The following is a 57671-nucleotide window of genomic DNA, read 5'->3' on the forward strand; positions in this document are numbered from 1 at the left end:
CGACCGATCCGACTTATGGGCAGCTTTCCCGTCAGGATCTTGAGCAGCTTCAGGCGGGCGCGCGCGTGGATGTCGTTGACGTGAAGCGTAACCCGATGGACTTCGTGCTGTGGAAAATGTCGAAAGAGGGCGAGCCGAGCTGGCCGTCGCCGTGGGGCGAAGGGCGTCCGGGCTGGCACATTGAATGTTCGGCGATGAACTGCAAGCAGTTGGGCAACCATTTTGATATTCACGGCGGCGGTTCCGATCTGATGTTCCCGCACCATGAAAACGAGATTGCCCAGTCTACCTGCGCGCATGACGGCGAATACGTCAACTACTGGATGCACTCCGGTATGGTGATGGTGGATCGCGAGAAGATGTCCAAATCGCTGGGCAATTTCTTTACCGTGCGCGACGTGCTGAAATACTACGATGCGGAAACTGTGCGCTACTTCCTGATGTCCGGGCATTACCGTAGCCAACTGAACTACAGCGAAGAGAACCTCAAGCAGGCGCGCGCCTCGCTGGAGCGGTTATACACTGCATTGCGTGGAACGGATAAATCAGCGGCCCCGGCGGGCGGCGAGGCGTTTGAAGCGCGTTTCGTGGAGGCGATGAATGACGATTTCAATACCCCGGAAGCCTACTCCGTCCTGTTTGATATGGCGCGTGAAGTCAACCGTCTGAAGGGCGAAGATATGACCGCCGCGAATGCGATGGCGTCTCATCTGCGGAAGATTTCCGGCGTGCTGGGACTGCTGGAGCAGGAGCCGGATGTTTTCCTGCAAAGCGGCGCGCAGGCGGATGACGGTGAAGTTGCGGAAATTGAAGCCTTGATTCAACAGCGTCTGGATGCCCGTAAAGCGAAAGACTGGGCGGCGGCGGACGCGGCGCGCGATCGCCTGAACGAGATGGGTATTGTGCTGGAAGATGGCCCGCAAGGCACCACCTGGCGGCGTAAGTAAGCGCTTTTACAGGCCGCTCTATTTGGCATAGAACGGCCTGTTTTTTATTTTTTCGCGCCGGGCGAAAGATAAACGCACACCGACTCCCCCAGATTCTGATGTTCACACCCGGGTATTGCCCGGCTGTAATGGGCAATAAAGCGGATGACGCTGTCGCCGCTGTTTAGCCCCACATTTCCTTTTCGCAGCAATTCTGCTGGCTGATCGTCGGTGAAAACGTTAGGGGTGAACAGTTTTGCGCCTAATCGTTCAAAAGTGCCAGCACTAACGATAGAGGGTTGATAACCCTGAAGCTGCAACCAGCGGCGGGCATCATTACGTGACCAAATCTGCGCATCGTTTGCTCGCGCAAACACTTCGAGAAGCCAGCCATTCGAATTCTGATAAGGGCCGGAAAAAGGCCACGCAATCAGGTTATAGCGGGGACTGTGGAAGAGATTGAGTTTGATAGCGCTATGTAAGAGCGTTTGTAATGCCGTCGCGATATCTGAACGCGGGCGCAAAACGGCAATGCTCTGATTCACCAGATCATCAGCCAGAAACTCATACAGACCTTGTATATAGAGCGCTGATTCAGCGGTTCCGCAAGTATTCAGATTATGGTAAACCCGCCAGTCTCCGTTTGGCTGGCGCATGGCATAGCCAGCATGTGACCAGGTTAAATGTCGGCTCGACATATCTTGCCCCTGGCGAACCAGAATGACGACCGGATCGGATTGACTGTTAAGCTGTTGTTTGAGCTGTAGCGCCTGATCCATTGTCGCTGCGATGCTCTCCGGCGTGTTTGCTTTTTGGTGACAGTTAGCACTGTCTGCATAAGCGTTGAGCGAGATTGCGCTGAGCCACAGGGCAAACGCGAACCGCTTCATTTGGCCGGTACCGTCTGGTTGCTGGAAAGTCCTGCGTCGTCCTGATTTACCATATGGGCAAGGACTTTGCCCTCTTTTTTCAAATAAGCGCCGGTGCCTTCCTGCGTTTTTTCCAGAGTGACTTTATCACCTGCTTTGAGGTTGCCTTCTTTGACGACATGTAGCGGAACTTGCATTTTAATGTCTTTGTTATCGGGGGACTTAGTGGTTAACAGCGCGGTTTTTTGCTTTTTATTTTCGACAACAGATCCAATACTCAGGTTGAGCGGCAGCAGTACGGGGGAGAGTATAATTCCGCTAACCAGTGCGGAACTGCCCACGCTGACAACCGCAGACGATGCCGCATACCATCCAGTGGCAGACATTTCTTCGCTATAGCTGGCGTGGGAAAATGAGAAACAGACGACCGCGGCGGCGAATGTCATTTTATTCATATTGATTCCTTTTAATATGCGTTTTAAGTACCCATAGAAATAACACTAAAATACTTCCCGGCAACCACACCCACAGCAATTCTGAGAGAATGACCTGATGTCCATACGGCGTGATGTAGCTTGAAAGCGCGAACGGCGCGACTTTAATCACCTGCCAGGGCGCAAAAAAACGTTCATCTGACCACGGCCACAGCCATCCGACGCCTTTACCACCCGTGGTTATCGAATCCAGCAGGCTGTGCGACAACAATGAAACGGTTAAAAACAGCCAGCAGCGCACCTGCCCAGCTCGAAACCATCGTCGTCCCGCGAGTACGCACAACAGGGGGAGGACGAATGCGAAAAGTAAAGAGTGGGTAAATCCGCGATGGCCGAACACGTTGCCGTAGGCGACGCCAAATTTAAAGGCCAGCACGTCGGCATCGGGGAGCATCGCCAGCACAACACCGGCAAATAGCAGGCGAGGAGGGATAACTTTCAGGCCTAAGCCTGCGCCAAGACACAGAGGAACGGCGGCGTGGGTGATAACGGTAGGCATAGCGATGGTTCACAGGGAAATAGCCATGCTAGCAGTTGGAACGCAGAGGATTAAGTGGATGATTATCTGAAAAGACAGCGTAATCAGGCCGGATAAGACGCTTTGCGTCGCTATCCGGCACTCTGTATCAGGCCACGACGTTCACACTTTGGCCTTCGAAGCTAACGGTTTGCCCGGCGACAATTTTGCAGCGTTTACGCGTTTCAACCGCGCCATCAACCTTCACCAACCCGTCGGCAATGGCGATTTTCGCCTGCGCGCCGCTTTCGCTCCAGCCTTCCAGCTTGAGCAGATCGCACAGCTCGACGTGCGGGTGCTTGCCTAAAGAGAATGTCGCCATGTTATTTTCCTTGTGGATCGTGATATTCAATGCACGCCTGCAGCGTGTTTTCGATAAGCGTGGCGACCGTCATCGGGCCGACGCCGCCCGGTACTGGCGTGATGTATGACGCGCGCGCCGCGGCTTCGTCAAACACGACGTCGCCAACGACCTTGCCATTTTCCAGACGGTTAATACCGACATCAATCACAATTGCGCCTTCTTTAATCCATTCGCCGGGAATAAAGCCCGGTTTACCTACGGCGACAATGAGCAAATCAGCATGCTCGACATGGTGACGCAGATCTTTGGTAAAGCGGTGCGTAACGGTAGTCGTACAGCCAGCCAGCAGCAGCTCCATGCTCATTGGGCGTCCAACGATATTGGACGCGCCAATGACCACCGCATTCAAGCCGTAGGTATCAATATTGTAACGCTCAAGCAGGGTCACTATACCGCGGGGCGTACAGGGACGCAGGCGCGGCGCACGCTGGCACAGACGACCGACATTATAAGGATGAAAACCGTCTACGTCTTTATCTGGCGCGATACGCTCCAGCACTTTAACGTTGTCGATGCCTGCCGGTAAAGGCAACTGCACCAGAATACCGTCGATCGTGTTATCTGCATTCAGAGTATCGATAAGCGCCAGCAGTTCGGCTTCGCTGGTGGTTTCTGGCAGGTCATAGGAGCGGGAGACGAATCCCACTTCGTCGCACGCTTTACGTTTGCTTGCGACATAAATCTGTGAGGCCGGATTGCTGCCGACCAACACCACAGCCAGGCCGGGAGCGCGAAGACCTGCTGCGACGCGTGCCTGAACTTTTTGAGCAACCTCAGATCGCACCTGCTGCGCAATCGTTTTACCGTCAATAATCTTTGCTGCCATCAGAGAGAAGATTCCATCTGTTACTTCAAGTCAAAGGGGATAACGCTATTTTGTCAGAAGCGGGCCTCGCTGTCAGTTAACGTTTGTGTTTCCGATGCAAACGCGACGTCTCCCCCGTCCGTTGACGATACTGAGACGTGACCCGTAAGCGCGCCATGATTAACCAAAAAGAAACAATTCATCACCCTGGCTATGGTTACCGTAATCCCTCGCCGTTAATAGCATCGGGCGGCATAATGCGACATTTTATACAAAATAAGATTAGACCCTTCTTATATCCAAATAAGAATTAGCTTAGGTCATTAAAAGAGTTTGCGGCTATTTTTTATTTAGCGAAATGTTTAATTTATTACCGTGACGAAATGTCATATTCGCAAAGATTAATTACTGCGTCTGATACTCAGGGGAGAAACAGAAAACTAATTAATCTGCGATATCTATCTTTACAGGATGCAGAGATAACTTTTCTGACATGCTATGTCGATAATAATTCAAACGGAGCCGACAGGATGCCGAAACCGGGTGTGTGTAATTCAAGGGAAATCCATGAAATATAAATTAATGACCTCTACTATTGCGAGTCTGATGTTTGTCGCTGGCGCAGCGGTTGCGGCTGATCCTACTCCGGTGAGCGTGAGTGGCGGTACTATTCATTTCGAAGGTAAACTGGTTAATGCAGCCTGTGCCGTCAGCACTAAATCCGCCGATCAAACGGTGACGCTGGGTCAATACCGTACCGCCAGCTTTACGGCGATTGGTAATACGACTGCGCAGGTGCCTTTCTCCATCGTCCTGAATGACTGCGATCCGAAAGTGGCGGCCACCGCTGCCGTGGCTTTCTCTGGTCAGGCAGATAACACCAACCCTAATTTGCTGGCTGTCTCCTCTGCGGACAATAGCACTACCGCAACCGGCGTCGGGATTGAGATTCTTGATAACACCTCCTCACCGTTGAAGCCGGACGGCGCGACCTTCTCGGCGAAGCAGGCGCTGGTTGAAGGCACCAATACGCTGCGTTTTACCGCACGCTATAAGGCAACCGCCGCCGCCGCGACGCCAGGCCAGGCTAATGCCGACGCCACCTTTATCATGAAATACGAATAATCCCGTCAGGGAACGCCAGGGAAGGGAGGCGCCTCAACGGAAGAGGCTATCGGGGATAAAAGAGAACATAGCAGATGATAAGGAAAGGCGCGGCGCTAGTGGGGCTTGTTTTGATGTCGCCCGTTATTGCGCAGCCGGTAATGGTGGAGAGCGGGCGTGTTCACCTGCGCGGACAACTGGTCAATGGCGGCTGCGCTGTCGCCACTGAAAGCCAGGATTTGCGCGTACTGATGGGACAGTACCGCACGAATGCGTTTACCGGTCCTGGCAGCTTCGCTCCCGTCAGCGTTCCATTTTCGTTACGGTTAATCTCCTGTAGCGCGGAGGTCTGGCGTCATGTCGGCATTGCGTTTGCTGGCGTTACGCCTGCGGAAGATCCCCATGTTTTTCTGGCCAGCGGCGAAGGTATCGGTAATGCCGGAATCGGCCTGGCGTTATTTGATGACCAGCAGCGGCAAATCATCCCTAACACATTACCGCTTCATTACGCGCCCATTTTAACGTCAGAAATGACTTTGCATTTTACCGCCCGCTATCGGGCAATTTCAGAAAATATGACGCCGGGACGAATTCATTCAGAAGTGTGGTTTACGCTGGTTTACCCATGAATTTTCTTGCCGACGTGACTCAATGCAAAAGGTATTTTTTACCATGCTGAATAGTATAAAAGTAGGCTTTATTGTTCTTCTCACGTTATTTACTTCGCTGAACGTACAGGCGGCGGGGGGGATTGCATTAGGCGCCACGCGAGTTATTTATCCCTCGGCGACGAAGCAGACTTCTCTGGCAATCAGTAATAGCGATACTCAAGAACGTTACCTCGTCAATTCATGGATCGAAAATAACGCTGGGCAGAAAGAAAAAACGTTTATCGTTACGCCGCCTTTATTCGTCAGCGAACCCAAAAGTGAAAACACGCTGCGTATTATCTACGCCGGGCAACCGCTATCCGGGGATCGGGAGTCGTTATTCTGGATGAACGTGAAAGCCATCCCGTCGGTCGATAAAAGTCATATTGAAGGAAAAAACGTTCTGCAACTGGCGATTCTGTCGCGCATCAAACTGTTCGTGCGTCCGGCGAATTTGCCGCAGACGCCGGAAGACGCGCCGACCTTGCTGAAATTTTCCCGTGTCGGCAACCATCTCAAGATAACCAACCCATCTGCTTATTACCTCACGCTGGTCAATATCAGCGTGGGCGCGAAAAAGATTGATAACGTGATGATCGCGCCAAAAAGCGACATGCAAATTCCCTTACCGACTGGCGCGCAGGGCAGCGTGACATTTCAGACCGTCAATGATTACGGCGCATTGACGTCGGCGACAACGGCCAGTCTCGGTTAAGCAGAGAGCGTGAAGCCACACGAGAACACGATGAAGAAGACAACCTGGTTTGCAGGGCGATTTCCCGGCTATGTATCACCGTTAAGCGGCGTGGCGCTGTCGGTGCTGGCGGCGCTGTGTCCGCTGACGAGCCGCGGCGAAAGTTATTTCAACCCTGCGTTTTTGTCGGCGGATACCGCGTCCGTGGCGGATTTATCTCGCTTTGAAAAAGGTAATCATCAGCCGCCTGGTATTTACCGGGTGGATATCTGGCGTAACGACGAATTCGTAGCGACGCAGGATATTCGTTTTGAGGCGGGCGCCGTGGGCGCCGGCGATAAATCCGGCGGCCTGATGCCTTGTTTTACACCGGAGTGGATTAAACGGCTGGGCGTGAATACCGCGGTGTTCCCTGTCTCAGATAAAGGCGTCGATACCACGTGTATTCACCTTCCTGAGAAAATCCCGGGCGCGGAGGTCGCGTTCGATTTCGCGTCGATGCGCTTAAACATTAGCTTGCCGCAGGCGTCATTGCTCAACAGCGCGCGTGGCTATATCCCGCCGGAAGAGTGGGATGAAGGGATACCCGCCGCACTCATTAATTACAGTTTTACCGGTAGCCGCGGAACAGACAGCGATAGCTATTTTTTGAGTCTGCTGAGCGGGTTGAACTATGGCCCCTGGCGGCTGCGTAATAACGGAGCCTGGAGCTATTCGAAAGGGGACGGCTATCATTCGCAACGCTGGAACAACATTGGCACCTGGGTACAGCGCGCCATCATTCCGCTAAAAAGCGAACTGGTCATGGGGGACAGCAATACCGGGAACGATGTTTTCGACAGCGTCGGCTTTCGCGGAGCGCGGCTGTACTCTTCTGACAATATGTATCCCGATAGCCTGCAGGGCTACGCCCCCACGGTCAGAGGGATCGCCCGGACGGCGGCAAAGCTGACGATACGACAGAACGGGTATGTTATCTACCAAAGCTATGTGTCGCCGGGCGCGTTTGCGATTACCGATCTTAATCCTACCTCTTCCAGCGGCGACCTTGAGGTGACGGTAGATGAAAAAGACGGTAGCCAACAACGTTACACGGTGCCTTACTCTACCGTTCCGCTATTGCAGCGTGAGGGCAGGGTGAAGTATGACCTGGTGGCCGGGGATTTTCGCAGCGGCAATAGTCAGCAGTCTTCGCCATTCTTTTTCCAGGGAACGGTGATTGCCGGCCTGCCTGCGGGGCTGACGGCTTACGGCGGTATGCAACTTGCCGATCGTTACCGTGCTGTGGTGGTCGGGGCGGGGCAAAATTTGGGTGACTGGGGGGCCGTGTCGGTCGATGTCACACATGCGCGTAGCCAACTGGCAGATGACAGCACCCATCAGGGGCAATCGTTGCGTTTTCTGTACGCCAAATCGCTGAATAATTACGGGACTAATTTTCAATTGCTGGGTTACCGCTATTCCACGCGCGGATTTTACACCCTGGATGATGTGGCATACCGCAGTATGGAAGGGTACGACTACGAATACGATAGCGACGGACGCCGCCATAAAGTGCCGGTGGCGCAGAGCTACCACAATCTCCGCTACAGCAAAAAAGGCCGCTTTCAGGTCAATATTTCGCAAAATCTGGGGAATTACGGGTCACTGTATCTTTCCGGCAGTCAACAAAATTACTGGAATACGGCGGATACCAATACCTGGTATCAACTGGGATACGCCAGTGGATGGCAAGGCATAAGTTATTCGCTGTCATGGTCGTGGAGCGAGTCGGTGGGGATCTCAGGCGCCGACCGCATTCTGGCATTCAATATGTCCGTTCCGTTTAGCGTTCTGACCGGACGGCGCTATGCGCGCGACACTATTCTTGATCGTACTTATGCCACGTTTAACGCCAACCGCAACCGCAACCGCGACGGCGACAATAGCTGGCAGACCGGCGTGGGCGGCACGCTTCTGGAAGGACGTAATCTGAGCTACAGCGTGACGCAGGGGCGTAGCAGTACCAATGGTCATAGCGGCAGCGCCAGCGCTAGCTGGCAGGCGACGTATGGCACGCTGGGCGTGGGATATAACTACGATCGCGATCAGCATGACTATAACTGGCAACTTTCCGGCGGCGTGGTCGGTCATGCGGATGGTATTACGTTTAGCCAACCGTTGGGCGATACCAATGTCTTGATTAAAGCGCCGGGAGCGAAAGGCGTGCGCATCGAAAACCAGACCGGCGTGAAAACGGACTGGCGGGGCTATGCGGTAATGCCCTACGCCACGGTATATCGCTATAACCGCGTCGCGTTAGATACCAACACGATGGACAACCATACCGATGTCGAAAATAACGTCAGCAGCGTAGTGCCGACAGAGGGCGCGCTGGTGCGGGCCGCTTTTGATACGCGGATAGGCGTAAGGGCAATCATTACCGCGAGGCTTGGCGGACGTCCGTTACCGTTTGGCGCGATAGTACGAGAAACCGCCAGCGGCATTACCAGTATGGTCGGCGATGACGGACAAATTTATCTGAGCGGCTTGCCGCTAAAAGGTGAACTGTTCATCCAGTGGGGAGAGGGGAAAAACGCGCGTTGTATCGCCCCTTACGCCCTGGCGGAGGATAGCCTGAAGCAGGCGATTACGATAGCCAGCGCAACCTGTATCCGTCCGGCGTCATAAAAGGAAAAATAGAGATGAAAATATACTCAGCGCTATTGCTGGCGGGGACCGCGCTCTTTTTCACCCATCCCGCGCTGGCGACGGTTTGCCGTAATTCAAACGGGACGGCGACCGATATCTTTTACGACCTGTCAGATGTTTTCACCAGTGGCAATAATCAGCCGGGACAGGTGGTGACGCTGCCGGAAAAATCAGGTTGGGTCGGCGTAAACGCGACGTGCCCGTCGGGGACAACGGTGAATTATACCTACCGAAGCTATGTATCAGAATTACCGGTACAAAGCACCGAAGGAAATTTTAAATACCTCAAGCTGAATGACTACCTTCTGGGCGCGATGAGCATCACCGATAGTGTCGCTGGCGTATTTTATCCGCCCCGTAACTATATTCTCATGGGCGTCGACTATAACGTGTCGCAGCAAAAGCCGTTTGGCGTGCAGGACTCAAAGCTGGTTTTTAAATTAAAAGTGATACGGCCTTTTATTAATATGGTGACGATCCCTCGCCAGACAATGTTTACCGTCTATGTGACGACCTCTACCGGCGACGCGTTGAGCACGCCGGTATATACCATTAGCTACAGCGGCAAAGTGGAAGTGCCGCAAAACTGTGAAGTGAATGCCGGACAGGTCGTGGAGTTTGATTTCGGCGATATCGGCGCGTCGTTATTTAGTCAGGCGGGGGCGGGTAATCGTCCGCAAGGCGTCACGCCGCAAACGAAAACCATTGCTATCAAATGTACCAACGTCGCGGCGCAAGCCTATTTATCGATGCGGCTTGAAGCCGAAAAGGCCTCAGGGCAGGCGATGGTGTCCGATAACCCGGATTTAGGCTTTGTGGTTGCTAATAGCAACGGTACGCCGCTTACACCCAATAATTTGTCGAGTAAAATTCCGTTTCATCTTGATGATAACGCCGCCGCTCGCGTAGGTATTCGCGCCTGGCCAATCAGCGTGACGGGGATTAAACCGGCGGAAGGGCCGTTTACTGCGCGCGGCTATCTACGAGTCGATTATGATTAAGGAGGCATAATGATCTTTCGGCGCGTTTTCATCGCTATTGGTTGTGTTTTGTTCAGCCCGCTGAGTCAGGCCAACTCATCTCTGGGCGAAGTGAATATTGAACTGCGCGGTAACGTGGTGGATTTTACCTGCGCCGTGGTGGCGGGCGACAGTAACAAATCGGTTAACCTCGGCACCTGGCCGACAAAACAGCTTCACGCCGCCGGTGACGCCACGCAACCGGTAGCCTTTAGCCTAAAACTTGAAGGCTGCCCGCCGGGGTCGGCGTCTATAACGTTTTCCGGGACGCCAGCGCCCGGCACGGCATTACTGGCGCTTGCTGATACGGCAATGGCGCAAAAACTGGCGATTGAAATTCGCGATGGCGATCAACGTCGATTGCCGCTTGAACAGGCCAGCAAGGCCGTCGATATTGACAACAACGGCAATGCTACCCTGAAATTCTATGCGAACTATATCGCCTTAGCCGATGGCGTGCAGCCCGGACTTGCTAACGCGGATGCGACCTTCCTGATCAATTACAATTAGTGTCCGTTATTGTGGCTCCCGAACGATAATTCGCCGGGAGTACATTTACAATAATTCGTGTGATTTGGCGTAATCGATAAGCTCAACGATAGAGTGAAGGCCAAGTTTAGAAAATATATTGGCCTTATGCGCGCTGATAGTCTTGTTACTCAATAAAAGTTGCTCGGCAATTTCTTTGTTAGACATTCCATTGGCCAGATAGCGCAGCACGGTAACTTCGCGGTTAGATAGTGGCATATCATGGTGCCCGCCTTTGGGGGTACGGGTATTACTGATGAAATTAAGCGTCTCAGATGGGAAAAAAGAATAGCCGGATAAAATCATTTTTACCGCATTATAAATATCATTGAGGTCTTTGCGTTTACTTACAAATCCGTTTGCGCCCGCTCTTATTGCTCTTCCGGCATAAAAAGCCTCTGATTTCGACGATAAAAAAAGTATCCGGGTATGTTCCTGGATAGATTTGATTCGTTTAAGTAAGGTAAAGCCGTCGGTGCCCGGTAATTCAATATCCAGAATGACAAGGTCAACAGGATAAGTGCGCAGATACTCTATCGCTGTTCGGCTATCATCCGTTTTCAGGACAACCTGAATATTGCTATTTTTACCGAGTAAAACTTCGATCGACATTCTTACAATAGGGTGTTCGTCCATAATGATAACAGATGCAGGTTTCATTGTTGTATGCCTCAGACTGTTATGCGTCCTTCGTTTTAGAATAAGCGTCAGACACCTTAAAGATTGTGAAATAGCCAGATCTACACACCACACAGTGGAGCAATAATAAAGAATGAGACCTCCCTGTTGACTGGCTATTTTGCGTAAGAGTAATAAATATGTGGAATATCCATTTCGCACCAACAAAAAAGAAATTTCTGATTAAGTAAAAACAATATGGATTATACCTGGTCTGATTTCTCGGAAAAGTCTTGCGAAATGCGAATTATGGATAGCGGGTAGGATATTCTGTGACGTTATAGAAAATTTGTTCGTGGTGGAGCTATTTTCTTTAGAGTTGACATTGAGTAGTTTAAACTGTTGTTTTTAAGTATAAAAATAATATGAAAGACTAATTGTTTAGTATTTGTTATGTAATGACGGAAAGATGTTGACGCTGGAGACCTCGAAAAACGAGGAGGAACAGGGGACGATGTAAGAAAAAATTTTTTATCGCTTACCAGGACGAGTTATAAATATTAATTTTATGTGAAATATTTACATTTAATGGAAGTGAAAATAAGTAATTTCTTAAAAAATCTTATTCACCAAAACGTTACTTCGTTAAAAAATGTCGTGGAAAGTAACGTTTAGCTGCTGGACCAGCCGAAGAAAGCTTTGCCTGTGGGGAAGGTTAAGGAGGGTGATAAGTTGTTTAATCCGGTAAACCACACGATGATAAGGTACGCTTTGCTGACGTGCTATTTCTTTTAAAGAGGCGCCTTGCGCTAAAGTTTCAATCATCAACCAGTCAGTACGGCTAAAGCTTTCCGATAAGCGAGGTTTGGCGGCTGATAACAAGGCTTCGCGTACTGAGGCCAGATTTTGTCGTCGCGACAGGACAAAAAAACGCCCAGCCATACGGATAAACTGTGTTATAGCGGGGGTTTTATCTGATACCAGCAGGTAAATCTGGATATCGCTTTGTTGCCAACTGAGCGCGCGTAGCTGGTTAAGCGCCTCAATACAGGAGACAGGTAGCGTCTCCATATCTACAATCAGTTGTCTGAGCGACCCCTTTTCAATCCACAAAGAAATGTCATCTAATGAGCGGAATGCAGCGGTACGTTTTCCGGAAAATAAGTAGTGACTCAATGAATAGCCGAGGTAGTTATCAGTTGTAATTATTGCCTGGGAAATGATACCAACCGGCAAGGCATAATTAAGCTGTTGGTCCAGTAACTCAAGGCGATCAAATATCTGCGGCGTTGGAGAGTGATAACGGCAGGCGCAGTCTTTGGCATTTCTTAAACGGCGGTGTCTTTCCCTGCGTGGTACGCTGCGCATCCTGCTTTTTCCATTGCTCTAATATATATCTGGTAATATGGCTGGCCATAAATAACCTTGTCCCATCGTTGCACCAGCGTAAAAAGCAATGCTTCGTTGCTCTGATGTTTCAATGCCTTCCATCAGCATTAACTGCTGAAAAAAAACTTCGCTATCATGTTCTGACGGAAGTTGCGTCAGGACCTCATAGCCGATTAATTGCGCAGTTGAGAGATTAACGATTGGCTCAGATTTTAACAATTCGCTGTTGAGATATGAATGACGTGTGGGCGAAGACGCCAGGTGTGGGGGATTTATCCTTTCCTTTAATAAAGTACCCTGTGCCACCAAACACTCCTCCAGGCATTTATGATGCAGCCATATATTTTCGACCCCTGAATCTATCAGGATATTATGGGCATCATTGTGGCAGCGTTAAAAAAATGCCTGTAGGTATCGTTACTTAATTATTGGTGAGATATTTCGTAAGCCTTGTAAAAAGTTAAGTGAGTTTACTTACTGAGTAAGAAATGAAGGTTAACTCTAATATATTTTAAAAACTGCTGCTCCGTTTTAACATGTAATTTTCGCATAATGCTCCGGCGGAGTGACTTTGTCTGCTCTTCAGAAAGTGAAAGTAAAGCGGCCGTTTCGCTTAAATGATAACCGCTGGCGATCAGTTTTAACAGGTGACGTTCTGTTACTGAAAAATGACGAGTCGTGCAGTAGTGGCAAATGCCAGAAGGGACGCTATGTCGAAGCGCTCGCTTATGTAAGATCAATATCATTTTTCGGGTAATTTCTTCAACATCATCTTCCCGATAAATATGCGGCAGCATATACAGACATGGTCTGAACATGAGCTTTTCTTTATCGCATTTATTACAAATAATTACCCGTAGCTGATGTTGGGTATGCATAGGTATCTGGTAACAGCCTGCGCTGAACCAATCATCATCCAAGGCCAGGAAAGCGATATCGGCATTATCTATCTCTTCTGGCGGCAGAAAGTCAATTTTCTGCTGCCATTGATTCGCCAGACGCGTCATGATGATTTTCAAACCATGCTCAAAGTGACTGTTTTGTTCCTTAATAGCGATACTCAGCATAAAAAATATCCTACACGGCAGGTGAATCATGGTGAAATATTAAAGAAACTTATTGATTTTCTAAATACTGGCGGCCTTAATTCCCACTTTATGCGTGCTGAGATGTGTCCAGGCGATTTCCTGGAACCTGGCATTGCGCCAGAAAAGACGATATTCGTACACTTAGTCAGCAACCAGAACAAAAGCCATTGACTCAGGAGTACCTGACCGTATAATTCTCGCGTTTCGTCTACACGAAGTCTTCACTTCACAAGGCGCCCTTAGCTCAGTTGGATAGAGCAACGGCCTTCTAAGCCGTGGGTCGCAGGTTCGAATCCTGCAGGGCGCGCCACTTATAAATCAACGTGTTACGCTTCTTTATTTCCTCCTTATTTTCCATATGGGACATATTTGGGACATCATCACCAAAAATGTCGTCTATTTTCCTCGCGTGTTCCGTTAAATGATTAGGCGCAAGGTGAGCATATCTGTGAATCACCACGGATAACCTGGACACTTCTGAGTCGTTGATGATATAGGTTTTCATATTCAGCCGGTGGCATCTGCTCGCTCGAACCATGCCGGCGTCTACTGTTATAAAACATTTCTATGTAATCAAAAATATCGCTTCTGGCTTCGTCTCTCGTTCCGTAGATCTTTTCCTTTATCCGTTCACGCTTCAGTAGCTGGAAAAAGCTTTCTGCAACCGCATTGTCATGACAGTTGCCACGACGGCTCATTCTGCTCTCCAGTCCGTGCGGTTTCAGGAGCGACTGCCATTCATAGCGGGTGATTACGTCGCCACACGGCCATCAGAAGCGCATTCAGGACTCTATCTTTTGTCATTCATGGTTGCAGTGACCAATTGAATCTATTGCGGCTTTTTTTTATATGTCCCGCTCGTCAGTAACCCGCTTCAACTCTTTCGGGAGTCGGCGGATTCCGGTCTGATCATCTGACTGCTCTTTATTTCTTTATTGGTGGAGGAGTTCGACCCGTACTTCTTTATCCTGGCGTAAAGACTGTGGGTAGTAATATCGAGATGTGTTGCGGCGCTGGAAACAGAATGGCCACGCTCAACGACCTGTCTTACCGCTTCAATTTTAAACTCTTCGGGATAACGTTTACCGCTCATAGGCACCTCTCTTTAAGTCATCTTAAATGGCTCTGAGGTGTCTGTTAAACCTGTGGCGATTCACATTGACCGCAGATTGTCAGGTTCCTTTACCCGGTAGTGAAACCAGTAGGGGGCAGTTTATCCGCACTAAAAGACGGTGTTCCTGCATCTGTGGTGGAGTTGAACCGGATGGGCTTTGGGCACATGCGTATCCTTGCGTGTATTGGTCAGTTGCCGGAGTCTGGATTAATGCACTATGGCTCCGTTGGGTTCTTTTTTGGGACTGATGGTGCATTGCGACTTCTTGCTAAGAAACCTGATGGGGCATTTGTGACATACGATATGTAGGAATCCCCGCCGCCCGTTACCCATTGGTGGCGGGGAACATTAATTATACATGAATGTTATTTAATTATTTCCGTAATATTCTCATTTGTCCTCGCCCCTGTTCTAACGTCCCATGTCCCAGATGTAATTGATTCTAATTCATTTGAATCTATGCCGTTAATCGCCCGCCCGGAAAGCCATCTTCCGTCTATTTGGAATGTCTTCTTGTCGACATCTGCATTTATAATTTTTCCATCCTTTGTTTTAAAGCTAATGAACATCGCTGTATTCTCATCAAGAGAATCAGCAGGATTTTTATTAAACTCAAATATTACAAAGGTTTTAATGCCCATTTGCTGTTTATATATCCATAATGATTTTATATAAACGTTGTTACATATTTTTGCGTTAATATTAAGAGGCTTGAAATTAAAGGCTCGTGAATAGTCGAAAAATCCTGGAGCAGTTATTTTCAAATCAATCCCGTAGTATCTAGACATTGCTTCACTGTTAAACGTATCAAGACTTGGGCCTGCATGCAGTACCGGTGGAAAGTAATAATCAGGAATTATCGCTTGATCTTGTTTGTTATGTTTCGCCCTGTCTATTATTTCTTCCCTAATCTCCGTTTGTTTGCTTATTGATTTAATTGATGAGTAATAGAGGATGTATGATGGGATGAAATATAAAAAAGCCATTGCATATGTAGTAACAGATAAATAAATGGAAGCCTTGTTAAATTTCGTAAATGCAGAATGAGCAACAAAGGAAATCGAAAGAATCATAAAGCAGAGTGCTCCATTGAGAGCCCTGCTGGGCATTGCAGGAGATGCAAGGAACGCAACATTTGCAGCAATTGCACCCAGCATGAATAAAAAGCTTCCAAACATAAGTTTGCTGCTACTATTCCTTGATAACACTACAGAGATTAGTAGTATTATAAATGCAATATAGACCTGCCAATATGCCCCCATTGCTGATGGCAGCCTTTCTGAAAAGTGCTCAAGAACCCTCCATGCAAGTGGTTGATTGTACCAGTCTTGTATTGTAGACGCACGGGATAGGTTTCCCGGAGCCAGCAGGAGAACCCCCGCGCCTATTGCAGATCCGAATACGCCAATCAGTAAATATTTATTTCTATTCATTATAAAGAAATATGCTACAGAAATTAATACAACTACAAGAGATGTATTTTCATTTGAGCAACCTGCAAATATCGATGATATGGCATATACAAAGAGTATTAAATTGGATTTTTTACCATTGCTTAAATATATAGAAATTAGTATATAAATGGCAATGAACATGTTGGTCCATAAGTAATTTGCTGACCCAACAAGCCAGAAGTTAGTTTGACCGAGGGCTGGATTTGCAACGAAGTATAAGAAAAATAAGAAAATCATCACATATGGGGACGGTGACGACTTTGTTAATGTAGCTGGGATCATTGTCCAGCACAACACCATTAATGTTAGCGCTGCTGAGTTTATTGCATTGTAAATATGCGGGGAGAAAAACTTTAATAGAGATGTGCTGATCGTATCTGACACAACCCTTCCGCTCCATCCCAAATAGTGCATTTTTACGCTAGAAAGCGAAAGCTCTCTTAGGGCATAAGTATAGTCATCAGAGTTCATTGGTGTGATAAATCCTATTGAATACACCAACGAGAAAACTATAAGGATAGCGATTACCATTTTTAATCTATTGTTAACCATTTTTCTTCTCATTCTTAATTATGTACTTAGGCCTTTTTTTTGTTTCTATGTAAATCCTGCCAATATATTCCCCAAGAATACCTATTCCTATCAATTGAACGCCACCCAGAAAAAGTACAGAAACAAGAAGAGACGGGTAGCCAGGAACATTATTTCCAAATATTAATTTATCAATAATCATCCATGCACCGTAAAGGAATGACATACCTGCAATAAACAATCCAATGTAAGTCCATATGCGGAGCGGAAATGTTGAGAAAGAAGTTATTCCTTCCAGCGCCAGATTCCATAATTTCCAGCCATTGAATTTTGAATCGCCGGCAACACGCTCAGCGCGGGCGTATTCAACTACATCAGTCTTGCCGCCCACCCATGACAGAACGCCTTTCATAAACAGATTACGTTCTGGCATCTGTTTAATATTTTCGACAACTTCACGGCTCATTAACCGGAAATCACCGACGTTCTCTTCAATTTTCGGATTGCTGATTTTATTGTGCAGCTTATAAAACCACTCAGCTGTCTTACGCTTCATGCGCCCGTCAGTTGAGCGGTCTGAGCGCTTAGCCAGCACCATATCTGCGCCAGCCTGCCACTTCTCAATGAGATGGGGGATTACTTCTATCGGATCCTGTAAATCGACATCAATAGGAATGACCGCATCCCCGGTTGCGTGGTCGAGCCCCGCGAAAAGAGCAGGTTCTTTACCGAAGTTTCGCGTAAACGAAAGCGGAATAACGAGCGGATCAGATGCAGCTATTTTGTTAATTATTGATTCAGTTGCATCTTTGCTTCCGTCATTAATAAAAACGATCTCCACTTCATATTCTTTTAGTTCATTAAACTCACGTACCGTTTTATAGAAAATCGGTATCGTGTCTTCTTCATTAAAAACTGGAACGACAAGAGAGATTTTCATTTCGCATCCCTAAAGACAATGAACTTTGAATAAATGAATCCGCATATCAGGCTGATAGCTGAAAAGGTGATAAGAGTAAGGAGTGGTGGCAAGGAGCATTTGTCAGCCATCCAGCCAACAACAGCGCTCAGTGTTCCCATAAATCCCACGTACATCATGTAGCGAAGCGTGGTGGTGCTGGCGTTAAAGGTGAAGCGCGCATTGGCATAGAAGCTGAACGATACGGCGATAACAAAACCGGAAAAGTTCGCCAGCGCCTGATGCGTATGCATCCCATACACACAAAAAGCAAATACGCCCCAATGAATAAGCGTGTTAAGAACACCGATCGATGTGTACTTAGCGAATAACTTCAACATTATGAAAATCAGCGGATTCGGAAAGGTCTGGAGTGTAGCACTACAAATTGATTTGATCGATATAAACGATCAATAATGTGATATTTGATAGTTTAAACTTATTGTTATATTATTAATTGATCGTTGTTGCCGATCAATTGAGGCTACTGATTGCTGAGTGGGTTGGGACAAAAACGGTACACACAAAGCTTTGCATCGGCTTGCAAAGCTTTGCATGTTTTTCGAAGATGGGGCGAGTGAGCGCCGTGGTAATGGGATAACTTGTTGTTAGCTCAGGTAGTTCCAGGAACATCTAAGCCGTGGGTCGCAGGTTCGAATCCTGCAGGGCGCGCCATTTAACCTCTCAAAATTATGTTAATCCGTAAGCTTCTGCGGGGGCGACGTTGTGCCATCCGCAGTACGTGACGCTAATATGCAAATAACTAATTGTGTTTAATCTGTTTATGGTGCTCCTCAGCCTGGATCTCATGGGCGAAAGAATGGGCATTATTCATCGATTGATGGATGACCATTGCTTTTTCATAGTCGTCCATTTCAGAAAAGGGTGTCGCATTTTCCACAGGAGTCGGGGCGCTGGTTTTCTGTGTCTAAGCCATTTGCTGGTGCGCGAAGGCGTCACCGTTATTCATCATCTCATGCGCGGTGGCGGATAATTGGCGGGATTCCATTTTCTCTGCGACTTTTACGCCAGCTGAAATAAAAAAACGACAGCTAAAAGGGATGTAAACTTATTCAACTTATTTCTCCGGTGTGGGTTAATAAGAGAAATAATAAAACAGTCGTTGAGTCTGGCGCGTGACGGGATAATGACGATGATGTCAGATTATTTTGCTGGTTAGCGATAGCGCCTTTCACTATCGCTACAGTTCAACGGAGGTGTTTGGGTAATGTCAAAATAAAACGAGTAGCGCGCGTATCGGAGGTGACAGAAACTTTTCCCCGGTGCGCAGTGACGATGGATTTTACAATTGCCAGGCCTATACCGCTGCCTTCCCCTTTACGCTGGCGGGAGGGATCAATGCGATAAAAACAATCGAAAAGGCGCGGCAAATGTTCCGGCGCGATTGGCGTACCGGGGTTTTCAACAATAATATGTATCTGGTCGTCCGCTTCTTTTATCTGAAGAGTAATGGTTTTACCCGGCGGCGTATAGCGCATCGTATTAGAGAGTCAATTACTGATGGCTCTGCGCAGCATGATGGGATCGCCGGTGATCCAGCAGGCGCGGCCTTCAAAGCGCAAGCTCCCAACACCTTTTCGGCAGAAAAACTCAATGAGGCGCTTCACCACGGGGCGGTGCTCCGGGTGCGGCCAAAAGCCATGACGGTAGCGGTGATTATCGCCGGTCTGCTACCTGTTTTATGGGGGACCGGCGCGGGTTCTGAGGTGATGAGCCGTATTACCGCGCCGCTGCTGTCGCTGTTCATCATTCCGGCAGCCTACAAGCTGATGTGGCTGCGCAGGCATCGTCGCCTTGCGGCATAACGTGTGCACCCCGCCTGCGGCGTCAAACTGTAGGCGGGTTCAGTATACGTTTATCGTCCGAGCGCGTTGGCCCGTTTGCGGTACTCGCCTGGTGTACAACCGAATTCACGGACAAAAGCTTTGTGAAAAGAAGATTCGCTCGCATAACCTACCGACTCGGCAATCACCATCACCGGCAGCGCTTCACGCGACAGGGTCTGGGCGGCGATTTGCAGGCGCAGCGTTGTTAACACGGCTAAGGGCGTTGTAGCGGACACGTCGCGAAATAGCTGGGCGAAGCTCGCCCGCGACATGTGTACCCGTTGCGCCAGCGTTTCGACCGTCCAGGGATGCGCCGGTGTTTCCAGCATGTGAAGGATCACGCGGCCCAGCCGGGGATGCAGCAATAAATTGAGCACGCTTTTCGCTGTGCCAGCCTGCGATAGCCAGTCGCGAACGGCGAGGGTAAACAGCGTGGCGCACTGCTGACTGTATAAGACATCAGCGCCAGGTAAATGGCGTTCTGACTCCTGCTGTAACAGCAAAATGGCGGCGTTAAGCCAGATACTGGCGGGGCTATGCGGCGGCGGGGCAAGACATAACACTTCCGGCAACGCGGTAAGGAAATAACGTGACGTCGTGTGCAGACGTAGACTACCGCACACGATATGTGTCGGTGCTTCGCCAGACTGGCGCAAACGGTGGGCGGAGTTTTGCGGCAGAATCACCACCTTTCCCGGCGTAAGTATCATGGCGTCGCCGGTAGGTATTTCCAGTTGCGCTTCGCCCTGTGTAACGGTATGCCAGCGAATCACCGATAGCTCGCCAGCGGCGTGCGGTAACTGCCAGTCGCCGCCTAACGGGCAATTCTTGTCGATTGAGCCCTGAGGGGCGTTAAGCGTCAATAGCCGACTAAGCGCATCCATATAGACTCCAGAACAGATTCTTTTTCAAAAATAGGGATCACCATTTCTGTCTCTGATCACTATATTTCTGACTCAATGTCATTTCTACCCTTATTTTTGCTAACCGCTAATTTAGACGATAAGACAAAAATTGGCGCGTTACGGATAACCCTGTCTTTTTTGACGTTATTTATACTTGTCCTGACAAACAGATGGTGATTTGGCGGAGAAAGAAGATGACACAGTATCAGGCGCTCATTATTGGTTTTGGCAAGGCAGGAAAAACGTTGGCGGCAACTCTGGCGAAGACGGGATGGCGCGTGGCGATTATCGAACAGTCCGCCAGTATGTTCGGCGGAACCTGCATCAACATTGGCTGTATTCCAACGAAAACGCTGGTGCATGACGCGGAACGTGAGGGCGATTTTTCAGTCGCCATGCAACGCAAAGCGGCGGTCGTAAATTTTTTACGCGACAAAAATTTTCATAATCTTGCCGACCTGGACAATGTCGATGTGATTGAGGGAAGGGCGGAGTTTATTGATAACCATACCTTACGGGTATTTCAGGCGGACGGCGAGCGGGTGTTACGGGGAGAAAAGATCTTCATTAATACTGGCGCAGAGTCGGTGATCCCGGCTATTACGGGCTTAACAACGACGGCAGGGGTGTTCGATAGCACCGGGCTACTCAGCCTGAGCCAGCGTCCGGCGCGGCTGGGGATTTTAGGCGGTGGTTATATTGGCCTTGAATTTGCCTCAATGTTCGCCAACTTTGGTACGAAGGTCACTATCTTTGAAGCAGCGCCGCAATTCCTGCCTCGTGAAGATCGGGATATCGCGCAGGCAATTACCCGTATTTTACAGGAAAAGGGCGTCGAGCTGATTTTAAACGCCAACGTACAGGCCGTATCCTCAAAGGAGGGCGCGGTACAAGTAGAAACGCCGGAAGGCGCGCATCTTGTGGATGCCCTGCTGGTGGCGTCGGGGCGAAAACCGGCGACGGCTGGCTTACAGTTGCAGAACGCCGGTGTGGCGGTGAACGAACGCGGCGGGATCATCGTGGATGATTACCTGCGTACCACGGCGGACAATATCTGGGCGATGGGCGATGTTACCGGTGGGTTGCAGTTTACCTATATTTCACTGGATGATTTTCGTATTGTACGCGACGGGTTATTGGGAGATGGCAAACGCAGTACCCGCGATCGCCAGAATGTTCCGTATTCCGTCTTTATGACGCCGCCGCTCTCTCGTGTCGGGCTGACGGAAGAACAAGCGCGGGCAAGCGGCGCAACGGTGCAGGTGGTGACATTACCGGTGGCGGCGATCCCTCGCGCCCGTGTTATGAACGATACTCGTGGCGTACTAAAAGCGGTAGTGGACGTGAATACGCAGCGTATTGTAGGGGTGTCATTGTTATGCGTCGATTCTCATGAAATGATTAATATCGTTAAAACCGTTATGGATGCAGATTTACCTTATACGGTGTTACGCGACCAGATATTTACCCATCCTACAATGAGTGAGTCTTTAAACGATCTCTTCTCTCTCATTAAGTAAAACATAAATAACGTAGCCCTGTTAATCAGGGCTTTTTTTGGCCTGTCAGGCTATAAAAATACGCCAGGACAAATATGCTGGCGTCTGAAAGAAAAGGCTTTAGTCAGGCGTAACGTATTATAACACCATTGAAATAACCCACGACTGGAAATCTCGATGTTAAAAGTTACCACACTTATTGCTTCATTATTGGCTGCGCCGCTGGCGTTTTCCGTCTCCGCCCAGCCGCTAACTGACGTTGAATATATCAGCGTTTCTGCGGTGTCAGCAACGCCGTCAATGCTTGAAGACGCTATTACCAGACTGGCGCAAAGTAAACAGGCGTCGTCGTGGAAAATTACGTCCATGCGTATTGATAATACGGGTTACGCCACTGCGATATTATATAAATAAGGAGAGTCTGAGATGGATAAATATCTTCGTCTGTTAAGTCAGGGGGATCGGCTGGGATTAACATTAATTCGCCTGAGTATCGCCATCGTTTTTATCTGGATTGGACTACTAAAATTTGTGCCCTATGAGGCAGACAGTATTACCCCGTTTGTGGCGAACAGCCCGTTTATGTCTTTTTTCTATGAACATCCTGAAGAATATCGTCAGCATCTGACGCATGAGGGCGAACTAAAACCGGAGGAACGCGCCTGGCAAACGGCCAATAATACGTATGCGTTTTCGGATGGTCTGGGCGTGGTGGAATTGATTATCGCGGTGCTGGTACTGGCTAACCCTGTCAGCCGCTGGTTAGGGCTGGCGGGCGGCGTGCTGGCATTCCTGACGCCATTTGTCACGCTGTCGTTTTTAATCACCACGCCGGAGGCCTGGGTTATGCCGCTGGGCGATGCGCATTATGGTTTCCCGTATTTATCGGGCGCCGGGCGGCTGGTATTAAAAGATACGTTAATGCTGGCAGGGGCGGTGATGATCATGGCGGACTCCGCCCGTTCGTTACTTTTACAGCGCCAGTAGCGACCCTCTTACCCTCTTTATGCCGCGATTCGTCGGGTGGCGCTTGCGCCATCCGACAATGTGTTGATGAATGATGGACTACCCTGCCAGAAGTTCCTGTTCCACCTGTTGAACCTGCGCCTCCAGCGTATTGCGAATTTCGGTTAGCGCCCGTTCCTGCTCGGAGAAATAGGCTTCCTTATCCGCAACGGAAGAGGCGAGCCGCCAGGCGTTTTCCGTTTCCAGTTGCGTTATCTCTTTCAACAGCGCGTCGATTTGCGTGCGGAGCTGGCGTATTTTATGGCGCAGATGTTCCAGATTATTTAGCCTGTCGCTTGCCATCATCGGTTCCAGGCCGCTTTGCAGCTGCGTCAATAACGCGCGAATTGCCGCCAGATCGGCATTCTGCCGCGCCTGATTAAGCTGTACCATCATCTGGTGCGCTTTTTCTTTCAATTCATCGGCGACCACATCCGGGTGACACAGGCGGCTGGCCTGACGCCACAAACGTTTTAATTCACTGCGTTCGTCAGCCGACAAACGTTGATCGCGAGCGTAGCGGAATTGCGCTTCCTGCTGCTGCTCCCGGTACTGGTGATAGTCCTGTTCCGCATTTTCCTGCGCCTGGCGGAATGCGCTGTCGTCCTGATGGGAAAAATCCGCTTCCAGCTCGCGAATTTCCGCCAGCAACGCGGTAATTAATTCTGTCTGCTGCTGGATTCGCTGACGGATGCCCACCGCTTCGCGCGAGGCGGCATTCAATCCTGTCCACTGCTGTTTTAGCGTTGCCAGTTGATCCACGGCCTGGGAAATAAATTGCAGGCAGGATTGATAATCCTTTTCCCGGCGTTTTATTTCGGCTTCTTGCTTACGCTGCATACTCACCGCGAGCTGTTTACGCAACTCCAGAATACGGCTCATCAACGGCCCGAGGCGCAGATGATAGAGGTCGTTGAAATCGTCGAGGATTTGTACCCGCGCATTTCGTTTGTCAATCAGATCGCGAAGTTGGGCTTCAAGCGCTTTCAGCTCCAGTTTACTGGCGGCAATAGAGGGATCTTGCCACGTCGAGAGCGCCCGTTGAGCCTGTAGCCAGGCGGCGATCTCTTGCATGGCGTCACTGAATCGACGAGCTTCAATCGCCTGGGCAATCGCGCTGATTACGGCATCCTGCGGCTCATTTTTCAGGTAGATGAGCTGCTGACGGATAATCTCTTCGTCCTCAAGTTCGATGGCGCTTTTGATGATCTCTAAACGTTTGATGATCTTATTCATGACGTTGATGCCTGGCGTGGCTCAAAAACGGATAACAGATACCAGGTCTGATTCACCTTTTTGAAAATACTGAAAAAATACTAAATGTATTCTGTAGGGTGTCGTACTTTTCGTCCAGAGTTATTCACATATTTTATACCCGGCGTCTGTCACCCGTAACGTTCTATATCGGCGCGCACTCTTTTCTTTTTACTCCCCACGACATCTTTTTTTACACGATAACGTTAACGTCCGGAGTTGAGCCTTGACAAACGATTGCGCCTTGCGGCAGCGAGAGCGAAATGTTAAAAGGTGCCCCTCAATAAAAACGATACAGGGGTAGGACGTGAAAAACGCGTCAACTGCATCCGGCGCCAGCGTGTCGGATGCCGCGTCGAAGAATGAACCGACGCTTCAACGGGGGTTGCAAAACCGCCATATTCAGCTAATCGCCCTGGGCGGCGCCATTGGCACCGGACTGTTTCTGGGCATCGGCCCGGCGATTCAAATGGCGGGGCCGGCTGTTTTGTTGGGCTATGGCGTTGCCGGGATTATCGCTTTTCTCATTATGCGCCAGTTGGGTGAAATGGTCGTGGAAGAGCCGGTTTCCGGATCGTTTGCCCACTTCGCCTGGAAATATTGGGGGCCGTTTGCGGGCTTTTTGTCGGGTTGGAACTATTGGGTCATGTTTGTGCTGGTCGGGATGGCGGAGCTGACCGCGGCGGGCATCTATATGCAGTACTGGCTGCCTGACGTACCAACATGGGTATGGGCGGCGGCGTTTTTTATTATCATTAATGCCGTGAATCTGGTGAACGTTCGTCTGTATGGCGAAACGGAATTCTGGTTCGCGCTGATTAAAGTGCTGGCGATTATCGGCATGATAGGTTTTGGTCTGTGGCTGCTGTTCTCCGGCCACGGCGGCGAACATGCCAGCATTGATAACCTCTGGCGTTATAACGGTTTCTTCGCTACCGGTTGGCATGGTTTGCTTCTGTCGCTGGCGGTGATTATGTTTTCTTTTGGCGGACTGGAGCTGATCGGCATTACTGCGGCGGAAGCGCGCGATCCACAAAAAAGCATTCCGAAAGCGGTGAATCAGGTGGTATACCGTATTTTGCTGTTCTACATCGGTTCGCTGGTGGTGTTGCTGGCGCTCTATCCGTGGGTAGAGGTGAAATCCAATAGCAGCCCTTTTGTGATGATCTTCCATAACCTGGACAGTAATGTGGTGGCTTCGGCGCTGAATTTCGTTATTCTGGTCGCGTCGCTTTCGGTGTATAACAGCGGCGTTTATTCGAATAGCCGAATGCTGTTCGGCCTGTCCGTACAAGGCAATGCGCCGAAATTTTTAACCCGCGTCAGCCATCGCGGCGTACCGGTGAACTCGCTGATACTTTCCGGAGCGATTACCTCGCTGGTGGTGCTGATCAACTATCTGTTGCCGCAAAAAGCGTTTAGCCTGTTGATGGCGCTGGTTGTCGCGACGCTATTGCTAAACTGGATAATGATCTGTCTCGCGCATTTACGTTTTCGCGCGGCGATGCGTCGTAAAGGGCGCGAGACGCAATTTAAGGCGCTGTTCTATCCCGCCGGAAACTATTTGTGCATTGCGTTTCTGGCGCTGATTCTGGTGTTAATGTGTACGATGGACGATATGCGATTGTCGGCGATTTTGCTGCCGGTATGGATTGTATTCCTGTTTATCGCGTTTACCGTTTTGCGCCGTAAGTCTCATTAACTTTTTTGCCCGATCCCATGCTCATGCGATCGGGCAATCCATTAATGCCGCAATGTCCCTGACAGCGCGCGAATATCGCTGCCGGTCGGCGTCTGATGAATACGCAAGCCAAACTCTTCCACCACGGCAAAAATATGGTCGAAAATATCGGCCTGGATGCTCTCATATTCCAGCCACACGACGGTATTGGTAAAGGCGTAGATCTCTATCGGCAAACCATGATCGTCAGGCGCCAGTTGGCGTACCATCAGCGTCATATCTTTACGGATGCGCGGATGGTGGCGTAAATATTCGTTCAGATAGGCGCGAAATGTCCCGATATTGGTCATTCGGCGGTGATTTAAGGCTGATTCCGGCGCATCCAGCTGTTTATTCCATTCATCGATTTCCTGATGACGGCTGGTAAGGTACGGCTTTAACAGTTGCGCGGTTAACAGCCGCTGTTTTTCATCATCATCCAGAAAATGGATACTGGTCGCGTCAATATTAATGCTGCGTTTAATCCGGCGTCCGCCGGACGCAGACATGCCGCTCCAGTTTTTGAATGAGTCGGAAACCAGCGACCAGGTGGGAATGGTGGTGATGGTATTATCCCAGTTGCGTACTTTTACCGTGGTTAAGCCAATATCAATGACCGCGCCATCTGCGCCATATTTCGGCATTTCCAGCCAGTCGCCTAGTTTGAGCATATCGTTGGCGGAAAGCTGGATACCGGCAACCAGGCCAAGAATCGGGTCTTTAAAGACCAGCATTAATACCGCGGCCATCGCGCCCAGCCCGCTGATTAAAATTGCTGGTGACTGGCCAATCAGCAGTGAGATCATCAGAATGCCGACGATAATTGCGCCGATGAGCTTAATACCCTGAAATATTCCTTTTAGCGGTAACTGAGAGGCGGCGGGCCATTTTTGCGATAGATTGAAAATCACGTCCAGCAAGGAAAATAACGACAGCAGGGCGTAGGTCATAATCCATAACTGCGCGCAGGTCGTCAGGATATCCGCTGCCTCACTGCCTTTTTGTAGCCAGAGCGCGGCCTGAATATTGACAATGATGCCTTGCAGCGTAAAAGTCAGACGATGGAATAATTTATTCTGGGTAATAATTTGCAGCCACAGGCGGGAACTGGCGATGGCGCGTTTTTCGAAAGCGCGCAGTACTATCCAGTGCAAAATAATATGCACGACAACTGCTGTCAGAAAAATAATACCAAATATCACCACCAGCGACGTGGTGTGATTCATTTCAATTCCCGCTAAATCTTCTACCCGGGATATCAATTCCTGCATAATCTCTCCTTTATAAACAGCAGCCTATGATGACTGCTGAATGGCATTTATGCAAATCAGGACGCCTGCGCTTCAGGCATAATCAGCAACAGACGGGTAAAAGCGCCTCTGGGGTTATCCATACGCTATATTTTATCCAGCGCCCTGTAAACGTCGTTATTTTACGCGGTTCCCTCTTTTTGAACAGGCGCCAGTCCGTCAACAATGAATGAAAACTTTTTAACCAGAATGTTTAAAACGATTGCAATATCTCTGTCGGATAATGATTAGCACCGTCGTACCTATCAACAATAACATTAAGGAACATCGGATGACCCAAAAGCGTACCCTGCTAAAATACGGAATACTCTCGCTGGCGCTGGCCGCGCCATTATCTGCTTGTGCGTTTGACTCTCTTACGGTGATTGGCGATAGCCTTAGCGATACCGGAAATAACGGTCGCTGGACCTGGGATAGTGGTCAAAATAAGCTCTACGACGAACAGTTGGCCGAACGATATGGGCTGGCATTAAGCCCTTCCAGCAATGGCGGTTCTAATTATGCCGCCGGCGGCGCGACGGCGACCCCGGAATTAAACCCGCAGGATAATACCGCGGATCAGGTACGGCAGTGGCTTGCCAAAACGGGGGGAAAAGCCGACCACAACGGTTTGTATATTCACTGGGTCGGCGGAAACGATCTGGCGGCGGCCATCGCGCGACCTGCCATGGCACAGCAAATAGCCGGTAATAGCGCCACTAGCGCGGCGGCGCAGGTAGGGCTGTTACTGGATGCCGGCGCCGGGCTGGTCGTGGTGCCAAACGTACCGGATATTAGTGCGACGCCAATGCTTCTGGAGGCGGTAATCACCGCTGGGCTGGGCGCAGCGGCGCCCCCGGCGCTAAAAGCGGCGTTAGATGCGCTGGCGGAGGGCGCTACGCCCGATTTCGCCAGTCGGCAACAGGCGATCCGCAAGGCGCTGCTGGCGGCGGCTGCAACGGTAAGCAGCAATCCATTTATTCAGCAACTGCTCGTTGAACAACTGCTGGCGGGCTATGAAAAGGCGGCAGGGCAGGCGTCAGCTCTGACCGATTATTATAATCAGATGGAAGAGAAGGGGCTGGAGCAACACGGCGGCAATATAGCCCGTGCCGATATCAACGGCCTCTTTAAGGAAATTCTTGCCAACCCGCAGGCGTTTGGTCTGACAAATACCGTAGGTATGGCCTGCCCGCCGGGCGTATCCGCTTCGGCGTGCTCCTCGGCAATGCCTGGATTTAATGCGTCGCAGGACTATCTGTTTGCCGATCATTTACATCCCGGTCCGCAGGTCCATACCATTATTGCGCAATATATCCAGTCGATCATTGCCGCGCCGGTACAGGCGACATATCTGAACCAAAGCGTTCAGTCGATGGCGCAAGGTAGTCGTACCACGCTTGACAGCCGTTATCAGCAGCTTCGCCAGGGGGAAAATCCTGTTGGTTCACTGGGCATGTTCGGTGGATACAGCGGGGGATATCAACGTTATGATAATAATGAGGCCGACGGGAACGGTAATCATAATAATCTGACGGTTGGCGTCGATTATCAGCTTAACGAGCAGGTACTGCTGGGAGGGCTGATAGCCGGTTCTCTGGATAAGCAACATCCTGACGATAATTATCGTTATGACGCCCGCGGTTTTCAGGCCGCCGTATTCAGCCATTTACGCGCCGGTCAGGCGTGGCTGGATAGCGATTTACACTACCTGTCCGCTAAATTCAGTAACATTCAGCGCAGTATCACGCTCGGTGCGCTAAGACGGGTGGAAGAGGGCGAAACCAACGGGCAGCTGTGGGGCGCGAGGTTAACCAGTGGTTATGATTTTGTCATGATGCCGTGGTTAACGACCGGACCGATGCTGCAATATGCATGGGATTACAGCCACGTTAATGGCTATAGCGAGAAGCTCAATACCAGTACATCAATGCGTTTTGGCGACCAAAACGCCCATTCGCAGGTGGGTGGCGCTGGCTGGCGTCTGGATCTTCGCCACAGCATCATTCACTCCTGGGCGCAGATTAATTATCGCCGTCAGTTTGGCGATGATACGTATGTGGCGAACGGCGGCCTTAAATCGACCGCGCTGACGTTTAGCCGCGACGGAAAAACGCAGGATAAAAACTGGGTTGATATCGCGATTGGCGCAGATTTTCCGCTGTCGGCAACGGTGTCCGCTTTCGCCGGGCTGTCGCAAACGGCAGGGTTAAGCGATGGCAATCAAACCCGTTATAACGTTGGGTTTAGCGCCCGATTTTGATGACACGCCAGGGAGGGCCAACCCCGTGGTGACAATATCGCCATCGTAGGCGCAAACCGGTGTCACGCCGTTTTCTCCTTCATCCAGATAGGGGGTATCCAGATATGGCAAACGGCGTGCCAGTTTTAAATATTATTTATTTTCAATAGGTTGAAAGAGGAAGTTAACACTAGCGATGTAAAACCTGGCACTTCGCGCCATTGATCATTGAGGAACCTGGCAGAAAGGTGAAAAAAGCCGGACGGGCGTCCGGCTTAGGCAGGGGATTAGACTTCCGTCAGTGTGGTTTCAAGCGGCAGACGTGATTTCGGCAGCCCGGCGTTGAAATCCTCGACGCTATGATGGCCGACCGGCACCACGACCAGACTGGTATAGCCTTTTTCTTTCAGACCAAATTCAGCGTCGAGCACCTCGGCGTCGAAACCTTCAATGGGGACGGCGTCGAGACCCATCGCGGCAACGCCCAGCAGAAAGTTGCCGACGTTCAGATAGACCTGTTTCGCCATCCACTGGTGGTCATCTTTCAGCGAGACGCGGTGCATATCGGCGAAAAAGCGGCGACCTTTATCATTTGCCGCTTTAGCTTCCGGCGTAGCGAAACGGCCATCAGCATCTTCCTGATCGACGACGCGCTCAAGCCATGCGTCATCCATCGCGGTTTTCGCGCAGAAGACCACCACATGGGAGGCGTCCAGCATTTTGCGTTCGTTGAACGTGTAGTTTCCGGCGGCGGATTTTGCTACGCGCGCTTTGCCCTCTTCCGTACTGGCGACAATAAAGTGCCACGGCTGGGAATTGGTGCTGGAGGGACTGTACTGTAGTAGTGTTTTTATTTTATCCGCTTCTTCGGCGGTCAGTTTTTTGCTGGGATCGAACGCCTTAGTGGAGTAGCGCTGTAAGGCGACAGAAACGATATCCATAAATGCTCCTGGTTGGTTTAGTACCCTTTTGTATCAGCAGGGTACCGGGTTATCGGTAAAAAGATAAGGGAGGAAAATGCGGAAACGGTTATTGCATCAGCGCGGCCGCAGGCGCAGTTGCTCTCTTTTAGGCAGCCCGTCTACGACCAGATTCCATGAGTCATTTATCAAATCGTTGAGTAGCGAGACGGTGATATCCTCGCCCGCATAGACTGAAATCCAGTGTTTCTTATTCATGTGATAGCCAGGCGCAATGCTGGGGTAAATTTGTTGATTTACCAGGGACTTTTGGGGATCCGACTTCAGGTTCACCACTGGGCGACAGTGATGTTCAGTGAACAGCATGAATATTTTGCCGCCGACTTTAAACACATCGTACTGTGGGCCGAAAGGCCAGCAGTGTTCGGTAAAAGGCAGTTCCAGCGCAAAGCGTTTTGCCCAGGCGTGCAGTGTTTGACCGTCCATTATTGCTCCTCGCGAGTCAGCGCGCGCCACATGGCTTCGAATCCCAGCGCAATATATTCGCCAGCGCGAGCGGGATCGCGCGCGGCGAAATCCATTGTTGTTTCAGCCAGCGCCAGAAAAAGGCCGTCGCCGAAGGCGCGGTACTCATCCGACATAAACACCATCAAAACGGAACGATGACATAAATCGCGCAATTCGGGGAACATATCGTCGGCCCGTTGTTCCGTCTCTTTGGTGAGCTTTTCGCTGACGGCCAGTTGACGGATCGCCCGATGGCGCGCGGGATGGTTCAGACCCCAACTGATGTAACTGTTCCAGATAAAACGAGTCATCATTTTGGCATCGGTAATGGATCGATCCAGCTCCATTATCATTGACTGGCAGAGATCCTGCTTTAAATGCAAATACAACGTGTTAATCAGCTCATCTTTGGTCGCGAAATAGCGAAACAATGTTCCTTCTGCAACACCTGCGTTACGCGCAATCACCGCCGTTGAGGCGGCGATACCGGATTGCGCTATCGCCTGGGTTGCCGCTTCCAGTAATGCTTGTTTTTTGTCTTCACTCTTCGGACGAGCCACTACACGTTACCCTTATGTCTGGAAAAACATGATTGAATCATGCCCGTTGTCGCGTCGCAACGGTGAATGTCAACCTTTGAAAAGTACCTTGACGGCGTATCTTTGCTTTCTATAATGAGTGCTTACTCACTCATAATCAAGGGCTGCCGCATGAAGTGGTAGAAAAGCATATTGCAGGCCATGCGATAAGCCGTCTCACAATTTGTGTGGTTATTACTATGCTTATTGCTGTTGCCGTAAATGTGCGGTGCGGGAGCCGCTGACGAGTTTGATAGAGGGGAGAGCACGATGACCATTTCCGCTCAGGTTATCGACACGATTGTCGAGTGGATTGATGATAATTTGAATCAGCCGTTACGTATTGATGATATTGCCCGTCATGCGGGGTATTCCAAGTGGCACCTGCAGCGCCTTTTTATGCAGTACAAAGGGGAGAGTCTGGGGCGCTACGTGCGTGAACGGAAGCTAAAACTGGCGGCGCGCGACCTGCGCGACACCGACCAGAAGGTGTATGATATTTGTCTCAAGTATGGTTTTGATTCGCAGCAAACCTTTACGCGCATTTTTACCCGCACGTTCAACCTGCCGCCAGGCGCTTATCGTAAAGAAAAGCATGGTCGTACGCATTGAAATGTTTAATCGGCCAGCGAAAACCAGCGCCGCCAGATAAAACGAATGACATAATATTCCAGCGCGCCGAGCAACAGAAACCATAAACAAAACAACAAAGTATAAAGCTGGTTGAGATCCATAAGATGAAAGATCCCGACCAGTTTTTGCGCCAGCGCAAGGCCGAGCGAAGGGGCGGGCAGCAGCAGGCTGGAGAGCAACGCCATCAGCAAAATACCGGCAGCGGTCATCAATGATTCAAGCGGGTGTTTCATGGCTTTGTTAAACGTAAGTTAAAACGCCATTGTCCGGGATATCGCCTGGTAAGGCAAATATGCTGTCTATTGTCCCGCCCAGATTTCACAATGTTTTTGTACCAGGCCTATCAGCGATCCGCCGTCGGCAATAAACTCCCGCATATATTGCGCTTCGTTACCGCCTTTTTTCACCTGCAGACGTAGCGCGTCAATGGCGCTGTCGGCGCCCAGCTTGCGCGCTGAGGGGGTAACGTTATCCAGCAGACGCAGCGTATCATCTGCCAGGCGACGGCGGTCGCCGGTATAGACATCGATTAGCACGCCCTCCAGACCATAGCGGCAAGCCTGAAAACGGTTGAATTTATATAACAGATAGTCTTGTTCCTGCGGTTTAAAGGGACGCTCGGTCAGCAGCCAGTGCGCGGTCGCCTGAATCAACCCTGCCATATTGATGGCATGATCAAGGGTGAGCGGCGTATCCATCACCCGAACTTCTACCGTGCCAAAGGCCGGGCTGGGGCGGATATCCCAGTGCAAATCTTTGATGCTGTCGATCATCGTGGTGTAAGACAGGCGACGAAATAGTCCGGTAAACTCTTGCCAGTTACTGACCCACGGCATGGGGCCGTTATCGGGAAAAGCGGAAAAAATATTCAGGCGCGCGCAGGCAAAACGGGTGTCAGATCCTTGCATATAGGGAGACGCGGCGGAGAGCGCAATAAAGTGCGGCACAAAATGCGACAGCCCGTGTAAAAGATAAATCGCATCGTCGCCATTCGCGCAGCCGACATGGACATGCTGGCCGAAAACCGTCGCCTGTTGAATTAAGTAGCCGAAATTTTCCAGCGTGCGTTGATAGCGCTCATTATCACAGACCTCCTGACTCTGCCATTTTTGAAAAGGGTGCGTACCGCCGCCGCAAATGCCGAGATGGTGTTCCGACGCCGCCTGTAAAATAACGTGCTGCATGGCAGAAAGTTGGGCCGCCGCCTGGTCAATATCGCGGCAGACGCCCGTGGCCATCTCCAGCATACTTTCGGTGATATCGTGCTTAATTTCTCCCGCAGTAAGTTGGGGCTTAACGGCGTCGATCAGCGTAGAAGAGTCCTGACTTAAATCGTAGCCAGGTGGATTGATCACCTGCATCTCCAGCTCAATACCAAGCGTATAAGGTTCAGAAACGTGAAAATCATTCAGCGCCATAGCGATCTCATTTATCGGGGGATTGCGCTAAGTATAGAAGCGGGAGCGCTCCTGTCGTGGGGAAAGCGCGTTATTGCAGAAACAAGAGTAATAACGCTATTGCTACGTTGAAACCATTCTGTACGGACGGTACGTTCAGCCATCATGGCGGCAAAGGCTGGCAGCAGATGTAACGAGATGTGCGTGGCAGTAAGCGAGGTAACTTTTGCGCTATTGAATCCCGGGAGCGTGACGCGGTCTGAAAAGGCTTTATAAACGCTCTCCTTGGCGGAGAAAGCCAGCGTCAGGGCAATCGGAAAAGGGAGCGAGCTCGCCTGGAGAATTTGGCGCTCATCGCTATCAATAATGGACGGCGCCAGCTCTGTCGCCGTGTGTTGACTCATGATTTTTTCTATATCAATGCCAATACGCTGTCGGGATATGACGGCCAGCGCCGTTGTCGCACAGTGGCTGATGCTGCCAAATAGGCCGTCCGGCCATAGCGGCTGTCGCTTGTCGCCAATACCGGGCACTGTCCTGACGCCCACCTCGCGTAGCGCATGAACGGCGGCGATGCGGCCTGCCAGATGTTCAGCTTTACGCTTGCGTCCGGCAGACCGGAGCCGATCGTGATGAGGCAGCCATAGCAGGTCGTGTTCGTGAAAGCTGCTCGCATCAAAGTCGACGATATGCAGCCTGTGTCCGGCAAAGGGAAGGGGAAAATGAGATGTCCGCATCGTTTTTTGCTAATTCCCTCCCCGAATGAGGGAGGGAAGGTTGCCATCAGAAATGGGTATTAATGCTCATATACCACGTACGTCCCGGTTCGTTATAGGTGTACGCGCCAGCACCCGCCATATAAGCGCCAGTTTGCGTATCCCTGACGGTTTGCGCGTTACCTTCACGCCACAGACGTTTGTCAAAGAGGTTATCCACGCCACCGGTCAGGCTGACATTTTTGGTCACGTCCCAGGTCGCGCTCAGGCCAACAATACTGTATGGGCTGACCGCTTGCTTATCTGTTCCGGTAACGGGGTTACCCTGATAATCATATTTCTTCGGCTCTTGTTTGCCGTACCAGGTGAAGGTCGATTGCAGAGAAATGTCCTGACGTACCTGCCAGCTCAGGGTTGAGTTAAGCGTGTACTGTGGAATGATCGACAGGCGTTCGCCGGTCTCTTTGTTTTTGCTCTGCAGCATATACGTAACGTTATTCGTCCAGTTGACGGTGTCGCTAACCGGTACGTTTAACGTGCCTTCCAGACCTTCAACGACCGCTTTCGGCACGTTCTCCCACTGATAGACATCCGTTTTGCCGTTGTTGATACGCTGCAACGGCACCGTACCCGCTTCGATCTTATTGCGGTAATCATTGCGGAACCAGGTGATGCCGGCCAGCCAGCCATCGCGTTTAAATTCCAGACCGATCTCTTTATTGATGCTGGTTTCGGCTTTCAGATCATCGTTACCCATCATATAGCAGCCGATGCCGGTACCCGCGCCAGTCGCGTAGCAACCCTGACCTTTACTGTACAAAATATAGTTTGGGTTAGTCTGGTACAGACTCGGGGCTTTATAAGCGCGGGCGATTCCCATTTTCAGGGTAAAGTCATCCCCCAGACCTTGCGACAGGTTGAGGGACGGGCTCCAGTTATCCCCCACAATACTGTGATGATCGAAACGTAGCCCCGGCGTCAGCATGGTGCTGTCGGTCAGTTCCATGTTGTTTTCAGCAAACAGAGAGAAAATTTCCGCTTTTGAATAGGGGCTACGATTGGTACTGCTGTAACCCGGGATATTTCCCCCCATAAAGGTTTGCGAGTTGGAGAGCTCGTCTTTCATACGCTGTTGGGCCCATTCGGTACCCAGCGTCAGGTTTTGATTGACCAGCAGATCGAAAGGAAGGCTCACTTCGCTGTGTAGGGTGACGTCATTCAAATCGGCATCGGCATATTTTTGCGATGCTTTGGGATCGAAAATTCCTTCGGTGCCGCCTGCCAGGCCTTCCGGCATCCGGGAGTTACGGGTATGTTCGTATTGCACCCAGTTACTGGTGGTTACGCCATTATTCCAGCCGCCGTTCCAGGTCAGAGAGTAGTTCTGCCGATAGAGGCGGTTCGTCTCTTTTCCGTAATTATCTTTCACTAGTTGGTTCGTATTGGTGTTCTGAGTATCACCGGCATAGAGGTTGCCCTGGCGACTGTAACTGGCCTCCAGCTCCAGAGACTGAAGCGGAGCAAAATCCCAACGAACCACGCCGTTGATATCTTTGTTAATGACCCCCTCGCGTCCGGCTGGTAACGTGTCGGCGTAACTCCCGGTACGTTCAGACTGATGCCCCTGGTTAATATTACGCGCATCCGCCTGCGTTTTGTCGAGGTTGCCATACAGACGGAAGCTGAAATCCCCGCCCAGCGGGCCGTTCAGGCTAAAGTTAGTGCGTTTGGTCGCGCCTTCGTCTTTATGTTCCGGCGCGTTGAAATAGGTATTCCAGGAACCGTGCCACTCGCTACCGCCTTTTTTGGTAATGATATTGACCACGCCACCCGCCGCGCCGTTACCGAAACGTGCAGCGGCAGGGCCACGCAGCACTTCAATGCGTTCGATCATCTCCGGCGGCACCCACGCGGTATCGCCGCGGGTATCGCGTTCGCCGCGCCAGCCCAGGCGCACCGAGTTACGGCTGGTGACGGGTTTACCGTCTATCAGGATGAGGGTGTTTTCCGGCCCCATGCCGCGAATATCGATTTGGCGGTTATTCCCGCGCTGACCGCTGGTGGAGTTGCCGGTCAGGTTTACGCCCGGCATGGTGCGGATGATTTCTGACACGTCGCGCGCGGGCGGATTTTTGCGGATCTCATCGGCGGTGATGGTGGATACGCCTGGCGCCTGTAGGTTTTGCTGGGCAGCGGTCACCACGATGGTGTCTTCATTGGTGAGCGCAGCGCTATCGGTTTTGTCTTCCGCCATCACGGGCAGAGCGGCCCCGTAAATCCCTAAATTGACCAGTAAGGTCAGGGAATGAATCTTCTTGTTCATTGTATATCCTGCTTTTCTTTAGCCACATAAGCCAAAGCGCCCGTCAAAGGCATTGGCCGGGTGGTGAAATTGTGTTCGCGCGTCCCATAGCGCGACAATACGCTATTGCAAATGCAAATAGTTATCAATAATATTATCAATATATTTCACCTTTTATATACAAAATTCATAATAAACACAGGGTTATAATGAAAGAGGCGCTGGCAACGGGAAGTGAGGCCTGGTGGAGGACGAAAACCGGGCCGGAATGGATACGGGAAAAAGACGGAAATTATCGGGTCACTTTTTGGTGGCGCGACCCGCAGGGAAACGAAACACACTCCCCGATACGGCGTGTCTGGGTCTACATCACTGGCGTAACCGATCATCATCAAAACGCGCAGCCTCAGACGATGGCGCGTATTGCCGGAACGGATGTCTGGCGCTGGAGTACGGTGCTTAGCGCTAACTGGCGCGGCAGCTACTGTTTTATTCCTACCGAACGCGATGACGTTTTTGCCGCTTTTGCGCCGGGCGAAACGCCCGATCGGAACGTGCTGCGTGAAGGCTGGCGACAGCTATTACCGCAGGCGATTGCCGACCCGCTTAATTCGCAAAGCTGGCGGGGAGGGCGTGGTCATGCGGTTTCAGCGCTGGAAATGCCGGATGCGCCCCTTCAGCCGGGATGGGATCGTCCTGAAACGCCGTACTCGCCGCCTTTGATGATGCAGTGGCATAGCGCACGTCTGGGTAACTCCCGCCGCGTATGGATATTGACGACCGGAGACGAGGCGCCGGAGGAAAGACCGTTGGCTATTCTGCTGGACGGTCAATTCTGGGCAGAAAATATGCCCGTCTGGCCCGCGCTCGCCTCGCTGACTCATCAACGCCTGCTTCCCGGTGCCGTCTACCTGCTGATTGACGCGATTGATACTCAACACCGCAGCCAGGAGTTGCCCTGCAATGCCGACTTCTGGCTGGCGGTGCAGCAGGAACTGTTGCCGCAAGTCAGAGCCGTGACGCCTTTTAGCGATGATGCCGGGCGAACGGTGGTCGCCGGACAGAGTTTTGGCGGCCTGTCGGCGCTGTATGCCGGCCTGAACTGGCCGACGCGTTTTGGCTGTGTACTGAGCCAGTCAGGATCGTTCTGGTGGCCTCATCGCATCACCCCGCCGGAGGGGGAAGTCATTACCCGGCTGAAAACCGGCGCATTATGCGCGCGCGGACTGCGTATCGTACTGGAAGCCGGCGTGCGTGAGCCGATCGTGTTTCAGGCGAATCAGGCGCTTTATGCCCAACTGAATACTTCGCAGCAGTCCATTTTCTGGCGTCAGGTTGACGGCGGACACGATGCGCTTTGCTGGCGCGGCGGGCTAACGCAAGGGCTGATGCTGCTTTGGCAGCCGCTTATCGACACGCTTTAACCGGGCACATGTCCATGACAGGAGTTGAGTATGGAGTTCAGTAATCCCTTCGATAATCCGCAGGGACAGTTTTACATCCTGCAAAATGCGCAGCGTCAATTCAGCCTTTGGCCAGCGGCATGTGCGCTTCCCGCAGGCTGGGACGTGGTATGCGAACCGCAATCGCAGGACGCGTGCCAGCAGTGGCTTAATACGCGCTGGACAACACTGAATCCGGCGCATTATGCCGATAAGCAGGAGGCGAAATGACGCAGCGTTTACCGTTAGTCGCCGCCCAGCCGGGGATCTGGATGGCGGAAAAACTCTCTGATTTACCCTCCGCCTGGAGCGTGGCGCACTACGTGGAACTGAATGGCGAGCTGGATGCCCCCTTGCTGGCAAAAGCGGTAGCGGTAGGGATGCAACAGGCGGATACGCTACGGATGCGTTTTACCGAAGAGAACGGCGAGGTCTGGCAATGGATAGATCCTGAGCACACCTTCGGCGAGCCCCCGATTGCCGATTTACGCGACCATCCCGATCCGCATCACGCGGCGCTGGCGTTAATGCAGGCGGATTTACGGCAAAACCTGCGCGCAGATAGCGGTAAGCCGCTGGCGTTTCACCAGTTAATCCGCATTGATGATACCCGCTGGTATTGGTATCAGCGCTATCACCATTTGCTGGTGGATGGCTTTAGTTTCCCGGCGATAACCCGCCAGATTGCGGCGATTTATCGTGCCTGGCAGAGCGACGCCCCTACGCCGGAGTCGCCTTTTACCCCCTTTGCGGATGTGGTCGAGGAATATCAGCGCTATCGCCAGAGCGAGGCCTGGCAGCGTGACGGCGCCTTCTGGGCGCAGCAGCGCCGCGAGCTGCCGCCGCCGGCGTCAATTTCTGCCGCGCCGTTGCCGGGGCGGTCGGCGAGCGCGGATATTCTGCGTATGAAATTGAGCGCGCCGGCGGGGGCGTTTCGCCAACTGGCGGCGCACATGCCTGAGATACCGCGAGCGGATCTTGCCCTGGCGCTGGTGACGTTGTGGCTGGGACGATTATGCGGGCGAATGGATTATGCCGCCGGGTTTATCTTTATGCGGCGGATGGGCTCGGCGGCGTTAACGGCGACCGGGCCTGTCCTTAACGTGTTGCCGCTGGCGGTTAACCTTTATGCGACGGAAGATCTGCCAACGCTGGCGAAGCGTCTGGCGGTGCAGTTAAAGAAGATGCGCCGCCACCAGCGTTACGACGCCGAACAGATTGTACGCGATAGCGGGCGAGCTGCAGGGGAAACGCCGCTATTTGGCCCGGTGCTCAACATAAAAGTATTTGATTATCATCTGGATCTTCCTGGTATACAGGCGCAAACCCATACCCTGGCGACGGGGCCGGTTAACGATCTTGAACTGGCGCTTTTTCCGGATGAAAACGGCGGTCTGGATATTGAATTGCTGGCGAATGCACAGCGTTACGATGGCGCCACGCTCTCCCGCCATGCCTTACGGTTGATGGCGCTTATCACACAGTTTGCGGATAACCCGGCGCTGTGCTGCGGCGATGCGCAAATGCTGCTGGCGGAAGAACAAACGCAATTAACACACCTTAATAATACGGCGGTAACGATTCCCGCCGCCACGCTTAGCGATTTGGTGGCGCAGCAGGCGCAAAAAACGCCAGAGGCTTCCGCGTTGGCAGATGCGCATTATCACTTTACCTACCGTGAAATGCGCGAACAGGTTGTGGCGCTGGCGTACGCGCTGCGGGAACGCGGCGTTCAGCCTGGCGATAGCGTGGCGGTGGCGTTGCCGCGGTCGGTTTTCCTGACCTTAGCGCTGCATGGCATTGTCGAGGCGGGCGCCGCCTGGCTGCCGCTGGATACCGGTTATCCTGACGATCGGCTGCGAATGATGCTGGAAGATGCGCAGCCGAAACTGTTAATTACGACTCAGGCGCAGCTGGCGCGCTTTCACGATATTCCGGGGATGGAATATTTGTGTTATAGCCAACCGCTACCGGCCAGTGACGCCACTCCGCTGGGGCTGTCGTTACCGCATCATACCGCTTACATCATTTTCACCTCTGGTTCGACGGGCAGGCCGAAAGGGGTGATGGTGGGACAAACGGCGATAGTCAACCGGTTGCTGTGGATGCAGGATCACTATCCGTTGACGGCGGATGATGTAGTAGCGCAAAAAACGCCGTGCAGTTTTGACGTCTCAGTATGGGAGTTTTTCTGGCCGTTTATCGCCGGGGCGAAACTGGTGATGGCTGAACCGGAAGCGCACCGCGATCCGCTCGCGATGCAGCGGTTCTTTGCGCAATACGGCGTCACGACCACTCATTTTGTGCCGTCGATGCTGGCGGCCTTTATTGCCTCGCTCACGCCAGCGTCGGCTGGGAAAAGCTGCGCTTCCTTAAAGCGCGTTTTCTGTAGCGGCGAGGCCCTGCCGACGGCGCTGTGCCGCGAATGGGAGACGTTAACCAACGCGCCGCTACACAATCTGTACGGGCCAACGGAGGCCGCGGTGGATGTGAGCTGGTATCCGGCCTGTGGCGATGAGCTGGCGGCTGTTGACGGCAACAGTATCCCGATTGGTTATCCCGTCTGGAATACCGGTTTACGTATTCTCGATGCGCATATGCAGCCGGTGCCGCCGGGCGTGGCTGGCGATCTCTATCTTACCGGTATCCAACTGGCGCAGGGCTATCTGGGGCGTCCGGATCTTACCGCCAGCCGTTTTATCGCCGATCCTTTTGCGCCAGGCGAACGGATGTACCGTACCGGAGATGTGGCGCGCTGGCTGGATTCCGGCGCGGTGGAGTACCTGGGGCGCAGCGACGATCAGCTCAAAATTCGGGGGCAACGTATTGAACTGGGCGAGATTGACCGCGTCATGCAAACGCTGCCGGATGTTGAACAGGCGGTAGCACATGCCTGCGTCTTTAATCAGGCGGCGGCGACGGGCGGGGATGCCCGGCAACTGGTCGGCTATCTGGTGTCGCACTCTGGTTTGCCGCTGGATTTACCGGCGCTGCAGGAAAAATTACGCCAAAAACTTCCCGCGCATATGGTGCCGGTTGTGTTGTTGCAACTTGCCGGTTTGCCGCTTAGCGCTAATGGCAAGCTGGATCGCAAAGCCCTGCCGCTGCCGGACCTGACGCCGCGCGTGAAAGGGCGTGCGCCGCAGTCCGCAACGGAGATTGCTGTCGCCGCGGCGTTTTCCCGCCTGCTGGGCTGTGAGATTAATGATGTTGAAAGTGATTTCTTTGCGCTGGGCGGACACTCGCTGCTGGCGATGAAACTGGCCGCGCAGCTAAGCCAGACGTTTAACCGCCAGGTGACGCCGGGGCAGGTGATGGTGGCGTCTGACGTGGCGCAGTTAAGTAAGCTGCTCGATACTGACGATGACGAACGCTCGCGCAATCTGGGGTTCGGGCCGCTGTTGCCGCTGCGTGAAAGCGATGGTCCAACGTTATTTTGTTTCCATCCGGCGTCGGGGTTCGCCTGGCAATTTAGCGTATTATCACGCTATCTCAGCCCGTCGTGGTCGATTATGGGGATTCAGTCGCCGCGCCCCGCTGGCCCTATGCAAACCGCAACCACCCTTGATGAGGTATGTGAACATCATCTGGCGACTTTGCTCGCCCGGCAGCCGCATGGCCCTTATTATTTATTAGGCTATTCGCTGGGCGGGACGCTGGCGCAAGGGATCGCCGCCCGGTTGTGCGCGCGCGGCGAAACCGTGGCGTTTTTGGGGTTACTGGACACTTGGCCGCCGGAAACGCAAAACTGGCGGGAAAAAGAGGCGAATGGCCTCAATCCGGACGTATTGGCGGAAATTGAACGTGAACGCGCTGCGTTTGTCGCCGCGCAGCAGGGAAATGCCTCCGACGCCTTATTTACCGCCATTGAAGGCAATTATGCGGATGCCGTCCGTTTGCTGACGACGGCGCATAGCGTACCGTTTGATGGACATGCTACGCTCTTTGTGGCGGATAAAACGGTGCCGGAAGGCGTATCGCCTGAACAGAGCTGGTCGCCGTGGATAGCTTCTTTGGCTATTTATCGCCAGCCGTGCGCGCATGTAGATATTATTTCTCCCTCCGCTTTTGAAACTATCGGGCCCATCATCAGCGAACTTATTAATAAATAACGGGCGTTGTTTCTGCCTTTAACAAATTAAATCCTGAAACCCATAATAATGACTAATTATTATGGGTTTTTTATTGCAACTATTAATTCTTTTAACATAAGTGATACATGCTACAGGCAAGTTTAATTCCGAATATTTAGCTTTTCGGGCACTGGCGCGTAAAGATTGTTTCGGATAATTCTGACTTGCTGTTAGAATCTCTGACAGGAATGTGTTCTTTCATTGGATAAAGTTTTCAGGTCATACGGCATGCCATCTCTTAATGTAAAACAAGAAAAAAATCAGTCATTTGCAGGTTACTCACTGCCGCCCGCCAACAGTCATGAAATCGATTTGTTTAGCCTTATAGAGGTGTTATGGCAGGCGAAACGTCGTATTCTTGCTACCGTTTTCGCCTTTGCGTGCGTGGGGTTGCTTCTGTCCTTTCTGCTGCCGCAAAAATGGACCAGCCAGGCGATTGTCACACCGGCGGAGTCGGTACAGTGGCAGGGGCTGGAGAGAACGTTGACCGCGCTGCGCGTGTTGGATATGGAGGTAAGCGTTGATCGGGGCAGCGTATTTAATCTGTTTATTAAAAAGTTTAGCTCGCCCTCGCTGCTGGAAGAATATCTTCGTTCTTCTCCGTATGTCATGGATCAATTAAAAGGCGCGCAAATAGACGAGCAGGATCTTCACCGGGCGATTGTCCTGCTGAGCGAAAAAATGAAAGCGGTGGACAGTAATGTCGGCAAGAAAAATGAAACGTCGTTATTCACGTCGTGGACGCTGAGTTTTACCGCGCCGACGCGGGAAGAAGCGCAAAAAGTGCTGGCTGGCTATATTCAGTACATCTCCGATATCGTCGTGAAAGAGACGCTGGAAAATATTCGTAACCAGCTGGAAATCAAAACCCGCTATGAGCAGGAAAAGCTGGCGATGGATCGGGTGCGTCTCAAAAATCAGCTTGATGCCAATATTCAACGTCTTCATTATTCGCTGGAAATCGCCAACGCCGCCGGTATTAAGAGACCGGTTTACAGCAATGGTCAGGCGGTAAAAGATGATCCGGATTTTTCTATTTCTCTCGGCGCGGATGGTATTTCCCGCAAACTGGAAATTGAAAAAGGGGTAACGGACGTGGCCGAGATCGACGGTGATTTGCGTAACCGTCAATACCATGTTGAACAACTGGCGGCAATGAATGTGAGTGACGTGAAGTTTACCCCGTTTAAATATCAACTGTCGCCGTCTCTGCCAGTGAAAAAAGATGGCCCGGGTAAAGCCATCATTATTATCCTGGCGGCGTTGATTGGCGGTATGATGGCCTGCGGCGGCGTATTACTGCGTCACGCGATGGTCTCGCGTAAAATGGAAAACGCGCTGGCGATAGATGAACGGTTAGTCTGATTTACCCGAAAAGCCGGATAGCGATATCCGGCTTTGTCATCTGTGTGGGCGACTATCGCCGCCCCAGCGGTACCACCAGCGGCGTCCCGGCAACCGGATCGTCGATAATCATACAGCGCAGCCCATAGATTTTTTCGATAAGCTCTGCGGTAACAATCTCTTTCGGCGCGCCCTGCGCGACAATGTTACCTTCGCGTAATGCAATCAAATGCGTGGCGTATCGGCAGGCCTGATTCAGGTCGTGCAGGACGGCGGCGAGCGTATAGCCTTTTTTGCGGTTGAGATCGCTTAACAATTCCAGCAAATCAATTTGATGGCTAATATCCAGCCACGTTGTCGGCTCATCCAGCAGCATGATGGACGTTTCCTGCGCCAGTACCATGGCTATCCACGCCCGCTGACGTTGGCCGCCGGACAGAGTATCTACGCTTTGCGTCGCCAGTGAGGTGATACCTGTTGCACGCATGGCACTGGCGACGGCGTCGGCATCTTCCTTGCGCCAGCGGGTAAATAACGGCTGATGCGGATACCGCCCTCTGGCGACCAGCTCTTGTACGGTGATATCGCCCGGCGTGGTGGCGTTTTGCGCCAGCAATCCGATGCGCCGCGCCACCTCTTTACTGGCGTAACGCTGTATTTGTTCGCCATCCAGCCAGACATGGCCGTCAACAGGCGTCATCAGACGGCTTAGCGTACGTAGCAACGTCGACTTGCCGCAGCCGTTAGGGCCGATGATGGCGGTAAAATGGCCGTCCGGAATCGAAACATTAAGGTTTTTTGCGACGGTATAGCTGCCATAACCCAGCGTTAACTGGTCGCCGCGCAAACGGGCTACGGATTCGGTCATTTTTTGCGGGACTCCTGAATTAACAAGACGATAAGGTAAATACCGCCGAGGCTGACGGTGACCACGCCCACTGGAAGCTGATAAGGCATAAACAGTTGCTGCGCGCACGCATCGGCGGCCAGTAGTAATAACGCGCCGCACAGCGCCGACTGGGTTAATCCCCAGCGCGCTGTGCCGCTAAGACGACGGGCGATGTGCGGCGCGACAAGGGCAATAAACGAGATGGGGCCAGCCAGTGCCGTTGCAGCAGCGGTGAGCGACACCGCCACCAGCATCAGCATCAGGCGTGACCGCTCCACGCTAACACCCAGCGCGCAGGCGCTGTCATCGCCCATCTCCAGCAGCCGCATACGACGCACCAGTAGCGCGGCGCCTGTCAGCATTACAATAATCAGCGGCGCCGAAGGCCAGGTTTTTGCCCATGTCAGACCGTTGAGCGACCCGGCGTTCCATAAGCCGGCGGTGAGCGCCGTTTCCAGCGACGCCTGCAACAGAAGCCAGGTATTAAAGGCGACTAACATCGCGCGGATGCCGATACCGATGATAATCAGCCGGAAAGTTTCAATCCCGTTACGCCAGGCGAGCAGCCAGACAATCAATGACGTGACGATACCGCCCGCCATTGCCGCCAGCGCGATCGCGGTAAAATGCTGGCCAAACAGGACCATTGCGACCAGTACGCCGCTCCAGGCGCCGGTATTAAAGCCCATTACATCAGGGCTGCCTAGCGGGTTACGCATCAGCGACTGAAAAATCGCGCCACTGACGCCAAGCGCAGCGCCAATCAGCAACGCCATTAATACGCGCGGTAGTCGCCATTCGGTTACGACAAGGGTGATGTTACGCGGCGCGTCGCCCAGCAGCGCGGCAATAATCTGCCCGGTCTCAAGAGGCACGGCGCCGCTTTGCAGGCTCCATAAGCCAATGGCGAAGCAGCCAGCCGCCAGAAGCAGGCAACTTACGATAAGCCGACGAGAAAGAAACATCACAGGCCGCCTCCGTTCGATTTACGGCGTACCAGAAAGATAAGTACCGGCGCGCCGATAAACGCACTGACAACCGATACGCGGAGTTCGCCCGGCACCAACAGACGACCAATAATATCGGCAAAAAGCAGCAGAGCAGGGGTTGCCAGTAGCGTCACTGGCAGCGACCAGCGGTGGTCTGCGCCCACCAGCCAACGCGCCATATGCGGCATCATCAGACCAATAAAGGCGATAGGGCCGACCAGCGCCGTTGCGCTGCCGCACAAGACGGTAATCGCCAGTAAACCGATAAGTTGGGTGCGCGCCACTTTACTCCCCAGCGCCGTCGCGGTATCGCTGCCGAGGCTCAGGCTGTTCAGCGCACGGCTCAGAAATAGCGCCACGATCCCAGCGATAACCACGGGCGCAAGCGCGACTTTCAACGTTTGCAGGCTGCGAATGTCCAGCGATCCCGCCTGCCAGAAGCGAAGCTGGTCATAGACCTCTGGATTTAACAGCGCGATGCCGCTGGTCAGTCCTTCCAGTACCGCGCCAAGCGCCACGCCCGCCAGTGTCAGGCGGACCGGGCTTAACTGGCCGCCGCCCTGACTACCGGTGAAGGCGACAATCAGCGATGCGATAAGCGCGCCGCTAAATGCCATGAAAAGCTGCTCCAGCGGCGTGGAGAAACCAAACAGCGCCGCGCCCAGTACAATGGCGAAGCTGGCGCCGTTGTTAACGCCCAGAATCCCCGGGTCGGCGAGCGGGTTACGAGTGAGTGTTTGCATGAGCGCCCCGGCGAGGCCCAACGCGCCGCCTGCCAGTAATCCGGCCAGCGTACGCGGCAAACGCGCATCCAGGACGATGGTGCAATCGGCGCTTTGGCACACGCCGGTGAACGCCTCTAGCACGACGGCGGCGGGCAGCGGTTTCGCGCCAATGACCAGGCTTAAAACCGCGGCGAGACTCAGTAATAACAACAATCCGGGCACGGCAAACGCGCGCGTCACGGAAAACGAGCATGACATAGTAACTTCCCTGATAATGATAGTAATTATCGTTATCTATCTTATTTGGTTATGTTAGCATGTGCAGCCATTGAATGGATATTTAAAAAAACTCGCATTAAGGCGTTGTAATGAATCGACAATCCTGGCTGCTCAATCTCAGCCTGTTGAAGACGCACCCTGCATTTCGCGCAGTATTTCTGGCCCGTTTTATCTCTATTGTCTCGCTGGGGCTGCTTGGCGTGGCGGTTCCGGTACAGATCCAAATGATGACGCACTCCACCTGGCAGGTAGGACTGTCGGTAACGTTAACCGGCGGCGCCATGTTTATTGGCTTAATGGTGGGCGGTGTACTGGCCGATCGCTACGAACGCAAAAAGGTGATTCTGCTGGCGCGCGGTACTTGCGGTATTGGCTTTATTGGCCTGTGCGTGAACGCGCTGTTGCCGGAACCCTCATTGCTGGCGATATATCTCCTTGGCCTGTGGGACGGCTTTTTCGCGTCTCTGGGCGTGACCGCGTTACTGGCGGCGACGCCAGCGCTGGTCGGAAGAGAAAATCTGATGCAGGCTGGCGCGATTACCATGCTGACGGTACGTCTGGGATCGGTTATTTCCCCGATGTTGGGGGGCATATTGCTTGCCAGCGGCGGTGTAGCCTGGAACTATGGGCTGGCGGCCGCTGGGACGTTTATTACGCTATTGCCGCTACTGACGCTGCCGCGACTGCCTGTTCCTCCGCAGCCGCGGGAAAATCCTTTTATCGCGTTACTGGCGGCATTTCGTTTTTTGCTCGCCAGTCCGCTTATCGGCGGTATTGCGCTGCTTGGCGGTCTGGTGACGATGGCAAGCGCGGTACGCGTCCTCTATCCGGCGCTGGCGATGAGCTGGCAGATGTCGGCGGCGCAAATCGGTTTGCTGTATGCGGCAATTCCGCTGGGGGCGGCCATTGGCGCGCTGACCAGCGGACAACTGGCGCATAGCGTTCGTCCGGGGCTCATTATGCTGGTTTCGACAGTCGGTTCTTTTCTGGCGGTGGGGCTGTTCGCCATCATGCCGGTCTGGATCGCAGGTGTTATCTGTCTGGCGCTGTTTGGCTGGCTTAGCGCCATCAGTTCGTTATTACAATACACCCTGCTGCAAACCCAGACGCCGGAAAATATGCTGGGGCGAATGAACGGCCTGTGGACCGCGCAAAACGTCACGGGAGACGCTATCGGCGCGGCGCTGTTAGGCGGTCTTGGCGCAATGATGACGCCGGTCGCTTCCGCGAGCGTGAGTGGATTCGGGCTGGTGATTATCGGTTTGTTGCTGCTGTTAGTGCTGGGCGAGCTACGCCGTTTTCGCCAGACGCCGCCGGTTAGCGATGCTGGCTGATGAAGGGGCGTTTATCCGACTGACCAAATCGGTCTGGTCAGTCGGATAAGACTCCGATAAGGCTAAAACAGGGCGGCAAGCCGGTTAAGCAACAATGTTGCGCTGTAATAATCCAGACGGAACGTCTCCGTACCCAGGGCATAGACGCGCTTATTTTGCACCGCTGGCAGGTGCGCCAGCAGCGGATTGGCGTAAAGGGCCGCGACATCTTTGTTGTCGCCGGCAAACAGGAAAAGAGATTCGCCGTTTAACCCGGCGGCCAGATTTTCACCGCCAAGCTGAATGATATCGTGGCGCTTACCCTGGCTTTTGCTGGTTTGCAGCCCTCGGGGCAATGTCGCCAGCGTAAAGCCTAACTGCGTCAATAGCTTGCCTTGTGCTGATTCTGGCGTCCACAGATTGGCGCTATGCGCGGCAGGGGTATACACCAGCGCGCTAACCGGCTGCGGCGGCAGGGCGATTCGCTGTTTAACCGTCGTCAGTTGCGCCTCAAATTCCGCTATTCGCGCGGCGGCCTGTTTCTCCTGACCGGTGATCTCGCCAAGCTGCGTGAGCAAACTCTGCCAGCTTTTATCGTCATAATTGATGACGAGCGTCGGCGCGATAGCGGAGAGCTGATCGTAAAGCGCCAGCGCGGAGTCGCCGCCGGTGGCGCTAATCAAAATGAGATCCGGCATTTGCGCGGCGACCGTTTCGGCATTCGGTTCGCCGATGTACAGCCGGGCGACATGGCGAGCCTTTGCTACGTCGCTCCACTGGCGCATAAACCCTTGATCGTCGGCAAAGCGGTTATTCGGCGTAGTGGCTCCGCTGGCGACGACGGGCGCATCAATCGCCAGCAGCGAGCCTGTCAACGTCACGCTGGTAGAGACGATACGCGCGGGTTTGTGGTCCAGAGTATGAACGCCGCGGCTGTCCTGAATTTGCCGGGGCCAACCGGCGTCCTGGGCTAAGGATATTCCTGAAATTGATAAACCAACCACTAAAAGCAGCCAACGATAAAAGGCGGGGAGTCTCACAATAGCGTCCTGTTATTAATAAAGTTAATGCTTCTCATTTTCATGTCAGCGGCAGCGAGATGCAAGCCTTAGTGCCATTTAACTCATGACCAGAGTTGACAGAGCGACGTTTTACTCTTAGGTTAGTGCACTAAAAATAGAAATAATAATCATTATTATACACAAAATCATTCAAGAAGCATCGCAACGGCAAGGGAAGAAATCCCCGCGAGCATAGATAACTGTGTGACCGGGGTTTCTGATCGCAGCCAACAAAGAGGCAGCTTGAAAGATGAAGTGTATATAAGCCTTTATCATTGGAGGATGATATGGATATGTCACTGGCCGAGGACGCTCAGGAGACAATGGCAACGCTTGCTCCCGATCGCTTTTTCTTCATGTCGCCGTATCGCAGTTTTACCACTTCCGGGTGCTTCGCCCGTTATACCGAGCCTGCGGTTGCCGGCGATTCGCCGGATAGCCCTTTCCAGCAGAAATTGCGCCAGCAGTTTGCCGAGGCCAAATCGCAGGGCATCGCCAACCCTATCCTGGTGGGGGCGATCCCCTTTGATACTCGTCAGCCGTCGTCGCTATTTATCCCGATGGCGTGGCAGTCCTTTTCCCGCCAGCAAAAGCAGCGCACGGCGCGTTATTTTACTGACCATCAGTCGCTGACGGTGACGGCGCGAAAGGCGATTCCGGAGCAGGATGCTTTTGAAGCGATGGTCGCACGCGCGGCTATGCTGACCGCCACGCCAGACGTCGATAAAGTGGTGCTTTCCCGGCTGATAGATATCACCACTGATGTGGCGGTGGATAGCGGAGCATTGCTGGAGCGGCTGGTTGCGCAGAATCCAGTTAGTTACAACTTCCATGTGCCACTGGCGGATGGCGGCGTTCTGCTGGGCGCCAGCCCCGAATTGCTGCTACGCAAAGAGGGCGAGCGGTTTAGTTCGCTGCCGTTAGCAGGCTCGGCACGTCGACAGCCGGATGACGTTCTGGATCGCGAAGCGGGAAACCGACTGCTGGCTTCACAAAAAGATCGCCATGAACATGAGCTGGTGACGCAGGCGATGAAGCAGATCCTGCGCGATCGCAGCACGGAACTGCAATTACCTTCCTCTCCGCAGTTGATCACCACGCCGACGCTATGGCATCTCGGTACGCCGTTTGAGGGCAAGGCCAACGCCGGAGAAAACGCGCTGACGCTGGCCTGTCTGCTGCATCCAACGCCTGCGTTAAGCGGTTTCCCTCATCAGGTCGCGAAAAAGCTGATTGCTGAACTGGAACCGTTCGATCGTGAACTGTTTGGCGGCATTGTCGGCTGGTGCGATGCCGAAGGAAACGGCGAGTGGGTAGTGACGATTCGTTGTGCGAAATTGCACGGTAATCAGGTGCGCCTGTTCGCTGGCGCCGGGATTGTCCCTGCCTCTTCGCCAGTCGGCGAGTGGCGGGAAACCGGCGTCAAGCTCTCTACGATGTTGAACGTTTTTGGACTGCATTAAGGAACGATGATGCGTATACCTTTCACCCGTTGGCCGGATGAATTTGCCCGCCGTTATCGTGAAAAAGGCTACTGGCAAGACGTGCCGTTGACCGATATTCTGACCCGCCACGCTGGCAGCGACAAGACGGCGGTCATTGAAGGCGAGCGCGCATTCAGCTATCGCCAGCTCAACCAGGCCGCAGATAATCTGGCCTGCAGTTTACGCCATCAGGGCATCAAACCTGGCGAAACCGCTCTGGTGCAACTGGGGAATGTACCGGAACTGTATATCACCTTTTTCGCCCTGTTGAAGCTTGGCGTAGCGCCCGTTCTGGCGCTGTTTAGCCATCAACGTACCGAACTTAACGCCTATGCGATGCAGATCGCGCCGACGCTGGTGATTGCCGATCGCCAACATACGCTGTTCGCCGGGGAGGACTTTCTCAACACGTTTGTGGCTGAACACCGCTCTGTGCGGGTGGTGTTATTGCGCAACGACGACGGCGATCACAGCCTGGACGCGGCGATGCGGCAGGCGGCGGAAGATTTCACCGCCACGCCATCACCTGCTGACGAAGTGGCCTACTTTCAGCTTTCCGGCGGTACTACCGGCACGCCAAAGCTTATTCCCCGTACCCATAACGACTATTACTACAGCGTGCGCCGCAGCAATGAGATTTGCGGTTTCAACGAGGAGACGCGTTTTCTGTGCGCGATTCCCGCCGCGCATAACTACGCCATGAGTTCGCCGGGCGCGCTGGGCGTTTTTCTCGCCAAAGGAACGGTAGTGCTGACGACCGATCCTAGCGCCACGCTCTGTTTCCCGCTGATCGAAAAACACCAGATTAATGCCACGGCGCTGGTGCCGCCCGCGGTCAGTCTATGGCTACAGGCTATCCAGGAGTGGGGCGGCAATGCGCCGCTGGCGTCATTAAGGTTATTGCAGGTTGGCGGCGCGCGGCTTTCTGCGACGCTGGCCGCCCGTATTCCGCCTGAAATTGGCTGTCAGTTGCAGCAGGTCTTCGGCATGGCGGAAGGGTTAGTGAACTATACCCGGCTGGACGATAGTCCGGAACGGATTATCAATACCCAGGGAAGACCCATGTGTCCGGACGACGAAGTGTGGGTGGCGGATACCGACGGGAATCCACTGCCGCCGGGCGAGATTGGTCGTCTGATGACGCGCGGCCCCTATACTTTTCGCGGCTATTTCAACAGTCCGCTACACAATGCCAGCGCCTTTGACGCCAACGGTTTTTACTGTTCCGGCGATCTGATCTCCATTGATCAAGACGGTTACATCACCGTTCACGGGCGTGAAAAAGATCAGATCAATCGGGGCGGCGAGAAGATAGCCGCCGAAGAGATAGAAAACCTGTTACTACGCCACCCGGCGGTGATCCATGCGGCGCTGGTCAGCATGGAAGATGAACTGCTGGGGGAAAAAAGTTGCGCATATCTGGTGGTAAAAGAGCCGCTGCGAGCGGTACAGGTTCGCCGTTTCCTGCGAGAGCAGGGCGTGGCGGAATTTAAATTACCGGATCGCGTGGAGTGCGTTGCGTCACTGCCGCTGACGCCGGTTGGTAAAGTCGATAAAAAACAATTACGCCAGCGGTTGGCGTCACGTTCACCGCTCTGAAGGAGAAAGAGAGATGGCAATCCCGAAACTACAGTCTTACGCGCTGCCCACCGCACTGGATATCCCGACCAACAAAGTGAACTGGGCATTTGAGCCGGAGCGCGCTGCGCTGCTCATCCACGATATGCAGGATTACTTTGTCAGCTTTTGGGGCCGTAACTGCCCAATGATGGACCAGGTGATTGCTAATATCGCCGCCCTGCGCCAGTACTGTAAGGAACATCATATCCCGGTCTATTACACCGCTCAGCCGAAAGAGCAAAGCGATGAAGATCGCGCGTTACTCAATGATATGTGGGGACCGGGACTGACGCGCTCTCCGGAACAGCAGAAGGTGGTAGAAGCCTTAACGCCGGATGAGGCGGATACGGTGCTGGTGAAGTGGCGCTATAGCGCGTTTCACCGCTCGCCGCTGGAACAGATGTTAAAAGATACCGGACGCAATCAGCTCATCATTACCGGCGTGTATGCGCATATTGGCTGTATGACCACCACTACCGATGCGTTTATGCGCGACATTAAGCCGTTTATGGTGGCGGATGCGCTGGCGGATTTCAGCCGGGAAGAGCATCTGATGGCGCTGAACTATGTGGCGGGGCGTTCAGGTCGCGTCGTCATGACTGAATCGCTGCTGCCGACGCCGGTTCCTGCCAGTAAAGCGGCGCTGCGGGCGTTGATTCTGCCGTTGCTGGATGAGACCGACGAGCCGCTGGATGATGAAAACCTGATTGATTATGGCCTGGATTCAGTACGCATGATGGGGCTGGCAGCGCGCTGGCGTAAAGTACACGGCGATATCGACTTCGTGATGCTGGCGAAAAACCCGACCATTGACGCCTGGTGGGCGCTGCTTTCTCGCGGGGTAGAGTAATGACCGGCCTTGATTTTTCAGACAAAACGGTATGGGTGACCGGGGCGGGGAAAGGGATCGGTTACGCGACGGCGCTGGCGTTTGTTGACGCCGGGGCGCGGGTGATCGGCTTCGATCGCGAATTTACGCAAGAGAATTATCCCTTTGCTACCGAAGTCATGGATGTGGCGGATGCCGCACAGGTTGCGCAGGTGTGCCAGCGTGTGTTGCAAAAAACGACGCGGCTGGATGTGCTGGTCAACGCCGCCGGTATTTTGCGTATGGGAGCGACCGATGCGCTTAGCGTCGACGACTGGCAGCAGACGTTTGCGGTCAATGTGGGCGGGGCATTTAACCTGTTTTCGCAGACGATGGCGCAGTTTCGCCGTCAGCAGGGAGGGGCGATTGTCACCGTAGCCTCAGATGCGGCGCATACGCCGCGCATCGGTATGAGCGCCTACGGCGCCTCTAAAGCGGCGCTGAAAAGCCTGGCGCTAACCGTAGGGCTGGAGCTGGCGGGCTGCGGGGTGCGCTGTAATGTGGTGTCGCCTGGTTCGACTGACACCGATATGCAGCGCACGTTATGGGTGAGTGAAGATGCCGAACAGCAGCGTATTCGCGGTTTCGGCGAACAGTTTAAGCTCGGCATACCGCTCGGTAAAATCGCCCGTCCGCAGGAGATAGCCAATACCATTTTGTTTCTTGCCTCCGATCTGGCCAGCCACATTACCTTGCAGGATATCGTGGTGGACGGCGGTTCAACATTGGGAGCCTGACGATGATCTGGAAACGGCATTTAACGCTGGATGAATTGAACGCTACCAGTCAGAACACGCTGGTGGCGCATCTGGGCATTGTTTACACCCGTCTGGGCGATGACGTGCTGGAGGCGGAAATGCCTGTCGATGCCCGCACTCATCAACCGTTTGGTCTGCTACACGGCGGCGCATCGGCAGCGCTGGCGGAGACGTTAGGATCAATGGCGGGTTATCTGATGACCCGCGACGGGCAGTGCGTGGTCGGGACCGAGTTAAACGCCACCCACCACCGCGCCGTCTCGCAGGGGAAAGTACGCGGCGTTTGCCTGCCGCTGCATCTGGGGCGGCAGAAACAAAGCTGGGAAATTACGCTCTTTGACGAGCAGGGGAGGCGCTGCTGCACCTGTCGCCTGGGAACGGCGGTAATGGGATAGTTCTGGCAAAGTAAAATGCAATTGCAGCGTCAACGAAGAAAGGAAGTGATCTGGTTAACACTGTAATGTAAAAAATGGGTAACGATACGGTTTTATCATGTTGTTGTGTTGTTAATTACGGTAAAGGTGTTATAGAAACAAAATGTAACATCTCTCTGGAACACCCAAACGGACAACAACTATGAATAAATCAGGGAAATACCTCGTCTGGACAGCGCTCTCAGTATTGGGTGCGTTTGCCCTGGGCTATATTGCGTTAAATCGTGGGGAACAGATCAACGCGCTATGGATCGTGGTGGCGTCGGTCTGTGTCTATCTTATTGCGTATCGTTTTTATGGGCTCTATATCGCCAAAAAAGTGCTGGCGGTTGACCCAACGCGTATGACGCCCGCGGTACGTCATAATGATGGTCTGGATTATGTCCCGACCGATAAGAAAGTGCTTTTTGGTCACCATTTTGCGGCCATTGCTGGCGCAGGTCCGCTGGTCGGGCCGGTACTGGCGGCGCAGATGGGCTATCTGCCGGGGATGATCTGGCTGCTGGCGGGCGTCGTGCTGGCGGGAGCGGTGCAGGACTTTATGGTGCTGTTCGTCTCGACCCGGCGCGATGGGCGTTCGCTTGGCGAGTTGGTTAAAGAGGAGATGGGCGCGACGGCAGGGGTGATCGCGCTGGTAGCCTGCTTTATGATCATGGTGATCATTCTGGCCGTCCTGGCGATGATCGTGGTGAAAGCGCTGACCCATAGCCCGTGGGGAACGTACACTGTCGCGTTCACTATTCCACTGGCGATTTTTATGGGCATCTACCTGCGTTATCTGCGTCCGGGGCGCATCGGCGAGGTGTCGGTCATTGGGCTGGTATTTCTTATTTTCGCTATTATTTCCGGCGGATGGGTGGCGGCAAGCCCAACCTGGGCGCCGTACTTTGATTTTACTGGCGTGCAGCTTACCTGGATGCTGGTGGGGTATGGTTTTGTCGCGGCGGTACTGCCGGTCTGGCTGCTGCTCGCGCCGCGTGATTACCTCTCTACCTTCCTGAAAATTGGTACGATTGTCGGTCTGGCGGTCGGGATTCTGATCATGCGTCCGACGCTGACTATGCCGGCGCTGACCAAATTTGTTGATGGTACCGGACCGGTCTGGACGGGCGACCTGTTCCCGTTCCTGTTTATTACCATTGCCTGCGGCGCGGTCTCCGGTTTCCATGCGCTCATTTCCTCCGGCACGACGCCGAAGATGTTGGCCAACGAAGGCCAGGCCTGCTTTATCGGCTACGGCGGGATGTTAATGGAATCTTTCGTCGCCATTATGGCGCTGGTCTCCGCCTGTATTATCGATCCGGGTGTTTACTTTGCGATGAATAGCCCGATGGCGGTACTGGCGCCAGCGGGGACAGCGGATGTCGTAGCTTCTGCCGCGCAGGTGGTCAGTAGTTGGGGGTTCGCTATCACGCCGGATACGTTACACCAGATTGCCAATGAAGTCGGCGAACAATCCATTATCTCCCGCGCAGGCGGTGCGCCAACGCTGGCGGTAGGGATGGCCTACATTTTACATGGCGCGTTGGGCGGCATGATGGATGTGGCGTTCTGGTATCACTTTGCCATTCTGTTTGAAGCGCTGTTTATTCTGACGGCGGTGGATGCGGGTACCCGTGCGGCGCGCTTTATGTTGCAGGATCTGTTGGGCGTAGTGTCGCCAGGGCTGAAACGTACCGATTCGCTGCCAGCGAACCTGCTTGCTACGGCATTGTGCGTGCTGGCGTGGGGGTATTTCCTCCATCAGGGCGTGGTCGATCCGTTGGGCGGTATTAACACCTTGTGGCCGCTGTTTGGCATCGCTAACCAGATGCTGGCGGGCATGGCGCTGATGCTTTGCGCCGTGGTACTGTTCAAAATGAAGCGTCAGCGTTATGCGTGGGTCGCGCTGGTGCCAACGGCCTGGCTGCTGATTTGTACGCTGACGGCGGGCTGGCAGAAAGCGTTTAGTCCGGATGCGAAAATCGGCTTCCTGGCCATTGCCAATAAGTTCCAGGCGATGATCGACAGCGGCAATATTCCGCCGCAGTACACCGAATCGCAGCTCGCGCAATTGGTATTCAATAACCGTCTGGATGCCGGGCTAACCATCTTCTTTATGGTGGTGGTCGTGGTGCTGGCGGTCTTCTCTATTAAGACGGCGCTGGCCGCTCTGAAGATTGATAAACCGACGGCGAATGAAACGCCGTATGAGCCGATGCCGGAAAATGTGGATGAGATCGTGACGCAGGCGAAAGGCGCGCACTAATCTTTTTACATCAATAGCCCTCTCCAGAATAAGGAGAGGGCATTTGAATGACAGGTGACAACGATGTTCGATACGCTTTCGAAAGCCGGAAAATATCTGGGACAGGCCGCAAAAATGATGATTGGCGTGCCAGACTACGACAACTATGTTGAGCATATGCGCATAACGCATCCGGATCAGACGCCGATGACCTATGAAGAATTTTTCCGCGAGCGGCAGGATGCGCGCTATGGTGGAAAAGGCGGCGCGCGTTGCTGCTGAGGGTTGCCAGGCCTGATAAACGCAATGTCACCAGGCTATATTCTGAAAAATTCAACTTTTTCAAACGCCGCACGCAGGGTGTCTGGCGTTAACGTCACCGGTAAATAGTGGATGGATTCGACCGGGCGCAGGGTATGCGCGATTACCCTATCGATCTCGGCGGTGTTATGAATATCCACGTCCAGTTCGCTAAGCCGGGCCGGCAGATGAAATCGCCGGTACGCTGTAATCAATTGCGCCAGCACGTCATCTTGTCCCAGTAGCGCGCTTTGCACCAGAATGCCATAAGCTACTTTCGTTCCGTGCAGGAATTTTTCCGTTTGCGGCAGAACGGTCAGACCGTTGTGTACCGCATGGGCGGCGGCGACACGGGTATAGCGTTCCCCGAGGCCGCCGACCATACCGCCGCCAGCGATAATCGCATCCACCACGTCGCAAAATGCCTGGGTCAGCCGACGCTGCTGTTTATCCGCTAATGCTTGTTCGCTGCTGGTCAGCAGGAGATCGCGAATAGCGCACGCGCTGTTAATGCCCAGTCTTACGGTCAATGGCAACGTTTCAGGCTGCGGCGCAAGCACAACGGCTTCATACCATTTCGCCAGCGTATCGCCAATGCCAGCTAACAGATAGTCATCGGGCGCCTGCAGAATAATGCGCGGTTCGACCAGCACCAGAAAATTGGCATCATCAAAAATTTCGAACTGTAACGCCTGTCCCGCGTCGTTATACCAGACGGAAAGCGGTGTCCAGGCGGCGCAGGTTGCCGCGATGGTCGGGATAGCGACAAACGGCAGCGCCAGACGGCGGGCGAGCGCTTTGGCGGTATCGAGCAGCGCGCCGCCGCCGACGCCTATCACCACCTGACGATCGTCGTTGCAGGCGTGCGCCAGTTGGGCAACATGGCGTTCGCTACAATGGCCGGTAAACGGCAGATGTTTTGCGCCAGCACGTTCAAACGCTTCCGGCAGGTAAGGCCGGGCGGCGGCAATCGCGCGTTCGCCGTACACCCAAACGGCGTGGGAAAGCTGTTCCGGCGTGAAAAAGTCGGTCAGTCTTTCGAGGCTTCCGGCATGGGAAAAATAATTCGCCGGGCCGGTAACGACGCGGATTTCAGCGTGGTTCATGTTGTGTTGTCCTTAGGGTCTTCTCACCGTTGTTATTATATTTAGACATCTAAACGTCTTGATTGCCAAATA

53 protein-coding genes, 1 tRNA gene and 4 pseudogenes (1 of these 58 cut by a window edge) are annotated in these 57671 nt (G+C 52.7%); 27 read left to right on the forward strand and 31 right to left on the reverse strand.

The window, feature by feature from the left end; translation table 11 throughout:
- Positions 1 to 947: the 3' portion of a cysteine--tRNA ligase gene (gene cysS / locus J4728_RS04285; RefSeq protein ID WP_208211272.1), read on the forward strand. The gene continues 439 nt to the left of window position 1, outside the view; only the last 947 of its 1386 coding nucleotides appear in the window; the start codon falls outside the window, past its left edge; it ends in the stop codon at positions 945 to 947.
- Positions 948 to 991: 44 nt separating this feature from the next.
- Here cysS and J4728_RS04290 read toward each other — a convergent pair whose 3' ends face one another.
- From J4728_RS04290 to folD, 5 genes are all read right to left on the reverse strand, one after another.
- A complete protein-coding gene (locus J4728_RS04290; RefSeq protein WP_080204031.1) occupies positions 992 to 1816 on the reverse strand; it encodes a DUF2145 domain-containing protein in 825 nt (274 codons plus the stop codon).
- Positions 1813 to 2250, reverse strand: coding sequence for an STM0539 family protein (locus J4728_RS04295; protein WP_001038580.1), 438 nt, complete (start codon positions 2248 to 2250; stop codon positions 1813 to 1815). Before J4728_RS04295 ends, J4728_RS04290 begins: the two co-directional genes overlap by 4 nt.
- Complete coding sequence (locus J4728_RS04300; protein ID WP_001143571.1) at positions 2243 to 2788, reverse strand: metal-dependent hydrolase; 546 nt, start codon at positions 2786 to 2788, stop codon at positions 2243 to 2245. The genes J4728_RS04295 and J4728_RS04300 overlap by 8 nt, the downstream gene beginning before the upstream one ends.
- Positions 2789 to 2915: 127 nt before the next feature.
- Positions 2916 to 3128, reverse strand: a complete 213-nt coding sequence (gene ybcJ, locus J4728_RS04305) for a ribosome-associated protein YbcJ (RefSeq protein WP_000190278.1) — start codon at positions 3126 to 3128, stop codon at positions 2916 to 2918.
- Between the two features lies 1 nt (position 3129).
- On the reverse strand, positions 3130 to 3996 hold the full coding sequence (gene folD / locus J4728_RS04310) for a bifunctional methylenetetrahydrofolate dehydrogenase/methenyltetrahydrofolate cyclohydrolase FolD (RefSeq protein ID WP_000729165.1): 867 nt from the start codon (positions 3994 to 3996) through the stop codon (positions 3130 to 3132).
- 546 nt (positions 3997 to 4542) lie between these two features.
- Between folD and fimA the strand changes: the two genes are divergently transcribed.
- The 6 genes from fimA (at position 4543) to sfmF (ending at position 10643) form a co-directional block, all read left to right on the forward strand.
- Positions 4543 to 5100: a type 1 fimbrial protein subunit FimA gene (gene fimA / locus J4728_RS04315; protein ID WP_000875671.1), complete on the forward strand. Its 558-nt coding sequence runs from the start codon at positions 4543 to 4545 to the stop codon at positions 5098 to 5100.
- Between the two features lie 74 nt (positions 5101 to 5174).
- The gene (gene fimI, locus J4728_RS04320) at positions 5175 to 5708 is read left to right on the forward strand and encodes a type 1 fimbrial protein subunit FimI (protein ID WP_000619617.1); all 534 of its coding nucleotides are present in this window, start codon (positions 5175 to 5177) and stop codon (positions 5706 to 5708) included.
- Positions 5709 to 5751: 43 nt separating this feature from the next.
- A complete protein-coding gene (fimC, locus tag J4728_RS04325; RefSeq protein ID WP_208211275.1) occupies positions 5752 to 6444 on the forward strand; it encodes a type 1 fimbria chaperone FimC in 693 nt (230 codons plus the stop codon).
- Positions 6445 to 6474: 30 nt separating this feature from the next.
- Positions 6475 to 9093, forward strand: coding sequence for a fimbrial biogenesis usher protein (locus tag J4728_RS04330; protein ID WP_208211278.1), 2619 nt, complete (start codon positions 6475 to 6477; stop codon positions 9091 to 9093).
- A 14-nt stretch (positions 9094 to 9107) separates the two neighbouring features.
- On the forward strand, positions 9108 to 10115 hold the full coding sequence (gene fimH / locus J4728_RS04335) for a type 1 fimbria D-mannose specific adhesin FimH (RefSeq protein WP_208211281.1): 1008 nt from the start codon (positions 9108 to 9110) through the stop codon (positions 10113 to 10115).
- Between the two features lie 9 nt (positions 10116 to 10124).
- Positions 10125 to 10643 (forward strand): fimbria assembly protein, encoded by a 519-nt coding sequence (sfmF, locus tag J4728_RS04340; RefSeq protein ID WP_000577507.1) that lies wholly within the window; start codon positions 10125 to 10127, stop codon positions 10641 to 10643.
- Between the two features lie 45 nt (positions 10644 to 10688).
- Here sfmF and fimZ read toward each other — a convergent pair whose 3' ends face one another.
- The 4 genes from fimZ to fimW all read right to left on the reverse strand — a co-directional run bounded on the left by fimZ (position 10689) and on the right by fimW (position 13735).
- Positions 10689 to 11321: a fimbria biosynthesis transcriptional regulator FimZ gene (gene fimZ, locus J4728_RS04345; protein WP_000801273.1), complete on the reverse strand. Its 633-nt coding sequence runs from the start codon at positions 11319 to 11321 to the stop codon at positions 10689 to 10691.
- Positions 11322 to 11924: 603 nt separating this feature from the next.
- Positions 11925 to 12647: a fimbria biosynthesis regulator FimY gene (fimY, locus tag J4728_RS04350; RefSeq protein WP_023253788.1), complete on the reverse strand. Its 723-nt coding sequence runs from the start codon at positions 12645 to 12647 to the stop codon at positions 11925 to 11927.
- Positions 12648 to 12665: 18 nt separating this feature from the next.
- Positions 12666 to 12977 (reverse strand): hypothetical protein, encoded by a 312-nt coding sequence (locus J4728_RS04355; protein ID WP_023182315.1) that lies wholly within the window; start codon positions 12975 to 12977, stop codon positions 12666 to 12668.
- A gap of 161 nt (positions 12978 to 13138) precedes the next feature.
- Entirely contained in the window at positions 13139 to 13735 is a 597-nt protein-coding gene (gene fimW, locus J4728_RS04360; protein ID WP_000948629.1) for a fimbria biosynthesis transcriptional regulator FimW, read from the reverse strand.
- A gap of 254 nt (positions 13736 to 13989) precedes the next feature.
- Between fimW and J4728_RS04365 the strand changes: the two genes are divergently transcribed.
- Positions 13990 to 14066, forward strand: a tRNA-Arg gene (locus J4728_RS04365).
- 21 nt (positions 14067 to 14087) lie between these two features.
- Here J4728_RS04365 and J4728_RS04370 read toward each other — a convergent pair.
- The 7 genes and pseudogenes from J4728_RS04370 to J4728_RS04395 form a co-directional block, all read right to left on the reverse strand.
- A pseudogene (locus J4728_RS04370) lies at positions 14088 to 14213 on the reverse strand (integrase); the annotation flags it as partial.
- Positions 14182 to 14596: pseudogene (locus J4728_RS23810) on the reverse strand (IS3 family transposase); the annotation flags it as partial. The pseudogenes J4728_RS23810 and J4728_RS04370, both read right to left, overlap by 32 nt.
- A gap of 34 nt (positions 14597 to 14630) precedes the next feature.
- A complete protein-coding gene (locus J4728_RS23815) occupies positions 14631 to 14849 on the reverse strand; it encodes an IS3 family transposase (protein WP_001541675.1) in 219 nt (72 codons plus the stop codon).
- A gap of 386 nt (positions 14850 to 15235) precedes the next feature.
- On the reverse strand, positions 15236 to 16888 hold the full coding sequence (gene gtrC1, locus J4728_RS04380) for a putative glucosyltransferase GtrC1 (protein WP_010988978.1): 1653 nt from the start codon (positions 16886 to 16888) through the stop codon (positions 15236 to 15238).
- Positions 16869 to 17795 (reverse strand): glycosyltransferase family 2 protein, encoded by a 927-nt coding sequence (locus J4728_RS04385; RefSeq protein ID WP_000703645.1) that lies wholly within the window; start codon positions 17793 to 17795, stop codon positions 16869 to 16871. Before J4728_RS04385 ends, gtrC1 begins: the two co-directional genes overlap by 20 nt.
- On the reverse strand, positions 17792 to 18154 hold the full coding sequence (locus tag J4728_RS04390; RefSeq protein WP_000915520.1) for a GtrA family protein: 363 nt from the start codon (positions 18152 to 18154) through the stop codon (positions 17792 to 17794). Before J4728_RS04390 ends, J4728_RS04385 begins: the two co-directional genes overlap by 4 nt.
- Positions 18155 to 19021: 867 nt before the next feature.
- Positions 19022 to 19441, reverse strand: a pseudogene (locus tag J4728_RS04395) (ATP-binding protein); the annotation flags it as partial.
- Here J4728_RS04395 and J4728_RS04400 point away from each other — a divergent pair.
- A pseudogene (locus J4728_RS04400) lies at positions 19400 to 19639 on the forward strand (efflux RND transporter permease subunit); the annotation flags it as partial. The pseudogenes J4728_RS04395 and J4728_RS04400 sit on opposite strands and share 42 nt — an antisense overlap.
- 50 nt (positions 19640 to 19689) lie before the next feature.
- Here J4728_RS04400 and rclR read toward each other — a convergent pair.
- Entirely contained in the window at positions 19690 to 20544 is an 855-nt protein-coding gene (gene rclR, locus J4728_RS04405; protein WP_020438199.1) for a reactive chlorine-specific transcriptional regulator RclR, read from the reverse strand.
- Positions 20545 to 20759: 215 nt separating this feature from the next.
- Here rclR and rclA point away from each other — a divergent pair, with 215 nt between their 5' ends.
- From rclA to rclC, 3 genes are all read left to right on the forward strand, one after another.
- Entirely contained in the window at positions 20760 to 22085 is a 1326-nt protein-coding gene (gene rclA, locus J4728_RS04410) for a reactive chlorine resistance oxidoreductase RclA (RefSeq protein ID WP_000195929.1), read from the forward strand.
- 156 nt (positions 22086 to 22241) lie between these two features.
- Positions 22242 to 22478 carry a reactive chlorine resistance periplasmic protein RclB gene (gene rclB, locus J4728_RS04415; protein ID WP_000922174.1) on the forward strand — a complete coding sequence of 79 codons (237 nt, stop codon included), beginning with the start codon at positions 22242 to 22244 and terminating at the stop codon, positions 22476 to 22478.
- Between the two features lie 12 nt (positions 22479 to 22490).
- Entirely contained in the window at positions 22491 to 23051 is a 561-nt protein-coding gene (gene rclC, locus J4728_RS04420) for a reactive chlorine resistance membrane protein RclC (RefSeq protein ID WP_000362181.1), read from the forward strand.
- Between the two features lie 78 nt (positions 23052 to 23129).
- Here the strand turns inward: rclC and J4728_RS04425 are convergent, their stop codons facing one another.
- On the reverse strand, positions 23130 to 24305 hold the full coding sequence (locus J4728_RS04425) for a DnaJ family molecular chaperone (protein ID WP_001033456.1): 1176 nt from the start codon (positions 24303 to 24305) through the stop codon (positions 23130 to 23132).
- Positions 24306 to 24630: 325 nt separating this feature from the next.
- Between J4728_RS04425 and pheP the strand changes: the two genes are divergently transcribed.
- The gene (pheP, locus tag J4728_RS04430) at positions 24631 to 26025 is read left to right on the forward strand and encodes a phenylalanine transporter (protein ID WP_023993241.1); all 1395 of its coding nucleotides are present in this window, start codon (positions 24631 to 24633) and stop codon (positions 26023 to 26025) included.
- Positions 26026 to 26066: 41 nt separating this feature from the next.
- Here pheP and J4728_RS04435 read toward each other — a convergent pair whose 3' ends face one another.
- Positions 26067 to 27314, reverse strand: coding sequence for a mechanosensitive ion channel family protein (locus J4728_RS04435; protein ID WP_208211284.1), 1248 nt, complete (start codon positions 27312 to 27314; stop codon positions 26067 to 26069).
- 310 nt (positions 27315 to 27624) lie between these two features.
- Here J4728_RS04435 and J4728_RS04440 point away from each other — a divergent pair, with 310 nt between their 5' ends.
- The gene (locus J4728_RS04440) at positions 27625 to 29595 is read left to right on the forward strand and encodes an autotransporter outer membrane beta-barrel domain-containing protein (RefSeq protein WP_208211287.1); all 1971 of its coding nucleotides are present in this window, start codon (positions 27625 to 27627) and stop codon (positions 29593 to 29595) included.
- Between the two features lie 266 nt (positions 29596 to 29861).
- Here the strand turns inward: J4728_RS04440 and nfsB are convergent, their stop codons facing one another.
- The 3 genes from nfsB to J4728_RS04455 form a co-directional block, all read right to left on the reverse strand.
- Entirely contained in the window at positions 29862 to 30515 is a 654-nt protein-coding gene (gene nfsB / locus J4728_RS04445) for an oxygen-insensitive NAD(P)H nitroreductase (RefSeq protein ID WP_000355879.1), read from the reverse strand.
- 96 nt (positions 30516 to 30611) lie between these two features.
- Positions 30612 to 30980: an MmcQ/YjbR family DNA-binding protein gene (locus J4728_RS04450; protein WP_000348999.1), complete on the reverse strand. Its 369-nt coding sequence runs from the start codon at positions 30978 to 30980 to the stop codon at positions 30612 to 30614.
- Complete coding sequence (locus tag J4728_RS04455; protein WP_000113609.1) at positions 30980 to 31561, reverse strand: TetR/AcrR family transcriptional regulator; 582 nt, start codon at positions 31559 to 31561, stop codon at positions 30980 to 30982. Before J4728_RS04455 ends, J4728_RS04450 begins: the two co-directional genes overlap by 1 nt.
- Before the next feature lie 288 nt (positions 31562 to 31849).
- Here J4728_RS04455 and J4728_RS04460 point away from each other — a divergent pair, with 288 nt between their 5' ends.
- Complete coding sequence (locus J4728_RS04460; RefSeq protein WP_000155633.1) at positions 31850 to 32191, forward strand: RamA family antibiotic efflux transcriptional regulator; 342 nt, start codon at positions 31850 to 31852, stop codon at positions 32189 to 32191.
- 5 nt (positions 32192 to 32196) lie between these two features.
- Here J4728_RS04460 and J4728_RS04465 read toward each other — a convergent pair whose 3' ends face one another.
- The 4 genes from J4728_RS04465 to J4728_RS04480 form a co-directional block, all read right to left on the reverse strand.
- Positions 32197 to 32445, reverse strand: coding sequence for a DUF1158 family protein (locus tag J4728_RS04465; RefSeq protein WP_000682497.1), 249 nt, complete (start codon positions 32443 to 32445; stop codon positions 32197 to 32199).
- Between the two features lie 66 nt (positions 32446 to 32511).
- Positions 32512 to 33630, reverse strand: a complete 1119-nt coding sequence (locus J4728_RS04470; RefSeq protein WP_208211290.1) for a YbdK family carboxylate-amine ligase — start codon at positions 33628 to 33630, stop codon at positions 32512 to 32514.
- 11 nt (positions 33631 to 33641) lie between these two features.
- Positions 33642 to 34346 carry an enterobactin synthase subunit EntD gene (entD, locus tag J4728_RS04475; RefSeq protein WP_208211293.1) on the reverse strand — a complete coding sequence of 235 codons (705 nt, stop codon included), beginning with the start codon at positions 34344 to 34346 and terminating at the stop codon, positions 33642 to 33644.
- Between the two features lie 46 nt (positions 34347 to 34392).
- Positions 34393 to 36648: a TonB-dependent siderophore receptor gene (locus J4728_RS04480; RefSeq protein WP_208211296.1), complete on the reverse strand. Its 2256-nt coding sequence runs from the start codon at positions 36646 to 36648 to the stop codon at positions 34393 to 34395.
- 188 nt (positions 36649 to 36836) lie between these two features.
- On the opposite strand from J4728_RS04480, the gene fes reads away from it, so the two are divergent.
- From fes to wzz(fepE), 4 genes are all read left to right on the forward strand, one after another.
- The gene (gene fes / locus J4728_RS04485) at positions 36837 to 38051 is read left to right on the forward strand and encodes an enterochelin esterase (protein WP_208211299.1); all 1215 of its coding nucleotides are present in this window, start codon (positions 36837 to 36839) and stop codon (positions 38049 to 38051) included.
- Between the two features lie 30 nt (positions 38052 to 38081).
- Positions 38082 to 38300, forward strand: a complete 219-nt coding sequence (locus J4728_RS04490; protein WP_000396006.1) for an MbtH family protein — start codon at positions 38082 to 38084, stop codon at positions 38298 to 38300.
- A complete protein-coding gene (gene entF / locus J4728_RS04495; protein WP_208211302.1) occupies positions 38297 to 42181 on the forward strand; it encodes an enterobactin non-ribosomal peptide synthetase EntF in 3885 nt (1294 codons plus the stop codon). Before J4728_RS04490 ends, entF begins: the two co-directional genes overlap by 4 nt.
- Before the next feature lie 249 nt (positions 42182 to 42430).
- Positions 42431 to 43567 carry an LPS O-antigen length regulator Wzz(fepE) gene (wzz(fepE), locus tag J4728_RS04500; RefSeq protein WP_001139584.1) on the forward strand — a complete coding sequence of 379 codons (1137 nt, stop codon included), beginning with the start codon at positions 42431 to 42433 and terminating at the stop codon, positions 43565 to 43567.
- A gap of 52 nt (positions 43568 to 43619) precedes the next feature.
- On the opposite strand, the gene fepC is transcribed toward wzz(fepE), so the two are convergent.
- From fepC to fepD, 3 genes are read right to left on the reverse strand one after another with little or no spacing between them, the layout of a single operon-like run.
- Positions 43620 to 44414 (reverse strand): iron-enterobactin ABC transporter ATP-binding protein, encoded by a 795-nt coding sequence (gene fepC / locus J4728_RS04505; RefSeq protein ID WP_208211305.1) that lies wholly within the window; start codon positions 44412 to 44414, stop codon positions 43620 to 43622.
- On the reverse strand, positions 44411 to 45400 hold the full coding sequence (fepG, locus tag J4728_RS04510; RefSeq protein ID WP_208211390.1) for an iron-enterobactin ABC transporter permease: 990 nt from the start codon (positions 45398 to 45400) through the stop codon (positions 44411 to 44413). Before fepG ends, fepC begins: the two co-directional genes overlap by 4 nt.
- Positions 45400 to 46407, reverse strand: a complete 1008-nt coding sequence (gene fepD, locus J4728_RS04515) for a Fe(3+)-siderophore ABC transporter permease (RefSeq protein WP_001277879.1) — start codon at positions 46405 to 46407, stop codon at positions 45400 to 45402. Before fepD ends, fepG begins: the two co-directional genes overlap by 1 nt.
- A gap of 110 nt (positions 46408 to 46517) precedes the next feature.
- On the opposite strand from fepD, the gene entS reads away from it, so the two are divergent.
- The gene (gene entS, locus J4728_RS04520) at positions 46518 to 47762 is read left to right on the forward strand and encodes an enterobactin transporter EntS (protein WP_001081661.1); all 1245 of its coding nucleotides are present in this window, start codon (positions 46518 to 46520) and stop codon (positions 47760 to 47762) included.
- A gap of 62 nt (positions 47763 to 47824) precedes the next feature.
- On the opposite strand, the gene fepB is transcribed toward entS, so the two are convergent.
- The gene (gene fepB, locus J4728_RS04525) at positions 47825 to 48781 is read right to left on the reverse strand and encodes a Fe2+-enterobactin ABC transporter substrate-binding protein (RefSeq protein ID WP_001238992.1); all 957 of its coding nucleotides are present in this window, start codon (positions 48779 to 48781) and stop codon (positions 47825 to 47827) included.
- A 308-nt stretch (positions 48782 to 49089) separates the two neighbouring features.
- Here fepB and entC point away from each other — a divergent pair, with 308 nt between their 5' ends.
- The 7 genes from entC (at position 49090) to J4728_RS04560 (ending at position 56475) form a co-directional block, all read left to right on the forward strand.
- Complete coding sequence (entC, locus tag J4728_RS04530) at positions 49090 to 50265, forward strand: isochorismate synthase EntC (protein WP_000367601.1); 1176 nt, start codon at positions 49090 to 49092, stop codon at positions 50263 to 50265.
- Between the two features lie 9 nt (positions 50266 to 50274).
- Complete coding sequence (gene entE, locus J4728_RS04535) at positions 50275 to 51885, forward strand: (2,3-dihydroxybenzoyl)adenylate synthase EntE (protein WP_208211392.1); 1611 nt, start codon at positions 50275 to 50277, stop codon at positions 51883 to 51885.
- Positions 51886 to 51898: 13 nt separating this feature from the next.
- Complete coding sequence (locus J4728_RS04540; RefSeq protein ID WP_208211308.1) at positions 51899 to 52756, forward strand: isochorismatase; 858 nt, start codon at positions 51899 to 51901, stop codon at positions 52754 to 52756.
- A complete protein-coding gene (gene entA / locus J4728_RS04545; RefSeq protein WP_023238690.1) occupies positions 52756 to 53511 on the forward strand; it encodes a 2,3-dihydro-2,3-dihydroxybenzoate dehydrogenase EntA in 756 nt (251 codons plus the stop codon). Before J4728_RS04540 ends, entA begins: the two co-directional genes overlap by 1 nt.
- 2 nt (positions 53512 to 53513) lie before the next feature.
- Entirely contained in the window at positions 53514 to 53927 is a 414-nt protein-coding gene (entH, locus tag J4728_RS04550; protein WP_208211311.1) for a proofreading thioesterase EntH, read from the forward strand.
- Between the two features lie 181 nt (positions 53928 to 54108).
- Entirely contained in the window at positions 54109 to 56214 is a 2106-nt protein-coding gene (gene cstA / locus J4728_RS04555) for a pyruvate/proton symporter CstA (RefSeq protein ID WP_001043108.1), read from the forward strand.
- 63 nt (positions 56215 to 56277) lie between these two features.
- Complete coding sequence (locus tag J4728_RS04560; RefSeq protein WP_000460619.1) at positions 56278 to 56475, forward strand: YbdD/YjiX family protein; 198 nt, start codon at positions 56278 to 56280, stop codon at positions 56473 to 56475.
- Positions 56476 to 56510: 35 nt separating this feature from the next.
- Here the strand turns inward: J4728_RS04560 and J4728_RS04565 are convergent, their stop codons facing one another.
- Positions 56511 to 57599: an oxidoreductase gene (locus J4728_RS04565; RefSeq protein ID WP_208211314.1), complete on the reverse strand. Its 1089-nt coding sequence runs from the start codon at positions 57597 to 57599 to the stop codon at positions 56511 to 56513.
- Positions 57600 to 57671 lie beyond the last annotated feature (72 nt).

Origin of the sequence: Salmonella sp. 32070601201500089SM, assembly GCF_017573605.1 — a bacterium.
GTDB classification, from domain to species: Bacteria; Pseudomonadota; Gammaproteobacteria; order Enterobacterales; family Enterobacteriaceae; genus Salmonella; species Salmonella enterica.

Excerpts from the sequence above, each read along its gene's own strand:
- J4728_RS04290 (WP_080204031.1), bottom strand. The coding sequence starts at position 1,816 with ATGAAGCGGTTCGCGTTTGCCCTGTGGCTCAGCGCAATCTCGCTCAAC.
- J4728_RS04295 (WP_001038580.1), bottom strand. The coding sequence starts at position 2,250 with ATGAATAAAATGACATTCGCCGCCGCGGTCGTCTGTTTCTCATTTTCC.
- J4728_RS04300 (WP_001143571.1), bottom strand. The coding sequence starts at position 2,788 with ATGCCTACCGTTATCACCCACGCCGCCGTTCCTCTGTGTCTTGGCGCA.
- ybcJ (WP_000190278.1), bottom strand. The coding sequence starts at position 3,128 with ATGGCGACATTCTCTTTAGGCAAGCACCCGCACGTCGAGCTGTGCGAT.
- folD (WP_000729165.1), bottom strand. The coding sequence starts at position 3,996 with ATGGCAGCAAAGATTATTGACGGTAAAACGATTGCGCAGCAGGTGCGA.
- fimA (WP_000875671.1), top strand. The coding sequence starts at position 4,543 with ATGAAATATAAATTAATGACCTCTACTATTGCGAGTCTGATGTTTGTC.
- fimI (WP_000619617.1), top strand. The coding sequence starts at position 5,175 with ATGATAAGGAAAGGCGCGGCGCTAGTGGGGCTTGTTTTGATGTCGCCC.
- fimC (WP_208211275.1), top strand. The coding sequence starts at position 5,752 with ATGCTGAATAGTATAAAAGTAGGCTTTATTGTTCTTCTCACGTTATTT.
- J4728_RS04330 (WP_208211278.1), top strand. The coding sequence starts at position 6,475 with ATGAAGAAGACAACCTGGTTTGCAGGGCGATTTCCCGGCTATGTATCA.
- fimH (WP_208211281.1), top strand. The coding sequence starts at position 9,108 with ATGAAAATATACTCAGCGCTATTGCTGGCGGGGACCGCGCTCTTTTTC.
- sfmF (WP_000577507.1), top strand. The coding sequence starts at position 10,125 with ATGATCTTTCGGCGCGTTTTCATCGCTATTGGTTGTGTTTTGTTCAGC.
- fimZ (WP_000801273.1), bottom strand. The coding sequence starts at position 11,321 with ATGAAACCTGCATCTGTTATCATTATGGACGAACACCCTATTGTAAGA.
- fimY (WP_023253788.1), bottom strand. The coding sequence starts at position 12,647 with ATGCGCAGCGTACCACGCAGGGAAAGACACCGCCGTTTAAGAAATGCC.
- fimW (WP_000948629.1), bottom strand. The coding sequence starts at position 13,735 with ATGCTGAGTATCGCTATTAAGGAACAAAACAGTCACTTTGAGCATGGT.
- J4728_RS23815 (WP_001541675.1), bottom strand. The coding sequence starts at position 14,849 with ATGAGCGGTAAACGTTATCCCGAAGAGTTTAAAATTGAAGCGGTAAGA.
- gtrC1 (WP_010988978.1), bottom strand. The coding sequence starts at position 16,888 with ATGAGAAGAAAAATGGTTAACAATAGATTAAAAATGGTAATCGCTATC.
- J4728_RS04385 (WP_000703645.1), bottom strand. The coding sequence starts at position 17,795 with ATGAAAATCTCTCTTGTCGTTCCAGTTTTTAATGAAGAAGACACGATA.
- J4728_RS04390 (WP_000915520.1), bottom strand. The coding sequence starts at position 18,154 with ATGTTGAAGTTATTCGCTAAGTACACATCGATCGGTGTTCTTAACACG.
- rclR (WP_020438199.1), bottom strand. The coding sequence starts at position 20,544 with ATGGATGCGCTTAGTCGGCTATTGACGCTTAACGCCCCTCAGGGCTCA.
- rclA (WP_000195929.1), top strand. The coding sequence starts at position 20,760 with ATGACACAGTATCAGGCGCTCATTATTGGTTTTGGCAAGGCAGGAAAA.
- rclB (WP_000922174.1), top strand. The coding sequence starts at position 22,242 with ATGTTAAAAGTTACCACACTTATTGCTTCATTATTGGCTGCGCCGCTG.
- rclC (WP_000362181.1), top strand. The coding sequence starts at position 22,491 with ATGGATAAATATCTTCGTCTGTTAAGTCAGGGGGATCGGCTGGGATTA.
- J4728_RS04425 (WP_001033456.1), bottom strand. The coding sequence starts at position 24,305 with ATGAATAAGATCATCAAACGTTTAGAGATCATCAAAAGCGCCATCGAA.
- J4728_RS04435 (WP_208211284.1), bottom strand. The coding sequence starts at position 27,314 with ATGCAGGAATTGATATCCCGGGTAGAAGATTTAGCGGGAATTGAAATG.
- J4728_RS04440 (WP_208211287.1), top strand. The coding sequence starts at position 27,625 with ATGACCCAAAAGCGTACCCTGCTAAAATACGGAATACTCTCGCTGGCG.
- nfsB (WP_000355879.1), bottom strand. The coding sequence starts at position 30,515 with ATGGATATCGTTTCTGTCGCCTTACAGCGCTACTCCACTAAGGCGTTC.
- J4728_RS04450 (WP_000348999.1), bottom strand. The coding sequence starts at position 30,980 with ATGGACGGTCAAACACTGCACGCCTGGGCAAAACGCTTTGCGCTGGAA.
- J4728_RS04460 (WP_000155633.1), top strand. The coding sequence starts at position 31,850 with ATGACCATTTCCGCTCAGGTTATCGACACGATTGTCGAGTGGATTGAT.
- J4728_RS04465 (WP_000682497.1), bottom strand. The coding sequence starts at position 32,445 with ATGAAACACCCGCTTGAATCATTGATGACCGCTGCCGGTATTTTGCTG.
- J4728_RS04470 (WP_208211290.1), bottom strand. The coding sequence starts at position 33,630 with ATGGCGCTGAATGATTTTCACGTTTCTGAACCTTATACGCTTGGTATT.
- entD (WP_208211293.1), bottom strand. The coding sequence starts at position 34,346 with ATGCGGACATCTCATTTTCCCCTTCCCTTTGCCGGACACAGGCTGCAT.
- J4728_RS04480 (WP_208211296.1), bottom strand. The coding sequence starts at position 36,648 with ATGAACAAGAAGATTCATTCCCTGACCTTACTGGTCAATTTAGGGATT.
- fes (WP_208211299.1), top strand. The coding sequence starts at position 36,837 with ATGAAAGAGGCGCTGGCAACGGGAAGTGAGGCCTGGTGGAGGACGAAA.
- J4728_RS04490 (WP_000396006.1), top strand. The coding sequence starts at position 38,082 with ATGGAGTTCAGTAATCCCTTCGATAATCCGCAGGGACAGTTTTACATC.
- entF (WP_208211302.1), top strand. The coding sequence starts at position 38,297 with ATGACGCAGCGTTTACCGTTAGTCGCCGCCCAGCCGGGGATCTGGATG.
- fepC (WP_208211305.1), bottom strand. The coding sequence starts at position 44,414 with ATGACCGAATCCGTAGCCCGTTTGCGCGGCGACCAGTTAACGCTGGGT.
- fepG (WP_208211390.1), bottom strand. The coding sequence starts at position 45,400 with ATGTTTCTTTCTCGTCGGCTTATCGTAAGTTGCCTGCTTCTGGCGGCT.
- fepD (WP_001277879.1), bottom strand. The coding sequence starts at position 46,407 with ATGTCATGCTCGTTTTCCGTGACGCGCGCGTTTGCCGTGCCCGGATTG.
- entS (WP_001081661.1), top strand. The coding sequence starts at position 46,518 with ATGAATCGACAATCCTGGCTGCTCAATCTCAGCCTGTTGAAGACGCAC.
- entC (WP_000367601.1), top strand. The coding sequence starts at position 49,090 with ATGGATATGTCACTGGCCGAGGACGCTCAGGAGACAATGGCAACGCTT.
- entE (WP_208211392.1), top strand. The coding sequence starts at position 50,275 with ATGCGTATACCTTTCACCCGTTGGCCGGATGAATTTGCCCGCCGTTAT.
- J4728_RS04540 (WP_208211308.1), top strand. The coding sequence starts at position 51,899 with ATGGCAATCCCGAAACTACAGTCTTACGCGCTGCCCACCGCACTGGAT.
- entA (WP_023238690.1), top strand. The coding sequence starts at position 52,756 with ATGACCGGCCTTGATTTTTCAGACAAAACGGTATGGGTGACCGGGGCG.
- entH (WP_208211311.1), top strand. The coding sequence starts at position 53,514 with ATGATCTGGAAACGGCATTTAACGCTGGATGAATTGAACGCTACCAGT.
- cstA (WP_001043108.1), top strand. The coding sequence starts at position 54,109 with ATGAATAAATCAGGGAAATACCTCGTCTGGACAGCGCTCTCAGTATTG.
- J4728_RS04560 (WP_000460619.1), top strand. The coding sequence starts at position 56,278 with ATGTTCGATACGCTTTCGAAAGCCGGAAAATATCTGGGACAGGCCGCA.
- J4728_RS04565 (WP_208211314.1), bottom strand. The coding sequence starts at position 57,599 with ATGAACCACGCTGAAATCCGCGTCGTTACCGGCCCGGCGAATTATTTT.